The 57,671-nt window shown below is 70.0% G+C and carries 37 protein-coding genes and 11 pseudogenes (2 of these 48 running past the window's edge); 17 read left to right on the top strand and 31 right to left on the bottom strand.

Features of this window, described 5'->3' with window-relative positions; genetic code table 11:
- A pseudogene (locus ACWDAS_RS23280) lies at nt 1-168 on the top strand (ATP-binding cassette domain-containing protein) (its annotated part extends 629 nt beyond the left edge of the window); the annotation flags it as partial.
- 1 nt (nt 169) lies between these two features.
- Nucleotides 170-265: pseudogene (locus tag ACWDAS_RS23285) on the top strand (NAD(P)-dependent dehydrogenase); the annotation flags it as partial.
- Here ACWDAS_RS23285 and ACWDAS_RS23290 read toward each other — a convergent pair.
- Together ACWDAS_RS23290 and ACWDAS_RS23295 are read right to left on the bottom strand one after the other, a co-directional pair.
- Nucleotides 259-474 (bottom strand): annotated as a pseudogene (locus ACWDAS_RS23290) (NAD(P)-dependent dehydrogenase); the annotation flags it as partial. The pseudogenes ACWDAS_RS23285 and ACWDAS_RS23290 sit on opposite strands and share 7 nt — an antisense overlap.
- Before the next feature lie 46 nt (nt 475-520).
- On the bottom strand, nt 521-808 hold the full coding sequence (locus ACWDAS_RS23295) for a hypothetical protein (protein WP_450394011.1): 288 nt from the start codon (nt 806-808) through the stop codon (nt 521-523).
- A gap of 81 nt (nt 809-889) precedes the next feature.
- On the opposite strand from ACWDAS_RS23295, the gene ACWDAS_RS23300 reads away from it, so the two are divergent.
- Complete coding sequence (locus ACWDAS_RS23300) at nt 890-1,027, top strand: hypothetical protein (protein WP_450394013.1); 138 nt, start codon at nt 890-892, stop codon at nt 1,025-1,027.
- Here ACWDAS_RS23300 and ACWDAS_RS23305 read toward each other — a convergent pair.
- The gene (locus ACWDAS_RS23305; protein ID WP_450394016.1) at nt 1,002-2,366 is read right to left on the bottom strand and encodes a PP2C family protein-serine/threonine phosphatase; all 1,365 of its coding nucleotides are present in this window, start codon (nt 2,364-2,366) and stop codon (nt 1,002-1,004) included. The genes ACWDAS_RS23300 and ACWDAS_RS23305 overlap by 26 nt on opposite strands.
- A 659-nt stretch (nt 2,367-3,025) precedes the next feature.
- A pseudogene (locus ACWDAS_RS23310) lies at nt 3,026-3,139 on the bottom strand (HSP18 transcriptional regulator); the annotation flags it as partial.
- A 178-nt stretch (nt 3,140-3,317) separates the two neighbouring features.
- Between ACWDAS_RS23310 and ACWDAS_RS23315 the strand changes: the two are divergent.
- Both ACWDAS_RS23315 and ACWDAS_RS23320 read left to right on the top strand, forming a co-directional pair.
- Nucleotides 3,318-5,807 (top strand): molybdopterin oxidoreductase family protein, encoded by a 2,490-nt coding sequence (locus tag ACWDAS_RS23315; RefSeq protein ID WP_450394019.1) that lies wholly within the window; start codon nt 3,318-3,320, stop codon nt 5,805-5,807.
- A pseudogene (locus ACWDAS_RS23320) lies at nt 5,804-6,296 on the top strand (hypothetical protein). The gene ACWDAS_RS23315 and the pseudogene ACWDAS_RS23320 overlap by 4 nt, the downstream one beginning before the upstream one ends.
- A gap of 48 nt (nt 6,297-6,344) precedes the next feature.
- Here ACWDAS_RS23320 and ACWDAS_RS23325 read toward each other — a convergent pair.
- The 7 genes and pseudogenes from ACWDAS_RS23325 to ACWDAS_RS23355 form a co-directional block, all read right to left on the bottom strand.
- Nucleotides 6,345-6,837 (bottom strand): annotated as a pseudogene (locus ACWDAS_RS23325) (ornithine decarboxylase); the annotation flags it as partial.
- 421 nt (nt 6,838-7,258) lie between these two features.
- A pseudogene (locus tag ACWDAS_RS23330) lies at nt 7,259-7,785 on the bottom strand (transposase); the annotation flags it as partial.
- 133 nt (nt 7,786-7,918) lie between these two features.
- Nucleotides 7,919-10,945: an alpha-mannosidase gene (locus tag ACWDAS_RS23335; protein ID WP_450394022.1), complete on the bottom strand. Its 3,027-nt coding sequence runs from the start codon at nt 10,943-10,945 to the stop codon at nt 7,919-7,921.
- Between the two features lie 60 nt (nt 10,946-11,005).
- Nucleotides 11,006-12,259 carry a glycoside hydrolase 5 family protein gene (locus tag ACWDAS_RS23340; protein WP_450394025.1) on the bottom strand — a complete coding sequence of 418 codons (1,254 nt, stop codon included), beginning with the start codon at nt 12,257-12,259 and terminating at the stop codon, nt 11,006-11,008.
- Between the two features lie 102 nt (nt 12,260-12,361).
- On the bottom strand, nt 12,362-13,285 hold the full coding sequence (locus ACWDAS_RS23345) for a carbohydrate ABC transporter permease (RefSeq protein WP_450394027.1): 924 nt from the start codon (nt 13,283-13,285) through the stop codon (nt 12,362-12,364).
- The gene (locus ACWDAS_RS23350) at nt 13,282-14,244 is read right to left on the bottom strand and encodes a carbohydrate ABC transporter permease (protein ID WP_450394030.1); all 963 of its coding nucleotides are present in this window, start codon (nt 14,242-14,244) and stop codon (nt 13,282-13,284) included. Before ACWDAS_RS23350 ends, ACWDAS_RS23345 begins: the two co-directional genes overlap by 4 nt.
- Nucleotides 14,245-14,256: 12 nt before the next feature.
- Nucleotides 14,257-15,543 (bottom strand): extracellular solute-binding protein, encoded by a 1,287-nt coding sequence (locus ACWDAS_RS23355; protein WP_450394033.1) that lies wholly within the window; start codon nt 15,541-15,543, stop codon nt 14,257-14,259.
- Between the two features lie 383 nt (nt 15,544-15,926).
- On the opposite strand from ACWDAS_RS23355, the gene ACWDAS_RS23360 reads away from it, so the two are divergent.
- Nucleotides 15,927-16,973, top strand: a complete 1,047-nt coding sequence (locus tag ACWDAS_RS23360) for a LacI family DNA-binding transcriptional regulator (RefSeq protein WP_450394036.1) — start codon at nt 15,927-15,929, stop codon at nt 16,971-16,973.
- A 769-nt stretch (nt 16,974-17,742) separates the two neighbouring features.
- Here the strand turns inward: ACWDAS_RS23360 and ACWDAS_RS23365 are convergent.
- From ACWDAS_RS23365 to ACWDAS_RS23405, 9 genes are all read right to left on the bottom strand, one after another.
- Nucleotides 17,743-21,903: a carboxypeptidase regulatory-like domain-containing protein gene (locus ACWDAS_RS23365; RefSeq protein ID WP_450394039.1), complete on the bottom strand. Its 4,161-nt coding sequence runs from the start codon at nt 21,901-21,903 to the stop codon at nt 17,743-17,745.
- A 51-nt stretch (nt 21,904-21,954) separates the two neighbouring features.
- Nucleotides 21,955-22,077: a hypothetical protein gene (locus tag ACWDAS_RS23370; RefSeq protein WP_450394042.1), complete on the bottom strand. Its 123-nt coding sequence runs from the start codon at nt 22,075-22,077 to the stop codon at nt 21,955-21,957.
- A 131-nt stretch (nt 22,078-22,208) separates the two neighbouring features.
- A complete protein-coding gene (locus ACWDAS_RS23375; protein WP_450394045.1) occupies nt 22,209-25,190 on the bottom strand; it encodes an ATP-binding protein in 2,982 nt (993 codons plus the stop codon).
- A gap of 753 nt (nt 25,191-25,943) precedes the next feature.
- Nucleotides 25,944-26,114: a hypothetical protein gene (locus tag ACWDAS_RS23380; protein WP_450394047.1), complete on the bottom strand. Its 171-nt coding sequence runs from the start codon at nt 26,112-26,114 to the stop codon at nt 25,944-25,946.
- 324 nt (nt 26,115-26,438) lie between these two features.
- Nucleotides 26,439-27,443, bottom strand: coding sequence for a winged helix-turn-helix domain-containing protein (locus tag ACWDAS_RS23385; RefSeq protein ID WP_450394049.1), 1,005 nt, complete (start codon nt 27,441-27,443; stop codon nt 26,439-26,441).
- A 506-nt stretch (nt 27,444-27,949) separates the two neighbouring features.
- Nucleotides 27,950-28,177, bottom strand: a complete 228-nt coding sequence (locus ACWDAS_RS23390) for a hypothetical protein (protein WP_450394051.1) — start codon at nt 28,175-28,177, stop codon at nt 27,950-27,952.
- 316 nt (nt 28,178-28,493) lie between these two features.
- Nucleotides 28,494-29,144: a hypothetical protein gene (locus ACWDAS_RS23395; protein ID WP_450394054.1), complete on the bottom strand. Its 651-nt coding sequence runs from the start codon at nt 29,142-29,144 to the stop codon at nt 28,494-28,496.
- A 27-nt stretch (nt 29,145-29,171) separates the two neighbouring features.
- A complete protein-coding gene (locus ACWDAS_RS23400; RefSeq protein ID WP_450394057.1) occupies nt 29,172-31,220 on the bottom strand; it encodes a hypothetical protein in 2,049 nt (682 codons plus the stop codon).
- A gap of 129 nt (nt 31,221-31,349) precedes the next feature.
- Nucleotides 31,350-31,565 carry a hypothetical protein gene (locus ACWDAS_RS23405; protein ID WP_450394059.1) on the bottom strand — a complete coding sequence of 72 codons (216 nt, stop codon included), beginning with the start codon at nt 31,563-31,565 and terminating at the stop codon, nt 31,350-31,352.
- A gap of 202 nt (nt 31,566-31,767) precedes the next feature.
- Here ACWDAS_RS23405 and ACWDAS_RS23410 point away from each other — a divergent pair, with 202 nt between their 5' ends.
- Both ACWDAS_RS23410 and ACWDAS_RS23415 read left to right on the top strand, forming a co-directional pair.
- Nucleotides 31,768-32,028 (top strand): hypothetical protein, encoded by a 261-nt coding sequence (locus ACWDAS_RS23410; protein WP_450394061.1) that lies wholly within the window; start codon nt 31,768-31,770, stop codon nt 32,026-32,028.
- Between the two features lie 149 nt (nt 32,029-32,177).
- Nucleotides 32,178-32,330: pseudogene (locus ACWDAS_RS23415) on the top strand (transcriptional regulator); the annotation flags it as partial.
- Nucleotides 32,331-32,439: 109 nt separating this feature from the next.
- Here ACWDAS_RS23415 and ACWDAS_RS23420 read toward each other — a convergent pair.
- Entirely contained in the window at nt 32,440-33,351 is a 912-nt protein-coding gene (locus ACWDAS_RS23420) for a helix-turn-helix transcriptional regulator (protein WP_450394063.1), read from the bottom strand.
- Nucleotides 33,352-33,569: 218 nt separating this feature from the next.
- Between ACWDAS_RS23420 and ACWDAS_RS23425 the strand changes: the two genes are divergently transcribed.
- From ACWDAS_RS23425 to ACWDAS_RS23435, 3 genes and pseudogenes are all read left to right on the top strand, one after another.
- Nucleotides 33,570-34,547 (top strand): aldo/keto reductase, encoded by a 978-nt coding sequence (locus tag ACWDAS_RS23425; RefSeq protein WP_450394066.1) that lies wholly within the window; start codon nt 33,570-33,572, stop codon nt 34,545-34,547.
- Nucleotides 34,548-34,653: 106 nt separating this feature from the next.
- Nucleotides 34,654-35,688: a zinc-binding dehydrogenase gene (locus ACWDAS_RS23430; protein ID WP_450394069.1), complete on the top strand. Its 1,035-nt coding sequence runs from the start codon at nt 34,654-34,656 to the stop codon at nt 35,686-35,688.
- 84 nt (nt 35,689-35,772) lie between these two features.
- Nucleotides 35,773-35,928, top strand: a pseudogene (locus ACWDAS_RS23435) (aldo/keto reductase); the annotation flags it as partial.
- A gap of 345 nt (nt 35,929-36,273) precedes the next feature.
- Here the strand turns inward: ACWDAS_RS23435 and ACWDAS_RS23440 are convergent.
- Complete coding sequence (locus tag ACWDAS_RS23440) at nt 36,274-40,260, bottom strand: S8 family serine peptidase (protein ID WP_450394072.1); 3,987 nt, start codon at nt 40,258-40,260, stop codon at nt 36,274-36,276.
- Nucleotides 40,261-40,677: 417 nt separating this feature from the next.
- On the bottom strand, nt 40,678-40,806 hold the full coding sequence (locus tag ACWDAS_RS23445) for a hypothetical protein (protein WP_450394290.1): 129 nt from the start codon (nt 40,804-40,806) through the stop codon (nt 40,678-40,680).
- Between ACWDAS_RS23445 and ACWDAS_RS23450 the strand changes: the two are divergent.
- Nucleotides 40,805-40,993 (top strand): annotated as a pseudogene (locus ACWDAS_RS23450) (RNA-guided endonuclease TnpB family protein); the annotation flags it as partial. The gene ACWDAS_RS23445 and the pseudogene ACWDAS_RS23450 overlap by 2 nt on opposite strands.
- A 13-nt stretch (nt 40,994-41,006) precedes the next feature.
- On the opposite strand, the gene ACWDAS_RS23455 reads toward ACWDAS_RS23450, so the two are convergent.
- The 3 genes from ACWDAS_RS23455 to ACWDAS_RS23465 all read right to left on the bottom strand — a co-directional run bounded on the left by ACWDAS_RS23455 (nt 41,007) and on the right by ACWDAS_RS23465 (nt 47,933).
- Complete coding sequence (locus ACWDAS_RS23455) at nt 41,007-41,624, bottom strand: hypothetical protein (protein WP_450394075.1); 618 nt, start codon at nt 41,622-41,624, stop codon at nt 41,007-41,009.
- Nucleotides 41,625-42,289: 665 nt separating this feature from the next.
- Entirely contained in the window at nt 42,290-43,108 is an 819-nt protein-coding gene (locus ACWDAS_RS23460) for an inositol monophosphatase family protein (protein ID WP_450394077.1), read from the bottom strand.
- Nucleotides 43,109-43,283: 175 nt separating this feature from the next.
- Nucleotides 43,284-47,933: a family 78 glycoside hydrolase catalytic domain gene (locus ACWDAS_RS23465; protein ID WP_450394080.1), complete on the bottom strand. Its 4,650-nt coding sequence runs from the start codon at nt 47,931-47,933 to the stop codon at nt 43,284-43,286.
- A 566-nt stretch (nt 47,934-48,499) separates the two neighbouring features.
- Here ACWDAS_RS23465 and ACWDAS_RS23470 point away from each other — a divergent pair.
- The 3 genes from ACWDAS_RS23470 (at nt 48,500) to ACWDAS_RS23480 (ending at nt 51,157) form a co-directional block, all read left to right on the top strand.
- Nucleotides 48,500-48,934: a hypothetical protein gene (locus ACWDAS_RS23470; RefSeq protein WP_450394082.1), complete on the top strand. Its 435-nt coding sequence runs from the start codon at nt 48,500-48,502 to the stop codon at nt 48,932-48,934.
- 528 nt (nt 48,935-49,462) lie between these two features.
- Nucleotides 49,463-49,831 carry a DoxX family protein gene (locus ACWDAS_RS23475; protein ID WP_450394085.1) on the top strand — a complete coding sequence of 123 codons (369 nt, stop codon included), beginning with the start codon at nt 49,463-49,465 and terminating at the stop codon, nt 49,829-49,831.
- Nucleotides 49,832-50,332: 501 nt separating this feature from the next.
- Nucleotides 50,333-51,157: an enoyl-CoA hydratase/isomerase family protein gene (locus ACWDAS_RS23480; RefSeq protein WP_450394088.1), complete on the top strand. Its 825-nt coding sequence runs from the start codon at nt 50,333-50,335 to the stop codon at nt 51,155-51,157.
- Nucleotides 51,158-51,622: 465 nt separating this feature from the next.
- Here ACWDAS_RS23480 and ACWDAS_RS23485 read toward each other — a convergent pair whose 3' ends face one another.
- Nucleotides 51,623-51,802: a hypothetical protein gene (locus tag ACWDAS_RS23485; protein ID WP_450394089.1), complete on the bottom strand. Its 180-nt coding sequence runs from the start codon at nt 51,800-51,802 to the stop codon at nt 51,623-51,625.
- A 133-nt stretch (nt 51,803-51,935) separates the two neighbouring features.
- Between ACWDAS_RS23485 and ACWDAS_RS23490 the strand changes: the two genes are divergently transcribed.
- A complete protein-coding gene (locus ACWDAS_RS23490; RefSeq protein ID WP_450394091.1) occupies nt 51,936-52,586 on the top strand; it encodes an HAD family hydrolase in 651 nt (216 codons plus the stop codon).
- A 271-nt stretch (nt 52,587-52,857) separates the two neighbouring features.
- On the opposite strand, the gene ACWDAS_RS23495 is transcribed toward ACWDAS_RS23490, so the two are convergent.
- The 4 genes and pseudogenes from ACWDAS_RS23495 to ACWDAS_RS23510 all read right to left on the bottom strand — a co-directional run.
- Complete coding sequence (locus ACWDAS_RS23495) at nt 52,858-54,051, bottom strand: S53 family peptidase (RefSeq protein WP_450394094.1); 1,194 nt, start codon at nt 54,049-54,051, stop codon at nt 52,858-52,860.
- A gap of 85 nt (nt 54,052-54,136) precedes the next feature.
- On the bottom strand, nt 54,137-55,015 hold the full coding sequence (locus ACWDAS_RS23500) for a trypsin-like serine protease (protein WP_450394096.1): 879 nt from the start codon (nt 55,013-55,015) through the stop codon (nt 54,137-54,139).
- A 350-nt stretch (nt 55,016-55,365) separates the two neighbouring features.
- Nucleotides 55,366-56,205, bottom strand: a complete 840-nt coding sequence (locus ACWDAS_RS23505) for a hypothetical protein (protein ID WP_450394099.1) — start codon at nt 56,203-56,205, stop codon at nt 55,366-55,368.
- A gap of 89 nt (nt 56,206-56,294) precedes the next feature.
- A pseudogene (locus tag ACWDAS_RS23510) lies at nt 56,295-56,447 on the bottom strand (IS256 family transposase); the annotation flags it as partial.
- Nucleotides 56,448-56,904: 457 nt separating this feature from the next.
- Here ACWDAS_RS23510 and ACWDAS_RS23515 point away from each other — a divergent pair.
- On the top strand, nt 56,905-57,671 hold the 5' portion of the coding sequence (locus tag ACWDAS_RS23515; protein WP_450394100.1) for a hypothetical protein. 325 nt of this gene lie beyond the right edge of the window; only the first 767 of its 1,092 coding nucleotides appear in the window; the start codon lies at nt 56,905-56,907; the stop codon falls past the right edge of the window.

Consider the following 57,671-nt stretch of genomic DNA (forward strand, 5'->3'; position numbering starts at 1 on the left):
CGGTCCCTGTCCGGCACCGTGGTGGTCGCCAGCCACGACCGGGCGTTCCTCGACGCCGTCAGCACCGACCTGATCGACCTCGACCCGGCGCCGAACGGACCCGTCCGCTACGGCGGCAACTACAGCGCCTACCTCTCGGCGAAGCACGCCGAGCGGCAGCGCTGGGAGGTCCCAGCCGGGAGGGATCGGCGCGATCGACACGGAGCAGTTCGACCGGGTGCTCAAGACGAACCTGTACGCGATGTTCTGGCTGTCGAAGATGGCCACGGCCCGGCCGATCCCGGAGTCGCCACCGCTGATCACCGCGGCCTTGCCCACCAGCTGGCCGCTGCCTTCGTACGAGGTCTCGCCGTGGTCGGGGCGCGGGTCCATCGGGCCGGTCCAGCCCGGATGCGGCTGGTCCTGGGCGGGGAAGTCCAGCTGCGGGTGGCGGCTGACCGGGTCCTCGTTGTCGCTGTGCTCACGACCTGTCAACGGACGGCGTGGGCGGGTGCGGCGCCGCCGGGGCGGGGGCCGTGTCTCAGGCGGCCACCTTGTCCATCACCTTGTCCTTGAGGTGGTGGACGTCACTCTCCTGGAGCGTGCCGTCAGCCTGCTCGTACTGACTGAGGGCCAGGCCCAGGCCGAAGAAGGTGGGGGCCCACTCGCCGACATAGATTCCCCAGCGGTCGGCGCGGGCCAGGCCTACGCCGGGTTCCGCGGTGAGGCTGGTGGCCCAAGCGGCGACGGACAGGCCGATGGACGCCATGCCGGCCAGGTACGCATGCTCACTGCGTATGCCCATGCCGTGCATCTTCTGGATGATCATGACGGGCTCCCTTGAACGGAATGCGTATCCCTCCCCCATCGACCCGGCTTGCCCGATATCGTCACAATAAACACGCTTCGCGTGCCCGCCTCTGTCACCGGGCCGGAGCAGCACCCCGCGCGCGCATACCGCCCCGGGCTGGACGTTGTCGGTACGCGCGCGATCTGGACCGGTTACGTCAGCTTCGGCCTGGTCAGCCTGCCCGTCCATCTCTACTGACCGGGCCTGCCCAAGGCACTGGGCCAAGGTGTGCCCTGCCCGACCGCGGTCTCCAGCTGGACGGCTCATGCGAGTGATGCGCGGCCCGATCGGCCTGCCTGCGCGGCCCGCAAGCGTTCGAACTACTTGCGCCGTCTCCGGGGCGCTGAGGGGGCGGCCCTTGCCATTCACAGATGAGGACGGTGGCGTCGTCCTGAAGACTTCCGCGGTGGTGGTCGAGGATGTCGTGCATGAGACGGCGCAACGTTTCGGGCGCGGGCATGCCATCGGCCTGCTGACGGATGACGAAGTCGGTGAACCGCTCCCGGCCGAATTGCTTCCCTTGCGCGTCGCGCGCCTCTGTGACGCCGTCGGTGTAGAGCAGCACGCGGTCGCCTCGTTGCAGATGTGTGTGGCACATCTGGACGGGCAGGCCCAGGTCGCTGCCCATCGGGTGCGAGGGCGGGCAATCAAGGACGTGCACCCAGCGTCCGCCACGGATCAGCACCGGCGGGGGATGACCTCGGTTCACCCAGGTGAGACGGCCGGCGCGCAGGTCCAGGTCGGCCAGCACTCCCGTGGCGTACCGCTCGCGCGCGAACTGCTCGATGAGCACCTGCTCGATGGCGTCACTGGCCGCCGCAAGACCGACGTCGTGGCGGCGTTGGTTGCGGCAGGCGGCCACCGCGAGGTGAGAGGTCAAGCCGGCCGCGGTGTCGTGGCCCATGGCGTCGAAGACCGCCAGATGGAGCACCTCGCCCGCCAGCGCATAGTCGAACGCGTCCCCGCCGACCTGGTAGGCCGGCTCCATCTCCGCGCAGACCACCACCCGGCTGTTGGCGAACGACCGCGGGGGCATCAGAGCCCACTGCATCTCCGCGGCGATGCTCATGGGCTCGCTGCGCACCAGGCGGGCGTGCGAATCGCTCGAATGGCGCTTGCTGACCAGGTGCAGAGCCACCAGGGAGGCGAGCTGCTCGGCCGCGTCGCAGTCGGCGTCGTCGGTCATGTCCACGCGCAGGACCCCCAGGCGCTGCGTGCCGTCGAGGATCGGCACCCAGTACCGCTGCCGCCGCGGTCCGGTACCGGGAGCGGTCACGATGCACGAGCGGCGGAAGGCACGGCCCGGCAAGGTCGTTTCGATGGACAGCTCCTCGCCGTCCCGGCCGGCATCGAGACCGCAGCCCGTGAGCTCCCGCAGCACCTGCTGCCGAAGGTCTGACACATAGATACGGGCGTCTTGCAGGTCTGCCTCGGCCGCGTGCTCGGCCACCAGGCCCGGAAGTTGTTCGATGCTCGCCAGGTGACCGGCACGCAGCAACTCGCGCATCATGCGGAGCACGTCTTCGGGCCGTGCCATCCAGTCGCCACCCTTGCCTCACCGATTGGTCCCCCACACATCGTGCGCCTCAGGACCGACGAGCAGACGCATTTCCGGCGCGACGCGTCGCCGGTGGTGAGGCGGGGTCCGCTGTCACCGCAGCCGGCGCAGCGTGGAGACCGTCCGCCCGGCTGGTCGTGTGAGTGACCCACGAGGCCCGGGCCCCAGCCGGACGGCCCAGATCATTGCCTGGGGGCCCATGTCTCGGCTTGAGGCCGCATAGTTGCGTCGGGCGGGGGCAGGCGAGGTCGGCGGAACACCACAGGACTCATGGCCCGTCACGCGCTGGCGGACGGCCGCAGTGCGCCTTGCTGCGGCGGGCTGGTCTCAGGCCTCGGGCCCGAGACCTTTGGGAGGGAGAGCTGGGCGTATGGCGGGACGGCGGCCCCGATCTTTGGCGACGGGCGCGCAGCGCCGCCCAGCCGCGAAAAGCGTACAGGCGGGCCCCCTTCCTCTCGTGGCAGCGGCCTGGCCAAACGGCGCTCCTTCCGGCGGATCCACACTGTGCATCGATCGCCGATCCGCCGTGCGCGCCTGCCCGGGGGTCGCTGGGCCGTCGTTCCCTCCCGCTGGGTCAAGCGCCGGTCGCTGGTCGTTACTGTCCTGGCGCAGTTGGTCGGCGTGCCGAGTGAGAGCGTCGCCAGGCGGCGCAGGTCGGCGGCGTTGTCGCGCGCCCAGGCAGTGACTGTACGGTCGGCGGCGCGGCGGTCGCGGGTGGCCTTCACCCGCTCCTCCCCATATCCGCCGACGGCGCGCTACGCGGGGCCCTGACCGCACCTTGGGAGTCGTCAGGCTGCGCGTGCTGGGGTGGGCCCAACCAGGGGGCTTCTTGTCGTGATGAAGGGTGATGTTGGACAGGGGTTAGGTAGGCAGGGGCCTCGGGTACCCGATGGGCGTCTGGTGGACAGGCACCTACAGCGGGAGGCAGGGATGCAACCGTCGTTGGATCGGATTGCCCACCCCTGGGGCAGCCGTACTCCCTACGGCCTGGACGAGAAGTGGCCCACGCGAGTGGATGCGTACCTGGCCGAGGGGATCGAGCCGGGGATGGTGGAGCGGTGGGTACAGACCGCGTCCATCCTGCATTCGGACGGCGACGCCATGGACATCGCCGTCGCCGGTGGCCGCATCGTGGGCGTACGGGGCCGCGCTATTGATCGCGTGAACCGCGGGCGACTCGGCCCGAAGGATCTCTTTGGCTGGCAGGCCAACGGCAGCTCCGACCGGCTGACCCGGCCGCTGATCCGCCACGAAGGTGAGTTGGTGGAGTGCGACTGGGGCTCTGCGATGGACCGCATCGTCTCTCGGTCCAAGTCGCTGCTGCACGAACGTGGGCCTGGTTCGATCGGCTTCTACACCAGCGGCCAGCTGTTCCTGGAGGAGTACTACACGCTCGCCGTCCTCGCTCGGGCCGGCATCGGCACCAACCACCTGGACGGCAACACCCGGCTGTGCGCGGCGACCGCCGGGGAGGCCCTGAAGGAGTCGTTCGGCTGCGACGGCCAGCCGGGCTGCTACGACGACTTCGACCACGCGGACGTCATCGCCCTGTTCGGGCACAACGTCGCCGAGACCCAGCCGGTGCAGTGGATGCGCATCCTGGACCGGCTCGAAGGCGCCGACCCCCCACGCCTGGTGTGCGTCGACCCGCGCCCCACCCTGGTCGCCCGCAGGTCCGCCGTCCATCTCGCCCCGCGTATCGGCACGAACATGGCACTGATGAACGCTCTGCTGCACGAGGTCATCCGCACCGACCGGGTCGACCACGACTACATCGGGGCCCACACGGTCGGCTACGAGGAACTGACCGAGCAGGTACGGGACTGCACCCCGGAGTGGGCCGCCGGGATATGCGACGTACCGGCGGCGCGCATCGCCGAGGCCGGTGAGCTCCTGGGATACGCGGACCGGCTGACGTCGACCGTGCTGCAGGGCTTCTACCAGTCCCACCAGGCGACCGCGGCGGCCGTGCAGGTCAACAACCTGCACCTGGTCCGCGGCATGCTCGGACGGCCCGGGTGCGGGGTGCTGCAGATGAACGGGCAGCCCACCGCGGAGAACACGCGCGAGTGCGGGGCGGACGGCGACCTGCCCGGCTTCCGCAACTGGGAGAACGACGCCCATGTGGCCGACCTGGCGAAGGTCTGGAACGTCGAACCGTCGGCCATCCCCCACTACGCCCCTCCCACCCACGCCATGCAGATGTTCCGCTACGCGGAGCAGGGCTCGATCCGCATGCTGTGGATCAGCGGCACGAATCCCGCCGTGTCACTACCCGAACTGTCGCGCATCCGCTCGATCCTCACGCAGGAACGTCTGTTCGTCGTCGTGCAGGACCTGTTCCTCACGGAAACCGCGCAGCTCGCCGACGTGGTGCTGCCCGCGGCCACCTGGGGTGAGAAGACGGGCACCTTCACCAACGCCGACCGCACCGTGCACCTGTCGGAGAAGGCCGTCGACCCGCCCGGCGAAGCCAGGCCGGACCTGGACATCTTCCTCGACTACGCCGCCCGCATGGACTTCCGCGACAAGGACGACGGTCGGCTGATCTCCTGGGACGACCCCGAAGCGGCCTTCGAGGCATGGAAACGGTGCAGCGCCGGCCGCCCCTGCGACTACACCGGCCTGACGTACGGCAAGCTGCGCGGCGGCAGCGGTGTCCAGTGGCCCTGCAACACAGAAGCACCCGACGGCACGGAACGTCTGTACCGCGACGGCATCGCATGGGCTCACCCCGACGTGTGCGAGAGCTACGGCAAGGACCTGGTCACCGGCGCCGCCGACAGCGAGGTGGAGTACCGGTCCCTCAACCCGAGCGGCAAGGCGGTCATCAAGGCAGCCGAGTACCTGCCAGCCCACGAAGAGCCCAGCCCGGAATACCCCTTCCAGCTCACCACAGGGCGCACTGTCTACCACTTCCACACCAGGACCAAAACAGGGCGAGCACCCCAGCTGAACGCCGCCGCCCCCGAGGTGTGGGTGGAGATGTCCGCCCAGGACGCGGAAGCCCAGGGCCTCGGCGAAGGCGGCCTCGTCGCAGTCGGCACACCCCGCGGATCTCTGCACGGTCGGCTTCGTGTGACCGGGATCCGGGCAGGCCTGCTGTTCGTTCCGTTCCACTACGGCTACTGGGACACTCCGGCGGGCCACGGCCCGGACGGTGACACACCGGGTCGCGCCGCGAACGAAGCCACCATCACCGACTGGGACCCGGTCTCCAAGCAGCCACTGTTCAAGACCGCTGCGGCAACAGTGACGCTGCTGGAACGCGGTGCCGGAACCCCCAGCCCGGCACCGACGGTCACCGCCTCCGCCCCCGCGCGGACCGGTGGCGTACCGGCCACCGCCGGAGGCCCGGAAGCGTACGCGTCCCAGACCGCCGGTGGCCCCCTGGGCACCGAGGAAGGCGGAATGCGATGAACGGCATCAAGTACATCCTGCGTGCCCTGCATCACGGCGAGGAGCACCTGGCCAAGGAGCTCGTCGCCGCGGCCGACCGCCAGCACACGGAGCACGAGGTCCACCACGTCGCCATCGATCTGGCCCGCCTGGTCTCGCGAGCACGTCCGGCGGTTGGCAGAGGTCGCCGGAGCCTACGACCTGGACCTCGATCCGCCCGGCGAACCACGAACAGGCCTGCTGTCGGCACTGCGGAGCACGACCACCGAGGCGGTGGGGCGCCGCCCCGAACCCGCACTGCTGCTCCTGCGGGATCTGCGGGACCTCCACCTGGCCGCGTCCGAGAACTCCCTCTACTGGGAGATGCTGGCCCAGGCGGGCCAGGCCACGAGGGACGAACGGCTGCTCGGCCTCGCAGCCCGGTGCCACCCGCAGACCCTGCGGCAGTTGCGCTGGACCAACACCATGATCAAGACCCTGTCGCCCCAGGCATTGGCGACTCTGCAGTAAGAGGCCGTGTCCGACCCCCGAACCGCAGGTCAGTGGCGCCTGGAGTCGCAGCGCTCCCTTCGCGTCCGGGTGGTCGCGCAAGGCGGTGGCGAACGCCTGCGGGGACGGTGGATGGGCCAGGTCCAGGTCGGGGTCCCATTGGGGGCGCACCCAGATCGGTTCCTGGCCGGAGAGGATCAGCCCCAAGATGACGGACTTGTGGGCGTCCCGTCCCACCACGAGCTTTTCGTGGGGTCCGGCGACGGAGAGCATGGCCGATTTCACCGACAGCGAGCTGCCGCAGGTGGAGAAGAACGTGTGCTCGGCTCCCATGGCGTCCGCCATAAGCTCCTGCGCCCGCTCCAGGACGCCGCGGGGAGGTACGGTCGTCCATGCCGCTGGTCGCCAGGATGTCGGAGCGGAAAACCACCTCTCGTAGCGCCTCCAGGCCACGGGGATCAGCGCCCCGGCCCTGTTTGTGGCCGGGCGGGGTGAACGGTGTCTGACCGGTCACGTGGTAGGCGGCCAGCGCCTCCAGGACCGGCGCGTGCGAATGGTCCATGAGCAGCGGCTGCCCCGCCCCGGTAGTGGAAACGCTCCGAGGGCGGGGCGGAGGGGTGCGGCCGCGGTGCTTTGGTTTGCGGCTCCTGACGGTCGACTCCGCGTCCCGACGGCGGGCGCGGCGGCGGGTAGGCGAACGGGAGACATCCGGGAGACGCCGATGCACGGGCAGCTGGAGCAGGTGTACGCACGCGTCACGGAGGAGCTGACCGCACGGGCCGGTCTCCTGTGGGAGGTCGCGCTCGCCCTGCACAGCGATCCTGAGCTGTCCTTCGAGGCTGCCCGGCCTCGGGCACGCTTGCGGCCACAATCTGATCGCCGCTGCCGGGCCATGACGGTGGACGTAGCCGACGACCTTGCGCATGTGCGCCAGGTCGTCGTCGCTGCGGTCGCCCTTGCTGGTCCGCAGCGTGACGATACGCCGTCCGACGACGAGCTGGACGCCGGCCAGGCCGCGGGCGGTCAGCGAGCGCAGGAAGGCCGGCCAGCCGGCGCCGTCCTCGGCAGTGGCGACGTCCAGGCCGAGGATCTCGCGGTGCCCGTCGGCGTTGACACCGACCGCGACCAGCGCGTGGACGCCTGTGATGCGGCCGTCCTCGCGGACCTTCCGAGTCAGTGCGTCCACCCCAACGAAGGCATACGGGCCGGCGTCCAGCGGCCCGGTTGCAGAACGCTGCCACCTGCTCGCCCAGATGCCGGCCATCGCGCTGACCTGGGATTTCGACAGCTGGGTGACACCGAGGAACTCAGCGAGCTTCTCCACCCTGCGGGTGGACACGCCCAGCAGGTAGGCGGTGGCCACCACCGAGATCAGGGCCTGCTCGGCCCTGCGACGCCGTTCCAGCAGCCAGTGCGGGAAGTAGCTGCCGGACCTGAGCTTGGGGATGGCGAGCTCGACCGTTTTGGCGCGGGTGTCACATTCGCGTGGGCGGTAGCCGTTGCGGTGGTTGATGGGGCCGGCGCGAGGGATGCGCCGGCCGCCCGTTCCCCGCCGCCGTGTATTCCGGGTCGGTGCCCGGCTCAGTCGCTGTCGGCGGTGCCCGGAGGCCGAACGGCTTCCGGGCACCGCGGTCGTGCCGTGATCAGTTGCTGCGGGTCAGCCTGAGGGTCACCATCTGGAAGGGCCGCAGCACGAGTTCCACAGCGCCGTCGACCAACTCCGGGCCGGCCGCGCCGGCCAGCGGCCGCTCCAGCAGGTCGGTTGCGGTGACGTCGGCCACCGTGAAGCCCGGCCGCAGCCGTGCGGTCGCCCGTCCGCCCAGCGACTCGTACACCCGGACGATCACGTCGCCGCTCTCGTCGTCCGCGAGCTTGACCGCGCTCACGACCACCGCGTCCTCGTCAACGGCGACCAGCGGTTCGACCGGCGCGGTACCGGAAACGCGGCGCTCGGGCAGGTTGATGCCGTAGCCCTCGGCGACCGCGTCGCCGATCGAGGCACCCGGCACCAGGGCGTGCCGGAAGCGGTGAATCCCCTGGTCGGTCTCCGGGTCGGGGAAGCGCGGCGCGCGCAGCAGCGAGACCCGCACGGTGGTGGTGGTCCCGCCGTCCTCCTTCCGTACGGTGCGCGTCACGTCGTGGCCGTAAGTGGAGTCGTTGACCAGGGCGACCCCCCAGCCCGGCTCCTCCACGTGCACGAAGCGGTGGTTGCACGCCTCGAACTTGGCCGCGTCCCAGCTGGTGTTGGTGTGCGTGGGCCGGAAGGCGTGCCCGAACTGGGTCTCGGAGGCGTACCGGTCGGCGTGCACGTCCAGCGGGAAGGCGGCCTTGAGGAACTTCTCCGTCTCGTGCCAGTCCACCTCGGTGTCGATGTCGAGGCGCTTGGCACCCGGCACCAAGGACAGCAACTGGGTGACCGTGGAGGAGCCGAAGCGGCGCACCACTCGTACCGCCGCGGTGCCGTCGCCGGCCGGGACCAGCTCGTCCAGGTCGGTAAGGTCGGTGACGGTGTTGCGGTAGAACTCGTCGACGTCCCAGGCATCCCACTGGTTGGGGAAGTCGGGGTGGAGCTGCAGCAGGTTGGCCGCCGTTCCGGGGGCGACGGCCTCGCGTCGTGCCGTGAGGTCGAAAGCGGAGACGACCAAGCCGCGCCCGTCGATCTCCACCCGCAGCAGACCGTTGTCCAGGACGTATCCGCCGCCGTCCCGAGGGACCGGCGCCGTGGCCCCGGCTGGGGCAACCGGGGCGGCGCCGCCGGCGGGGACGCCCCCGCGGCTGTGCGGCGCGGCGTTGAAGACCAGTTCGCCGCCCGTGGCCGTGCCGGCGAGGGCACGCTGCGCGGCGCCGATGATCCCGAGCAGCTCCTCGGCGACGGCGGCGTAAGTAGCCCGGGCCTCGCGGTGCACCCAGGCGATCGACGAGCCGGGCAGGATGTCGTGGAACTGGTGCAGCAGCACCGTCTTCCAGATCCGGTCCAACTGCTCGTACGGGTAGAGGAATTCGGTCTGCACCGCGGCGGTGGCCGCCCACAGCTCGGCCTCGCGCAGCAGGTGTTCGCTGCGCCGGTTGCCCTGCTTGGTCTGGGCCTGACTGGTCAGCGTGGCCCGGTGCAGTTCGAGGTAGAGCTCGCCCACCCACACCGGCGGGTCGGGGTACTCGGCCTCGGCCTTGGTGAAGAACTCGTGGGGGGTCTCCCAGTGGACCGTCGCCGACCCGTCGAGGTTCCGCAGCCGGGCGGCCTTGGCGATCATCTCGCGGGTGGTGCCGCCGCCGCCGTCGCCCCAGCCGGTCGGCGCGAGGGAGTGCCGGGCCCTGCCCTTCTCCTTGAAGTTCCGGGCGGCGTGCGCGATCTCGCTGCCCTTCATCGAGCAGTTGTAGGTGTCGACGGGCGGGAAGTGGGTGAAGATGCGCGTGCCGTCGATGCCTTCCCAGGTGAAGGTGTGGTGCGGGAAGCTGTTGACGGTGCTCCAGGAGATCTTCTGGGTGAGCAGCCACTTGGACCCGGCTGCCTTGATGATCTGGGGGAGGCCGGCGGCGAAGCCGAAGGTGTCCGGCAGCCACGCTTCCTCGTTCTCGATGCCGAACTCCTCGAGGAAGAAGCGCTTGCCGTGCACGAACTGGCGGGCCATCGCCTCGGAGCCGGGCATGTTGGTGTCGGATTCGACCCACATGCCGCCCGCGGGCACGAAACGCCCCTCCGCGACGGCCTTCTTGACCTTCGCGTACACCTCGGGGCGGTGCTCCTTGATCCAGGCGTACTGCTGGGCCTGGGACATGGTGTAGATGAAGTCGCCCTCGTCCTCGAGCAGGGCGGTCATGTTGGACGTCGTGCGAGCGACCTTCCGCACGGTCTCGCGCAGCGGCCACAGCCAGGCGGAGTCGATGTGCGCGTGCCCGACCGCGCTGATGCGGTGCGCGGTGGGCCGGGCGGGTACGGCGAGCACGCCGGCCAGCCGCTCGCGAGCGGCGGCGGCCGTGCTGTTGACGTCCTGCAGGTCGATCGCGTCCAGGGCGCGGCTGACGGCGCGCAGGATGTCGTGGCGGCGGTCGGAGTCCTCCGGGAGCTCGACCATGAGCTCGCCGAGCACCTCCAGGTCCTGCACCAGCTCCCAGACGGTCTCGTCGAGAACGGCCAGGTCCATGCGGGTCAGGGTGTACTGAGGGTCGTCCCCGGCGGTGTCCTTGTCGCCGAGCTGCGTCGGCAGGAAGGGGTGGTAGTCGAGCAGCACCGGGTTGGAGGCAGCCTCGATGTGGAGCAGCACCTCCTCACCGCCGGTGGCGGGGGAGGCGATCCGCACCCACTGGTTGCGGGGGTTGAGGCCCTTCACCGGGCTGCCGTCGGGCCGGTAGACCAGGCCCTCGCACTGGAAGCCCGGCATGTTCTCGTCGAAGCCGAGGTCCAGGACCGCCTCGACGGTTCGCCCAGCCCACGCCTCGGGCACGGTTCCGGACACACGGAACCAGCTGGTGCCCCAAGGGGCGCCCCAGCGGTCGCCGACGGCGATCGGCTCCACGGGGGCGGTCAGGCCCTCGGCGACGGGTACCGGCTCTCCCGGGGCGGTCCACACGGAGACCTCGAGCGGTGTCGACTCCGGGTAGAGGGCGGGCCGGATGCGTTCGTCGAGGACGCGCTTGAGGCGGGCCTCGACCAGCTTGCGGTCGTCGTGCATGGGGTGGCTCCTGTGCGGGTGGGGCGGAAGGTATGGACGTGAGGTGGGGCGTGCCGGGGCTCAGGGCACCTGGTCGGGCCGGACGACCTCGGTGATGCCGCGTGCGGCGAGGTGGGCGGCGTCGTCGGCGCGGGAGGCGAGCACCGCGGCGGGGCGGACACCGTCGGCGGTGAGCCGGACGAACGCCTCGTAGAACGCGCCTCCGGGCGCGCACACGGAGCGGTCGGGGGCCGCATCGTCGTCGCCGACGTCGACGGCGAGCGCGGTGGTCCGTGGCGCCGGCCGGCGCGGTTCGGCACGGCGCTCCCCCACGATCCTCCGGATGGCCTCGCCGGCCGGCTTGACCTTGCCCTCCGTGGTCAGCAGGCCGAGGGAGTACTCGAGTTCGGGGAAGTCGGCGAGGTCGCGGGAGACGTCGTGCGAGCACCACCAGGTGATGCCCCACACGTCCTCGCAGTCCAGGGCGTTCGCGACGGTGGCCTCGGTGAAGTCGGCGGCGTGCTCGGCGGGTATCAGGGGTGCGGGCGCGCCGACCTCCTGGAGCCAGACCGGGCGGTGCGGGTCGCCGGCCCAGGCCTTGGACAGCTCGATGAGGTAGGCGGCGTGGTGTTCGGTGGCCGTTCCGGTGCGGCCGTGCCGCTGGGCCGTGCCGTTGAAGACCCACGAGTGCACGGCGGTCATCGCCCCGAGGTTCGCCGCGTGCGCGGGGGTGAAGGGGTGCCCGTCCAGGTACCAGGCGGCGTCGTAGGCGGCGTGCAGGTGCTGCCTGCCGGGGGCGGCGTCCTCGCATGCGGCGAGCACGGTCCGCAGCCAGGCGGCGGCTTGCGCCGGGGTGATCGGGTCGGGGTCCGGATGGGGCGGCCCGGAGAACTGGTTGATCTCGTTGCCGATGGTCATGCCGATGAAGTTGGGCAGGCTGTCGAGGGCGGCGGCCAGCGTGCCCAGGTAGGCGGTCTGGCCGGCGACGACGTCGGGGTCGGTGAAGATGTTGCGCCGGTGCCAGGTCTGGGTCCAGGAGGGCAGGAAGTCGAAGCTGGACAGGTGCCCCTGCAGGCCGTCCACGTTGACGTCGAGGCCGCGTTCGCCGGCGGCCTCGGCGAGTGCGACGAGCTGCTCGACGGCCCGGGGCCGGATCAGGGAGCGGTTGGGCTGGAAGACCGGCCACAGCGGGAAGACCCGGACGTGGTCCAGTCCGAGGTCCGCGATCGCGTCGAGATCCCTGCGGACCGAATCGAGGTCGAAGTCGAGCCAGTGGTGGAACCAGCCCTGGCTGGGCGTGTAGTTGGCGCCGAAGCGTGGTCCTTGGGCGGGCATCGGAACGGTTGTCCTGACTCTCGTGGGGCCCTGTTCCGCCAGGGGCGGAGCAGTCGGATGGGGCGGTGCCGGTTGACGGCGGAGCTGGTGGGGAGCCTGCGGTCACCCCTTGACGGCTCCCTCCCCGACGCCGCGGAAGAAATACCGCTGCAGGGCGCCGAAGAGCACGATCAGTGGCGCCACCGCGATGATGGTCCCGGCGGCCACCAGGCGTTCGTCGTTGGCAAAGGTGCCGTGCAGGTAATTGAGGCCGACCGTCAGGGTGTACTTCGAGGGGTCGCTCAGCACGACGAGCGGCCACAGGAAGTCGTCCCAGGCGCCCATGAAGGCGAAGATCGCCACGACGGCCAGCGTGCCCCGCGCGGACGGCAGGGCGATGCGCCAGAAGCGTTGCCAGACGTTGGCGCCGTCCATGTACGCGGCCTCCTCCACCTCGTTGGGCAGGTTGCGGAACGCGTTGCGCATCAGCAGCACGTTCAGCGCGCCCACGGAGCCGGGGAGCAGCACGCCGATCAAGGTGTTGTTCAGGCCGATGTCGCGGACGAAGGTGAACTGGGCGATGATCAGGCCCTCCACAGGCACCAGCATCGCCAGCACGAACGCCAGGAGCAGCGCGCGCCGTCCACGGTGCTGCAGCCGGGCCAGCGCGTAACCCGCGAGCGCCGCGCCGACGCAGTTGGTGACGACGCTGGACACCGCCACGGTGAGCGAGTTGAGCGCGTAGTCCCACACGGGGATGGTGTCGGAGACGCGCCCGAAGTTGTGCAGCGTGGGCTGCTGCGGCAGGAACGAGGGCGGCGTACTGAAGATGTCCTCGTGCGGGCCCTTCAGTGAGGTCGACAGCTGCCACAGGAACGGCCCGATGGTGATGGCGAGGACGACGAGCAGCAGCAGGTAGCGCAGTACGAGCTCGGGGACCCCCACACGGCGGCCGTCGGCGTCCAGCACTCCGCGCCGCGGCCGGCGCCGGGCGACCGGCGTCGGGGCGGGAGCGGTGGCGGTGTCGGTGGCGGTGGCGCTGGTCACGCGTCCTCCTTCCGGTCGGCACGCAGGGTCAGCAGCATCAGCGCGACCACCACGACGAAGATGACGACGGAGATGGCCGAGGAGTACCCGACCTGCCCGGTCAGCCCGGTGCCGGTGCGCTGGACGAGCATCACCAGCGTGGTGTCCTCGCCCGCGGGGCCGCCGTTCGGTCCGGCGAGGACGTACACCTCGGTGAAAACCTTGAAGGCGGAGACCGCGGAGAGAGCCGCGACCAGCACCATGGTGGGACGAACGGCCGGGACGGTGACGGTGAGGAAGCGGCGCAGAGGTCCCGCGCCGTCGACCGCGGCCGCCTCGTGCAGCTCGCGCGGGACGTCGGCGAGCGCCGCCAAGTAGATGATCATGTAGTACCCCAGGCCCTTCCAGATCGTCAGGGCCATGGAGCTCAGCAGCAGGGTCCACTGCTCGCCCAGGAAGTTGACCGGGCTCCCGCCCACCGCCGTGACGATGGAGTTGAGCAGGCCGCGGTCGTCCAGCAACCACACCCAGATCAGGCCGACCACGACCACCGAGGCGACGACCGGGGTGTAGAAGGCGGCGCGGAAGAAGGCGATGCCGGGGATGCGCCTCTGAACGAGCAGGGCGAGCAGCAGTGGCAGGACGACCAGTGCCGGGACCACGCCCGCTACGTACAGGGAGCTGTTGCGCAGCCCGATCCAGAACGCGTCGTCGTGGAGCAGGGCCCGGTAGTTCTCGAACCCGACGAAGCTGCCGCCGACGAGCGTCCGGCGGTCGGTGAGCGAGTTGTACAAGGTGCTGCAGAACGGCCAGAGGCTGAATGCGCACACCACGATCAAGCCCGGCGCGGCGAACAGCCACGGGCTCCACCAGCGGTGGCGGCGGATCCCGCGGGAGCGCGGCCGTCCGGAGCCGGAGCTCCGGACGGCCGCGGTCCGCGGACCGCCGGCGATCGTTCCAGGGGCGGTCGAGGACGTCATGGCGTATCCCGGTCAGCTCTGGGCGAGGAGCTGGTTGGCTTCCTTGACAGCGTTGTCAAGCGCTTCCTTGGGGCTCTCCTTGCCCTGCAGCGCCTTGGCCACCTCGTTGCCGAGGGCGGTCTTCATCTGGTCGCTGAACTGCACCGGGGTGTAGTTCACGGCGTTGGCGAGGGAGCTGGCCGCCGCGACCCGCACCCGGGTCTCGTCCGTGCCGTCCTCCTTCGTGAAGTATGGGTCCTTCAGGGCTCCGGCCGTGCTCGGGAAGATCGCGACCTGCTTGGCGAAGGCCATCTGCCGTGTGTTGTCGGTGACGAAGTGGGCGAAGGCGATGGAGGCGGCCTTCTGCTTGGCCTTGGAGTTCACCATCACGCTCTGCACGTAGACGTTGACCTTGCCGGTGTTGGTTATCTGGTCGGTGATCCCGATGTTCTTGTAGAGAGTCGGCGCCTGTGTCTTGAAGTTCTTGAGGTCCAGCGCGCTGCCGGGGTTCATGGCGACCGCGCCGGTGAGGAACTTGTGGCCGGCCGACTCGGGGGTGGCGGTCAGGGCCTGCGGGTCCAGTGCGTGCGCGTCGTACAGCTTCTTGTACTGCGTGAGCAGTTCGACGCCCTTGGCGTCGTTGAAGGTGAACGCGGTGCCGTCCTTGTTGACCAGCTGGGCCCCGTAGCGGCCGAAGTCCTCGATGGTGGGCACGTTGGACAAGGTTGCCACCTTGCCCTTGCTGTTCTTGGAAATGGCGAGGGCGTCGGTGAACAGGTCGTCGTAGGTCTTCGGCGGCTTCTCGGGATCCAGCCCGGCCTTCTTGAACAGCGCCTTGTTGTAGAACAGCGGACCGGTGTTGAGATACCACGGGAAGGCGTAGGTGCCCTCCAGGCCCGGGACGGCGTCGGCGGACCAGGCGCCGGGCAGGTACTCGGACTTGTACTGCGCGGCGTCCTTGTCGAGGTCGAGCGCCAGCCCGGCCTTGGCGAGAGGGGCCAGCAGGTCGGGGGTGACGTTGACGACGTCGGGGAGGGTCCCGCCGGACGCATCGGCGCTGAGCTTCTCCGCGTAGCCGTCGGCCGGCTGGTCGACCCACTTGACGTGGGTGCCCGGGTACTTCTTCTCGAAGTCGGCGATGACGCCGTTGAAGTAGCCCGCGAAGTTGGCCTTCAGGTTCCAGGTCTGGAAGGTGATCGTGCCTGTCACCTTGCCGGACGAGTCGGAGGACGAACCTCCCTCGCCGCTCCCGCAGGCGGCGAGGGACAGCGTCGCGGCGGCGACGACGGCGGTGGCGACCGCCTTGTAGGAGGAACGCACGGTGGACGGCTCCTTTGCTCGGACCTTGCGTGCGGATGACGACCCGGGGCCAGGCCGGCCGGGTGCGCACGTGGAGGAGACCATTCCAGCCGTCGGGGGGAAAGTCAACGAATTCCCCGGATCTTCTTTTTGGCCGATGCATAGCAGCAGGTCAGAGCAGGTGTGAGAGACATCTTGCATCTCAACTAATGCGCTTTAGGATAGATCTACTGAAGCGCATTAGTTCCGTCCGTCGATCCTGGCCGGAACAGCACGCGCGGGGCCGTACGATGTGTGCTCACGCGCAGGGAAGGGGGCCACTCGCGGTGGCAGAGGAGCAGCAGGGCAGGGGCGTGGCCGGGGAGCCGGGGCACGGTCGTGCGGCGGGGCGTCGCCGTCCCACGATGAAGGACATCGCCCAGCGGGCCGGGGTGTCCGAGAGCGCCGCTTCGTTCGCGCTCAACGGGCGTCCCGGAGTCTCCGAGGTCACGCGCGACCGCGTGCGCCGCGTCGCCGAGCAGCTCGGCTGGCGACCCAGCGCCGCGGCACGGGCCCTGTCCGGTGAGGGGGCGGCGACGGTGGGCCTCGTACTGGCCCGGCCCGCCGAGACCCTGGGCGTCGACTCGTTCTTCCTGCAACTGGTCTCGGGCATCCAGGAGGTGCTGGCTCGGCGTCATCTGGGCCTGCTGCTCCAGGTGGTGGAGGACATCGAGGCCGAGTGCGGTGTCTACCGCCGCTGGTGGGCCGAGCACCGGGTCGACGGGGTGCTGGTCGTCGACCCGCGCACTGACGATCCGCGCCCGGCCCTGCTCGATGAACTCGGCCTCCCCGGCGTGGTGATCGGCGCCCTTCCGGAGTCCGACCCCGGTGCCTACCGCCGTCTGTCACAGGTACGGGTCGAGGACGCGCAGGCCATGGCCGCCGTCGTCGGCCGCCTGCACGCCCTCGGCCACCGGCGCATCGCCCATGTCGCGGGCCTGCCCACCCTGGCTCACACCGCGCGCCGCATCGAGTCGCTCACGACGGAGGCGGCACGCCAAGGGCTGGCCGCGGCACAGTCCGTGGTGACGGACTACTCTGACGCCGAGGGCGCCGCCGTCACACGCCGGGTGCTACAGGAGCCCGATCCGCCCACGGCGATCATCTACGACAACGACGTGATGGCGGCAGCGGGTTGGGGGGCGGCCGTCGGCCTGGGCCGCGACGTGCCCGACGACGTCTCCATCGTCTCCTGGGAGGATTCAGCTCTGTGCCGCCTGGTCCAGCCATGGCTGACCGCGCTGTCCCGCGACGCGGTGGCCTTCGGACGGACCGCGGCCGAGGAACTGATCGCCCTCCTCGACGGCGGCGTGGCCCGCAAGGTGAGTCTGCCGCTGCCCCGGCTCATCGAACGCGGCAGCACCGCCGCCGCGCCGTCCGGCGCCCAGCCCGAGGGGTCGTCCGCGACTTGACCCCCTTGCACGGCCGCCCCCGGACGCGGGCGGTGCGCCGGCGGGGGCGCTGCGCGAGTTCTTCGCCACCTGCCTGACCGGGGTCGGGGAGGTCGTCCGGTACCTGTCTCCAGGCTCGATGCTGTCCGCGGTGAACGGGACGGGCTGCCGGGCGGTGGCCGCCGACCAGGTCACCTCCGACCATGACGTCGCCGACGGAGCCGTGCCGCTCGACGGTACTCGCCTGCAGGTCCGGGCCGACGTCACCGCGGCGGACAGTGCCGGTGACCAGTGGCCGCTGAGCTACGTGCTGTCTCTCACCGCGCGGGACCCGGGAGGAGCTGTGCCGGCATCGCGCCGGGCATTCGGCGTGGGACGCTCAGCGCGCCACCTTCGTCGCGGCGGCCGTCGGCTTTTTGATGGCTGGGGTCGGGTTCCAGGACCGCAACGGTGTGTACTGGGCTCGCGTCAATGGCGAACGCCGCGGCTGGGGCCTGGTTCGGAAGTGGCTTGTGACCTGCGGAATCGGCATACCGCGGGCCTGTGGGCGACGCGGTTGGGCGGCATGATCTGACGGACGAGGCGTGGCCGGTGGTCGAGGCGATGCTGCCGGTCGCAGGGGGCGGTCGTCCGGCGCGGAACCTGCCTCGGCAGCCGGAGGCGCGCTCGCCATGGGTCGAGGCGCGTGCGGGGACGCCCCCGCCGGAGGTCTCCGGCGGGGGCGTCCCGTGTGTGTCGGCGTTTCGGTACGGCAGTGGTCGGTCGGCGTACCGGAACGCCGGGGCATCGGTCAGCTGCGCGACAGGGCGAAGTCGGCCTTCGTCAGGCTGCCGTGCTTCACGCTCACCTTCTCCCTGCGCTTGCCGTATCCGTCATCGGTCGCGGTGATGGTCGGCGCGGTCGCCTTCAGCCACACGTCGTACACGCCGCGGCTGTTGGCCGTGACCGTGATGAGGCGCTTGCCCGCGTACGACACGGCAACCGTCGCTCCGGGGAGGACCTTCCCGGTGGCCGCGTCGGTGACCGTACCGGAGATCTCCGCCCAGGAGGCGGGGGCGGTCGCCTTCAGGGTGACCGGGACGGGCCGGTACACGTACGGCGAGTCGGTGATCATGGAGAGTCTGGCCGCGTATCCGCCGGGGGACGCGAGGACCTTGGCGTCTGCGGTGACCCGGATCCGCGCCGAGCGGCCGGGTGCCAGGTTCACCGTCGTCTTGTTCTCCGACAGCCAGCTCACATCGTCGCCGCCGCACTGGTCGAACCCGGTCAGCATCGCGGCGCCGGTGGTGGTGGATATCCCCAATAGATCGGCCGTCCCGCCGATCTGGGAGAGCCCGCAGCCGGTGCTACGCCCGGCATCGGAGACCGCCTCGGGTGCGCTGGGCAGACCGGTCCAGACATTGGCCACCGGGTCGTACTGCATGGCGCGGTGGGTCATCCTCGGCATGTCGAACGGGGGTTCGTCCACACCCCCGACGACCTGGAGTTGACCATTGGCGGAGCTGTACGTCGCGCGGAGCTGGGTGTGCGGCATGTCGGTGGCCCGCGTCCAGGTGTCGGTCTTCGGGTGGTAGATGTACGTGTTCGCCAAGGCGGTGACGTGCCCGTCCGACTCGTTGATGCCGCCCGCGCACACGATGCCGCCGTCGATCCCGCCGCATCCGCCGGCGCTCATGGCGATCGGATAGTCGGCGATCCGGCTCCAGGTGTTGCGAGCCGGGTCGTAGCGGTGGACTGCCGGACTTCCGGACCCGTCGGCCGTGACTCCTCCGATCACGTACAGCTTGCCGTCCAGTACCGCGACGGCGGCGTCAGCCAGTGCCTGCGGGAGATCCGCCACCTGTGACCAACTGTCGCTGTTCGGGTGGTACGCGTAGGTGGTGCGCGTCCATCCGACGGCCCCGCCCGCGTCGTAGCCGAAGCCGCCGGCCACGTACAGCGTGCCGTTCACGAACGCGCCTGTGGCGGAGTTCCGCGGCTGCGGCAGGTCGGCGATCCGCGACCAGGACCCGGCGGCCTGGTCGTACACGTAACCGTGGCTGAGTACGCGCCCTCCCCACATCTTGTCCATTCCACCCACCGAGTACGTCTTGCCCCGGTACGAACCGACGACACTGCTCCTGACCGGCTCGGGGTAGTCGCGCAGCGTCTGCCACGACCCGTCGGCCGGGTCCGGCTTCGTGGCGGCGTCGGGGGCGTTCTGCTCGACCACCGTGACCCTTAGCGGCGCGTGTCCGGTGTTGGTGAGCGTGATGTCCTGGCTCGCCTTGCCGCCCAGTGCGGTGTTCAGCGACACCTTGCCGGGCTCGACCTTCAACAGCCCCGCCCGCAGCGCGGGGCTGTAGGTGTGCACCGCGTCGGAGGCGGTGACGGTCGCCTTGTCCGTCGCGTACCGCGGAGCGGTCGTGGTGACCGTGTTCTGCCCCGCCTTCGGGCTGTACAGCCAGTAGAAGCCGTCAGGCAGGTCGCGGTCGTCCGGGGTGGCGGTGCTGACCGCGGTGGCGTACATGTCCGTGGCGCCGGCGGAAGTGTTCGTGACGGTGGCGCCGTTGACCGGCTGATGGGTGTTGGCGTCGCTGACGCTGCCCTGGATCAGCCCGCCGCCGAGCGTCCGGCACTGGCCGACCGACACACTGGACACCTCGAAGATCGACTGGCCGTCGCCGCTGAAGTGGAAGCGGACCTGGACATTGCGGTGGCCCAGTGCCTGGGTGAGCGGGACCTCGACGTGTCCGAAGAATTCGGCCTCGCCCTGGTATACCCGCGTCCAGGTTGCGCCGCCGTCGGTGGTGACGGACACGTCCGCCTCGGAGCCCGCCGGCAGCAAGGACAGCGCATTGAACCGCAGGTCGGCATTCTTCTGCCCGGTCAGGTCGAACGGCGGCGAGATCAGAGCCGTGTCCTGCGCCTTCCCGCCGTTGCCGAACGGGTTGGCGACCGCGAAGCCCGCGTCGCCGATGACGTTCCACACCCCGTCGAACTCCCAGCCGAGTGCGGAGGGGTCCTTGTTGGTGACGGTCCACCCGTACTTCGGATCCGTGGTCCAGCCCCCGAACGAGGCTTGTGCGGGGTAGGCGAATCCGGGCGCGGTGCACTGCTCGAGGTCCGCGGCCACGGAGACGTTGTGCTGTACGTCGCCCGTACCGATCCTGATGGTGGAGTCGGATGAGCTGTATCCGGGATAGACCGGCGTGAGGTGCATCGTGTAGTCGGCCTGTTCGGGCAGGTCCACCGAGTAGGCCCCGGTCTTCGGGTCGGTGTACACCGGCCCGTTCGGGTAGCCGTCGATGGTGATCTTGGCGTAGAGCGGCCAGCCGTGCCCGGACCCGTCGGTCACCTTGCCCGTCACCTTGTGGTTCGGTGTCTTCGTCAGTGCCAAGTCCGCGGTGGCGGTGTGATCGGCGGTCACGGCGATGCCGCTGCGCGTGCCGGTTCCGTAGCCGAAGAGCGACGCCGACACGTCGTAGGTGCCGGCCGGGACGGTGACGCGGTAGGCGCCTGTGCTGTCCGTCCTGGCGCGAGACAGGAACTGGTCGGCCTTGTCCGTGAGCGTGATGGTCGCCCCGGCGAGCGGCGCACCGGCCGTCCGGTCCGTGACGCGGCCGTTCACGACCCCGAACGGAGCTGGGACGAGGGCGGAGACGCCGTCCGGTGTGCCGAGTCCGGTGGGCCCGTCCCAGCCGGGTCCGGCCTCGCACAGGACGTCGCCGCAGGCGCCGTTGACGCCTTCGGTGATGTCGAAGAGACCCTTGCTCTGGTGAGCGTAGGGGTAGCGCACCGGGTACGTGCCCGCGGCCGGGGTGCCCGCCAGTGCGTACATCGCGGCGATCAGCGGCGAGGACAGACTCGTGCCGCCCACCTGGAGCCAGCCGTCGTTGAGCGAGTTGTACACCGCCAGACCGCTTTGCGGGTCGGCGACCGCGGAGATGTCAGCGGTGGCTCTGCGCGGACAGTTCGTCGCCGATCCGCTCTGGTAGTCCGGCTGCGGCTCGAACGTGGAGCAGCCACTTCCGGCGCCGGACCAGGCGCTCTCCGTCCAGCCACGCGCGGTGCCGGAGGCACGGGTCAGCAGCGTACCGCCGGTGGCGACGACGTTCGGGTCGGAGGACGGCCAGATGACCTCGTTGCCGGTGTCGCCGGAAGATGCGGTGACCACCACACCGGGATGGTCGTAGTCCGCCCCGCTCAGGTCGGACGCATTCGCGTCCGCCAGACCGTAGGAGTTGGACACGAACTTGGCGCCGAGGCCCACCGCGGTATTGACGGCGGTACCCAGGTCACCCACGCTCGCACTGTCCGCCTGGACCAGCAGGATGTGGCAGGCGGGGCAGGCCGAGGAGACCGCGTCGAGGTCGAGAGCGGTCTCCAGCGACCATCCCTTGTCGTCCGACGGATAGTTGACGCCGCCTCGCTGGTCGACCTTGTGGAAGCACCCGTTCTCCGTGGTGCACGTGGGCAGCCCGAACTGTTCGCGGTACCTGCCGAGATCGGCCTCCGCGTCGGCGTAGCCGTAGGCGTCCACGATCGCGACGGTCTGGCCCTGACCGGTGTCGGGCAGGCGGTAGGCGGACTGGATGTCCGCGGGAGTCAAGGCCGTGGACGGCGGCCCGGCCGCTCTGACCATGACGCGCTGGTCGGACGTCGTCCGCACCAACGCCTGGCAGCTCGCAATGTGCTTCTTCGGCGTAGGGGTGTTGCAGTCGGCGGGCGCGTAGCGGTGAGCCAGACTGGCGATTTTCGCCGGCGAGGGCTTGTTGTCCTGCCGCGCCGCAGCAGCGTCCTTGGCTGCCTGCCGTGCCACGACCGCCGGGACGGCGGCGGGCTCATGGGTGCCGGCCGCCGGGACGGCTGCAGGCGTCCGAGCCGACGGGGGCGCTGCGATGGCGGGCGCCTGGGCCGCGGCGAACATGCCGAGGCAGGCGGCTATGAGGAAGGAAACAGGAGCGCGCAAGCGCCCACGTCTTGTCATGAAAAGCAACCCTTCAGTCGGGGTGGGGCGGGGTCAAAGCGGTTCGTAGCCAGAGGGCTCCTCGCGTTCGGCACCCTCGCCGTCCGAGCCCTCCGGCTCGTCCCGATCGCCGTGGAGTTCGTGCTCGGACGAACTCATCTCCTCAACATCACTCATGAACAACCCTCAGTTGCTACGCCCCCGAATGAACGCCGTGCGCCTGCGAGTATGGGTCTGGTGCGCGGACAGGAGCGATTGGCCAAATGGGCTAAAGAATGCGTGGACGTGCACGGACGAGTCCGCGCCGTTCAGACGCTGCCCGCCTGCGTCACGTTCACGGCCAGCGCCGTTCTGGACGTCACCCCGTACTTGCGCATGGCCGACTTCAACTGCGCCGTGACGGTGCTGGGCGACCTCGACAGCTCGACAGCTATCTGACGGTTCGTCAGTCCCTGTAGCATCAGGCGTACCACCTCCAACTCCCTCGGCGACAGCTCGTTCCCGTATCCGCGCCGCCCGCCCCGCGCGGCGGGCGTGCAGCGCTCGACGCCCTCCTGTGCCCGTGCCGCTGCATGCGGCCTCGGCAGCTGCGACCACGCCTGCGCCGCGTCGCCCCAGGCCCGCGCCGCCGCTTCCAACTCTCCCCGGCCCTCGGCGAGCGCCGCCCGGCACTCCTCCAGCCCCGCCTGCGCAGCCGGCGCGCGCCGCCCGCTGAGCCCGTCCTCGAACGCGGACACGAGGCGCTCGGCCTCCACATGCCGCCCGGCCGCTGTCAGAGCGGCCACTCGAGCGGGTGCGACATCCGTGGCCATGAACCAGATGCCCTTGCGCATGACCAGCCCTATGGGGTCCTCGGTCAGTGCGAGTGCCTCGTCGGTGTCACCCGCGGCGAGCCTGAGCCGTGCCTGTGCCGCGGCGGGCTCCAGCCACAGGCTGATGGCGCCGCGCCGTTCGCCCTCCTCCCGCACCGTCCGCAGCAGAGCCTCGACATCCTCGTCCGCGCCAGTCGTCGCCAGTTTCACCAGAGCCACCACCAGCAGGGCCTGCAGCCGGCACAAGGGCTCTTCGGCCACGTCCGACCACTGCCCGGCCCGCTCGGCCAGGCCCTGCAACGTGCCGGTCTGGTAGTCGAGGTGGAGGAGTGTCACCCCTGCCAGGTCCGCGAGCAACTGGTACCCGTGCCGCCCCGCGACATCGACGGCGCTCGTCAGCCGCCGCCGGGCCTCCGCGTACCGTCCCCACAGAATCGCCGCGTCGCCGATGTTCAGTTCGGCTCGGCCGCGCTGGAGGGCCAGCTGCGGTGTCGACTCGTCGTCGCCCAGTTCGCCGGCAAGCAGCCAGCCAGATTCCTCGCCGAGTGCGAGCAGCGCGGCCGTACGGTTGACCAGCAGGGACAGCCGCTCGTGCGGGGAGAGCGTCGCACCGGCGGTGAACCGTCGAGCCCGCTCCAGCCAGCGCAGATGGGTCTTGGCCGGCCATGTTCCGCTCAGCACCGGATATCCGAGCGCGGTCATCGCCCAGGCGCCGGCGTATGTCCCGTCGACGAGGTCGGGTATCGCCGGCTCCAACTCCGCTGCCGCAGCGGCGTACTCACCGAGTTGGATGAGGATCTGAGCGAGCTGGCCGCGCACTTCGGCGCGGTCGCGCGCGCTGAGCCGGTCCGTTTCGAGGACGGCGCGCAACGTGGCCAGGACATCCGCACGCCGGGTGTAGCCGGTGAACGCCTGGAACGGCATCTTCCGCACCAGTGGGGCGACCGCTTCCGCGGGCAGCTCCGGTTCGTTGATCAATTCGTGCAGAAAGGCGAGGGCGGTGACGTGGTCACCGGAGGCGAGGGCTATGTCCGCCGCCTGCTCGGCGTACTGGCACCACCGCATGGTCTCGCCGGCCTGACGGAAGTGATGGGCGAGCCGGGCGACGGGCCGGGGCCGGGCGGCCTCCAGCAGCGCGGCGGCGCGGCGGTGGGCGGCGCGCCGTTCGGACGCCGGCGCCCGGTCGTACACCGTCCGGGCGGCGAGCGTGTGTCGGAACGCGATACGGCCCGAACCGGAGTCGTCCTCGGCCAGCAGCCCACTGCGTACCGCGTCGGAGACGGCTGATTCGACCACCGTGACGGCCGACCCCTGAGCCGGCGCGATGGCGGCACCTGCCGGACCGGCCGTCCGGTCCTCCAGGCCCGCCTCCTGGCCGCTCCCGACCCCGGTCAGCCCACTGACCGTTCCCAGCGCTCTCTCGTCCGCCGGATCGCTCAGGACGGCAGCCGCCAGCAGCACTCGCCGGGCGTCGGCCCCGAGCCGGGCCACCCGCTCGGTGACCGCGTCCCGGATCGTCGGCGGCACGGCGATCTCGTCGAGGGTGCGTCGCATCCATTCGCCGTCCCGCCGGACCAGGTCGGCCCGGTCCCGCAGCAGTCGGACGCACTCCTCCAGCGCGAGCGGCACGCCCTCGGTACGGTCGTGCAGGAATGTGGCGAACTCGGTGGACACGTGTTCGTCGTCCAGCATCGACGACACGAGCTCAGCGGTGTCCGACACCGCGAGTCCGGTCAGGCCGACACGTGCGTGACTGATCCCCGCACTCGTCGGTACCCGGGAGGACAGACGCAGCAGCAGGGAGTCGGCGGCCACCTCCTCGGGACGGCAGGTCATTACCAGAGTGAGCGGGGACGGCTGCCGGGAGGCCAGGAACAGCAGGAACTCCAGCGTCGCCTCGTCCGCCCAGTGCACGTCCTCGACGACCAGGACGTCGATTCCGAGACGGTCCAGGAGTTCGGCGAAGGCCCGGATCAGCCGGTGCCGGGCGGCGCCGGCATCGGCCAGCGGCTCCGGCGCGGACGGCAAACCGTCCGCCCATTCCGGGAACAGCGGCCGCAGCGTACCGGCCAATGCCGACAGTCCGAGGTCCGCCACATCGGCGCCACTCGGTGCGGCCTGCCGGGCGGCGTCAACAATCGGGCCGAGGGTCAGCGCCTCACGGAACGGCGGGCACACCGCCACCAGCGTGCGTGCACCTCCGGTGGCGACGGCCGCCAATGCCTCTTGCACCAAGCGGCTCTTGCCGATGCCCGCCTCGCCCTCCACCAGCACTAGTGCGGGCAATCGTCGCAGTGCGTCCGTCACACGCCTCAGTTCCGCGTCGCGCCCGACAAAGCGGGGGCGGCTGGATACAGGGGATGTCGCCGGTGCGGTCACAGATCTCAAGTAACGCTTCCCACGTGTTCGGCAGCTGACTGGTGAGCTGCACGCCGGGCTGCCCCGCTGTGCTGGGGCTCTCGGCGTGCAGCCGGCCACACAAATCGTCGTTCCGGGTCTCTCAGGCGGCCGACGTCACACCGGCCGGGTGGACGGGCGCGAGTAGTGCCACGGCTTGCCCGCTCGGTCGCCGAGCCGGTATCGAGGCCGACGGTGGTATGGCGGTAGCCGCCCCGGCGAAACCGGCACGGTCCGCGGTGGGGGCGGTGGTCAGCCGTATCCGGATGCCCGCCGCGCCTGGCAGTCCTCGGGGGCGGGGGCGTGGCTCTGGGTGCCGGCGGACGCTTCGAGTGCGACAGGGCGGGTGCGGCGGTGTCCCGACCCTCGGAAGCCGTCAAGGTGGTGCCCATCACTCCCGGGCCGCTCGGCGGCGCCCTTGCGGGCCGAGCGGGGCCGCGGTTGCGGGCCCGCCCGGTGGATGTCCCGTCGGTGCCGTCAGCGCAGGCCGAAGGCCCGGGTGATTCGTCGCAGCGGCGACCGCGGCAAGCGCGATCGGCCCTGGTCGGGTAATGGGAACGCTGGGCAAGGAGACCTCTCGGGTGGGTGACGCACAAGACCACGTACGTTGTCGGGTGCCCTCCGCCACCCCCTGGGGGTTCATGCGTCGATCACGCACCCGGGCCCAGGGTTGCTCCGGTCATTTCACTGCATGACCAACTCGTGGCTGCTCAGGTGCCCGTGCGCCGTCGACTCCTACTGAGTGTGCGATCACCCTCACCTGCGAACGCTACGATCTCGACCTGATTCGGCCTGGCCCGAAGGACGACATTCCGCAAGGATCACCCCAGACTGTCATGGTCTGCTGAGGGGCCTCGCGTATTCCGGAAAGACGCGTGACGCCCGTGCCAAGCGGGGATTCGCCAGGTTCCGGATGTCGATGTCGAGACCGCTGCCGAACAACGCGTCCAGGATCAGTCCGGGCTTTTCGACCTCGATGTGCTGGAGGACGATGACGGTGCGCACGCTGTGCCTCGATTGCGCACCGCGCCTGTCAGGGACACTCGGGAGGGTGGCACGAGGGGCGGTCGAAGGTAGCGCCCACGGCCACGGTCCTCGCGGCCGGCGTCCTCCACCGAGTTCCCGGTCGAAGCCGCCCACCACCACGCCGGTTTCAGCCGCGCCAAACTCCCCCGCCGTCTCCGGCTCAGAAATCATCCTGCCCCTCGGTCACGCCATTCGCCTTCGGCATGATGACCGCAGCACCGCCCCACCCCCGCAGAGCCGGGCAGGCGGGGCCCGGACACAGTGAACCCATGTCGTCACAGCACTGGCCACCGACGCGGCTTCTCAGCTTCCCTCTGAGCCGTTGAGGAGTACCAGGCCGAGGGGGGTGGGGCTGTGAAGCATGGAGTTTCGGTGGCGGAGAGAGCGGATCAGTCCGGCTTCGCGAAGAACGGTTGCGTGTTCGCTTGCGCTCGCCGGTGCGATACCCGCGCGAGCCGCCAGTTCCTTGGTGGAACAGCCTTGGTGCTCTGCGATGGTGGTGAGCACCGTAGTGCGCGTGCGGCCCAGAAGCGTCGACACACCGGAGGAGCGAGCCTGATCAGGAACGGAAGCGAGGGCGGGAGCGGTGAGCTCACTGGGGAACTGGTCCGGGCAGGCGGGGTAGCTCACGGACACGGGCTGACCGTCGGTGACGATGGCGCGTGTGCAGAACATCGACGGAATGAGCAGAAAGCCTTCCCCGTCCAGGTAAAGGTCCCGATCAGCTCCGTTCACCATGCGGACTTCCAGAACTGGCGGGTTCCAGCGCATCCATTGGGGGTTGGCCTGGGTCAGCAGCTGCTCGACACCGCCGGTGAGCAATTGCTGCAGGCGCAGAGTCCGGTCGACCGCCAGGCGTTCGGTGAACTGGGCCCAGTGCGGAGCGAGCAGGACTGTGTGGAGATCGCTGAGCCCTGTGCAGAGTTCGGCAAACAAAGATGCATCGTCCGCCAGGCGGCGGGTCCACGCGGGTAGCGAAGGACGACGACGTGCCGTCTCCAGCAGATCCGTCCTTACGCGTTCGCGAGGTGTGCTGCGTACCTGTTCCAAGAGTTCCTCAATGGCACCCACTTTGGCAGGGCTGAGAAAGCCAGGTGAATATCCCACAGCAGGCATGAGGGCCAGGGCCACGCGCGCTTGGGCAGACATCTGTGCGCGAGCACGGTGCCGCCAGGCATCGAGCCGAGCAGGCTGGCTGCGGCTCTGCAGGGCTCGCGCTGCAAGTTCCAGCTCATGCAGCGGCATCGGCGCCTCGGCCACACGTGTACGGGCCAGATCCTGGACCGTGAAATGTATGCGGTAGACCATGACAGCCTGGGGCGCTCCTTCCGCAATGCCGTTCTTCAGGTCAGGCCGAATCAGGTCGAGATCGTAGCGATCAAGGAGGAAACTGGGCCCACCGGCCAGCCGACAGGGTCCCGAACCAGTCCCAGCGGTACGTGGTGAACTCCAAGCTCCGTACCATCGGGACCAGATCCGCATCGGAGCAGTCCAGGTCCTTCGCCGATGACAGCGTGCCTCCCCCACACGGGAACCACTGTGAGCGTCGCCACCACCCGGCCCTCCCCCACAGCCGCGCCAACAAGCCACCCAAGTCACTGACGAACTGTTACCGCAGGGTCCGTCGGAGTCGATGGGAACACAGCACCGACGCCGCCGCCACGCCGCGCATACGGCGCACGGCCCGATCCTCTCGGCTTCGGTCATGGCGCACAGGCCAGTGACAGGGGTGGATGTCCTCGGGCGGGCGTCCTCGGCGCTGGGGCGCGGCCGGCCAAATGCTCTGCGGGCCCCGTCCTGGTCGGGCTGGACGGCTACGCGCTTGGCTTGGTGTAGCCGAGCTCGAACGCCGAGCGGTGTTCAGCGACGGACTCCTCGACCGTCGTGAGCGGCTGCCCGTTGATGCGCGGGGCCGTGTCACTGATGTCTGCCAGGCGGCCCTCCTGCCGGTCGAGGGTCACAGCCCCGAAGTGCTTGAGCTTGGCCATGCCATGTCCGATACCGAGCATCTCCAGGAAGGTGGCCACGGTGAAAGCTGACACTTAGCGATACGGGTTCGCCTCCGGCCTGGCGCGGCCTGCCGCCGCAGGCCGCTGACCGCAGGGTTGAGCCGGTGGTTCTTCTCATGGACGCTTGCGGGGGTGAAAACAGCCAGCGAATACACGCTCAGAGAACTCCAGTCGCTGGATCCCGAGGTGCGCGCGGACGTCCTGCGCGTGCTGGACTGCGTCGGCCGGGCCTCCCCGCCCACCCGGCGAGCTCCTCCAACCGACTCCGACACGCCGCTGACTCATCCGCCCTCCTGACCGCGGCGAACCAGCAGATCTCCCACCGGACCGGCCACCTGACAAAGCCCTGCTAGCCGACGTCCCGGTGCAGGGTGACGGTAGGCCGGGCGCCGCGCTGCGCGGCGGCCGCGTCGCCGAGCACGCTCTTGACCTCGGCGGCCAGGCTCTCGGCCCGGCTCGCGATGACGGGGATCGGCAAGTCGGAGCGCTCGAGGGCGATCAACTGCCGGTGGACCTCTGCGAGCCGCTCCCTGATCCCGCCGTCCAGCACCGGCCGGGGGGTGACGACGACGAACTGGTACGCGGCGGCGTAGGTCTGGCAGGTCGGGCAGTGCCGGTTCTCAGCGTGGCTGGTGTTGCTGGCGTCCAGGCGCGGCTCGGGACCGGCCATGGTGACGATCTGGAACGACAAGGCGATCGATCGGCAGGGCCGTGCCGGTGAGCAGCCGACGGATACGGCGACCGCCCGGTTGTGGGCGCCGGCGCCGAACGCCGGGCCGAGTTCGTGGATGCCGAAGGCCTCGTCGTACTGCGCCGGTTGCGCGGAGTTGGCCAGCGTGTGCGCCCAGTCGATGGCGGCGGCCCTGCCGGGGAAGCGGGAGCCGGTGGCCACGGCGTTCGCGGGAACGGCGGTCACGAGGGCGACGAGGCAGGCAGCGGCCAGGGTGCCCTGCCGCAGGGCCTTGCGGCCGGCGATGAGGAGCGGCTTTCGAGGCGTCATGCACTTCTCCTGTCGGGGAGGAAACGGTTATGGATCGCGTCGGGGTGGGGCGGGCTCGGAGCCGGTGCGCGGGCCCGCCGGGGGAAGGGCGGCCGTAGGCGCCCCGGTTGCCGAAGGCGTGCCGGGTGGTGAGGGAGACTCGGGTGCGGATGGTGTGGATGGTGCGGGAGAGTCGGGTGGTGAGGGGGGGGCGGGGGTCGGGGGGGTGCTTGACGCCGATGGTGTGGACGGCGGCGTGGTCGGCGGCTCCGACGGTGCGGGAAATGCAGGCGGCGAAGGAGGCGTTGACGGCGTCGCGCTGGACGTCGCACTGGGCGTCTCGGTGGAAGGGCTCGGTCTGGCCGAGGCCGCGGGTCCTCCGTTGTGGGGCGCCGGACGTCCTGTGCCTGACGGGCTCGCACTCGTGCGGGTGGCCGAGGGGCCGGGGGGGCTCGCAGTGGCAGGGGCTTGGGAGACGCCGGGTTGAGGCGTGGCGGCTGGGCGGCTCACCGCGGGTGGCCCGCCGGCCGGGTACTCCGGTACGGCCTCGTCCGCGGAGGGCTGACGAAGGGCCGGATCGACCGGGCGGATCGTAGGCACCCCGGGCTGGAGAATGGGCGTGATCGGCGGCCGGGGCGGCAGTGGTCGGGGGGCCACGCCGGTGAACCACGCACCGCACACAGCAGCGGCTCCCACGAGCACGCCCGCACAGATCACCCCGCGCAGCCGCGTCCTGCCCTCGGTGGCCCGGAGGGTGGCGCGGACCAGCCGCCCACCGATCCGCACCGACAGATAGGCGGCTCCCGCCAGGGGGACGATCAGCATCAGGCTGCCGACCACGCCCATCGCCCCGGCGGCGAACCGGCCGTCGGTGAAAGCCTCCCAGGTGCCGGTGAGCTGCTCGGACAGCGATCGCAGACCGGTGGCCACCAGCCGCGGGAGGTTCCACAAGGCGTATCCGAGCTCACCGAGCAGCAGGGGCACCATCGTCAGCACCCAGACAGTGACGATGACCCGGGCGGACCGCTTGAGGTCCGCCACCTCCGCAGCCACCGGGCGGCCCGGCAGCATGCTCAGCAGGATCGGCCGGATCTTGCCGTAGAGGTCCGGGATTCCGGCGAGGTCACCGAGGATGTAGTAGCCGTCCAGTCTTACGGCGGGCATGAGTTGCTCGATGACCTCGAAGTGCGCCAGGTAGACGGCGCCGAGGAAGAAGGACTGGCCCGTCAGGACGTAGCCTGTCGTCAGGACCAGCATGAAGACGACGTTGAAGTAGATCCCGCCCAGGTCGGTGCGCATTCGGCCGGCCCGTCCGATGCGGTAGACGTCGGTGACGTCGGTGTACATGGACGGCCAGATCAGGAAGAGGCCGCAGCCGATGTCCCCGGGTCGCGCGCCCCCGTACCGGCACGCCGAGGCGTGGCCGAACTCGTGGAAGACCAGCGAGCCCACGGTAAGGGCGAACACCGCCAGCATCAGCACCGGTTGCTCCAGCACGCGCAACACGGGTGCCATCGCGCCGTGGACGGCGAACAGCCAGGCTTCCATGACAACGGCGGCGGACAGGACCGCGGCCACCACCGGCGGCCGGTGAAGCCAGGCCAGGGCCTCGGCGATACGGGCGACCCGCCGCGCGGGGAAGACCACCCGGTGGCCCTTGAGGACCAGCAGCAGGTCCGAGCGGGGGCCGGTGACCTGGTCATTGTCCTGGCCGAAGGGAACTGTGAGACCCAGCGGCTGCAGTTTCCGCTCGATGAGGTAGCGGACGTTGTCGGCGCTCACCTGCCGCCCAAGACGCCCGGTGACAGCGTGCGAGACGTCCTCGATGTCCCGTACGCCGTCGATGGCACTGGCCACCAGGTAGAGCAGTCGCGAGAGCTGTACGACCTGTCCGTCCGCGCGGCGCACGAGGTAGCGGGGTTCGGTGAAGCCGGACCCCTGGTACTCACCGAGGAGTTGGAGCCCGGCACCGCGCCGCGGGACCGGGCATGCCGGGAGGCCGCCGCTGCCCCCCGACGCGCGGACGCCCTCACCCGCCTCGCGGACGGTCACCCCCGCGCCATCGAGGCGATGCGTCGCCGTGTGACTGTCGGTCACCGTCCTGCCCTTCTTCCCGGGGCGGACCGCGCCCCATGGGACGCGGTCCGCGCACGCGCGGGTCTTGCTGCCGGCGGACCGTTGCATCCAAATGGTCCGCACGCCCCGGAGCGGGGGTGCGAGGGTGAGCTACTGCTGGATGTAAACGGTCTGCGCGGCCTCGGACTGGGCCACCGCGAACGGTGAGTCGAAGTTGCCCGCGAAGGACTCGTTGTGCGCGTGGACCTGGGCGAGGTGCCGGGTCAGGTGATTGCGCCGGAAGAAGCTGAACCTGAGCTTGCCCAGGGCCTCACGGCCGGGCAACAGCTCCGCGGACTCAGCATCCAGCTCCCGTTCGTCGAGCATGGTGGTTCCTTTCGCTCAGGGCGTGGCGGACGAAGCCGACTCCAGAGTCCGTCCATCAACGCCGGACAATCGTCTAGTGACCTTGGACGCTAGTCCGTCCAACAAACCCGGACAAGCGACTCGCCGCAAAACGGGGCAGATGTAGATATTCTCTCGTCCCGAGGCAAGTGAGCCGCACAAAGCCTCGGCGAGAGGGGTCCACGTGCTTGTCGTCCAGGGAACGTCCGCGACCGCCGTCGTCCGCGACCGGACGGGAGAGCCGGTGCTGCTTCTGTCGGGCGAACTCCCCGAAGTCCTCACCCAGGCCAGCCTGGGCGAGCTGCTCAACCTGGCCTCCGCCGTACTCACGGGAGAGGAAATGGACCTCTTCCGCGGCTGCCTGGCGGCGCTGCGCTGCGGTGAGAAGATCCAGGAACGCACCGTCGAGTTCAACGGCGCAGTGCTGACCGTCTACCGAGGCTGACGGTCCGCGGTCCGCCGCCCCGGCCGGTCGCAGACGTCGCCCACGACCAGGCCGTCGTCCTGGACCGCTCCGGCCAGGGCGAGCCGTAGACACATTCCGCCCGGCAGGTACTCATGAACTCACGGTGCAGGCAGTTTGCCTGAAAACCGCTCACCCTCGCCTACGCAGGCCTGGAGATGGCGGTCGAGCCCGGACTCACCCCCACCATCTGCACCGCCGAACCCGGCTCCCCTTCTGAAGAAATCCTGCGCCTGCCGGCGTCCACGGCGGCCACTCCAGAGGGCAACGCCCCAGGTGGCCGACTGACCGCCCGTCACGAAGTTTTCCGACGAGCCGGTGCCGGACGCCAACTCCCGCGAACTCGACGCGTCATCCTGGCCTGGAAAGCAGGCCCGGCGCTCCTGTTCAGGGCTACTGGCGGGGCTGCTCCGCGTCCGCCCCGGACGGACCCGGCGTGGGCTGGGGTGCGGTCATGTCGAGCAGGAGCAGGGCGTCATGGTCGGGGGTGCCGGGTTCGGCGGTGTAGACGCCGATGCGCTGGCCGGGGGTGCCTTCCAGGTGCATGGACTGGGAGGTGAGGGTGACGGTTCCGACGCGGGGGTGGTGGAAGGTCTTCTCGGCCGGCTTGCGGCCGGTGACCTCGTAGCGTTCCCAGAGCCGGGCGAAGTCGGGGCTTTTGAGGAGGAGTTCGCCGACCAGGTTGGTCAGGTCAGGGGCGTCGGGAGCGGTGCCGGCGACGGCGCGCAGCCGTGCGACGCAGGCGGTGATCTGGCGGTCCCAGTCCGGCAACAGGGTGCGGGCGGCCGGGTGGAGGAAGAGGTAGCGGGCGAGGTTGCGGTGCCTGGCCGGCCAGTCCTCCAAGCCTGCGTACAGAGCAAGGCCGCCGGGGTTCCACGCCAGCATGTCCATGCTTCGGCTGATGACGTAGGCGGGGTTGGGACGCAGCGACTCCAGCAGCAGCTTCAGGTGCGGGCGCACGGTGCGGCTCGGTGCGGGTGGCGGTTCGGGCGCGTAGCGGGCGGCCCGGGCGGCGAGATCCCGCAGGTGCTGGTGTTCCTGATCGTCCAGGCGCAGCGCGCGGGCGAGCGCGTCGAGCACGGACGGGCTGGGGCGGGTTTCCTTGCCGCGCTCAAGGCGCACGTAGTAGTCGATGCTGATCCCGGCGAGTGTGGCCAGTTCCTCGCGGCGCAGTCCGGGGGTGCGGCGCAGCCCCGCGCCGACGGTGAGACCGGCCTGCTGCGGACTGGTCTGGGTGCGGCGGGCGCGCAGGAAACAGCCCAGCTCCGCGCCTTCGCTGCCGCCGGTGAGGTGCTCGGATGCCATGGCTTCAGTGTCACACCGCTCTGACCTGGGCGGCAGCGGAGTGGGGGGCCCTGTCATTACCCCCGAACAGCCCGCCCTGCCTTCGGCTGCAGAAAAGCACCAGGGTGGATACACAACGGGCCGCGTCCGCCGGCCGTCCCACATGCCGCGTCGAGCGAGCACAAAACGGGGACGGCAGGCGTGGCGCAGCCGGCCAGACGACGGAGCGGAGAGAGCGGATGCGGTACATCAAGCTGCGTGACCTGGAGGTTTCCCGGATCGGTCTGGGTGCCATGGGTATGTCGCACGGCTACACCGGTTCCGGCACCGATGAGGCGGAGTCCGTGCGGACCCTGCACCGGGCGCTGGAGCTGGGCGTGACGCTGATCGACACCGCCGAGATCTACGGCCCCTACAGCAACGAGGAGCTCCTCGGGCGGGCGCTGAAGGGGCGGCGCGAGCAGGTGGTGCTGGCGACGAAGTTCGGCCTGGTCTCACACGCGGGCGAGGGGGCGTGGAATCTGGACAGCAGTCCGGCCAACGTCCGCACGGCCGTCGAGGGCTCGCTCAAGCGGCTGGGCACCGACCACATCGACCTATACTACCAGCACCGTGTCGACCCGAACACCCCGATCGAGGAGACGGCCGGCGCGGTCGGCGAGCTGGTCGCCGAAGGCAAGGTCCGCTTCTTCGGCCTGTCCGAGGCCAGCCCGGACACCATCCGCCGCGCCCACGCCGTCCACCACGTCACCGCGGTGCAGTCGGAGTACTCCCTGTGGACGCGGGGCGTGGAGGAGCGGGTACTGCCGGTGCTGCGCGAGCTGAACATCGGCCTGGTGCCGTTCTCGCCGCTCGGGCGCGGTTTCCTGACCGGCACGATCCGCTCCACCGACCAGTTCGACGAAGACGACTTCCGGCGCGGCAACCCGCGCTTCACCGGCGAAAACCTCGAGCGCAACCTGGCGATCGCCGACGAGGTCCAAGCCGTCGCCGACGAGGTCGGCGCCACACCCGCCCAGGTCTCACTGGCCTGGCTGCTCGCGCAGGGCGACGACATCGCGCCCATCCCCGGCACCAAGCGCGTGGCCCGGGTCGAGGAGAACACCGCCGCCGACGGCATCGCGCTGACCGCCGAGCAGATCGACAAGCTCGGCAGCCTGCCGGTCGCCGCCGGCGAGACCCACACCGAGGCCCAGGCGCGGATGCTCGAACGCTGAGCCGGCCACCACCGTCCCGGCCGCCAGTGACCGGCCGGGATCTCCTACAGCAAGACGCCCCGGCCACCGCGGCCGGCAGAACCCTCTCCCAGCAGGAGCAGTTTTCATGCGTGCAGCAGTGATGTACGGAGCCGGCGACGTCCGGACCGAGGACCGTCCCGACCCGAAGATCCAGCAGCCCACCGATGCCGTCGTGCGCGTCGTGCTGTCCTGCGTGTGCGGCAGCGACCTGTGGCCCTACAAGTCGATGGCCGCCGCCGAGACCGGCCGGCCGATGGGGCACGAGTTCCTCGGCATCGTCGAGGAGACCGGCTCCGACGTGTCCGGACTCAAGGCGGGCGACCTGGTCGTGGCGCCGTTCACGTACTGCGACAACACGTGCGACTACTGCGCCCGGGGCCTGCACATGTCCTGCCGCAACGGCGGCCGGTACGGCTTCAACGGTGTGGACGGCGGCCAGGGCGAGGCGGTGCGCGTCCCGCAGGCCGCCGGCACCCTGGTCAAACTGCCCGTCGACGCCGACTCGGCACTGCTGCCCTCGCTGCTGACTCTCTCCGACGTAATGGGCACCGGTCACCACGGCGCCGTCACCGCCGGTGTGCGCCACGGCGACTCGGTGCTGGTCATCGGCGACGGCGCCGTCGGGCTGTGCACGGTGATCGCCGCCAGGCGCCTCGGTGCCGAGCAGATCATCCTCATGGGCCGGCACACCGCCCGCACCGACCTCGGACGTGAGTTCGGGGCCACCGACGTCGTCGCCGAACGCGGCGAGGAAGGCGCCGCCCGGGTGCGGGAGCTGACCGGCGGCGACGGAGTCGGCAAGGTCATCGAGGCGGTCGGCACCCGCCAGACCATGGAGACCGCCCTGGCGGCCGTCGACGACGGCGGCACCATCAGCCGCCTGGGCGTCCCGCAGTACGAGGACGGCCCCGTCGGACCGTCGATGATCATGCGGAACATCACCCTCACCGGCGGCGCCAGCCATGCCCGTGCCTACATCGAGCAACTCCTGCCCGACGTCCTGGACGGCACCATCACCCCCGGCCGCGTCTTCGACCAGAACTTCTCCCTGGACCAGGTCCCGCAGGCCTACCAGGCGATGGCCCACCGCCGCGTCCTGAAGGCCCTCATCACCCTCTGAGCGATACCTGCGGCTCCGGTCGAGTCCCGACCATCCACCCCTGCATCAGCCCACTGCGGCATCCGAGCGACAATGAAGATCCCCGTGCGGACCGTCACCCTCAACAACGGCGTCCAGATGCCGATCCTCGGCTTCGGCGTCTACCAGATCCCGCCGGAGCAGACCGAGCAGGCCGTCTCCGACGCCCTCGCCGCCGGCTACCGGCTCCTGGACACCGCGGCCGGCTGGCGCCCGCAAGAACGCATGTGACCAGGGCGAATACAGCTCGGATCTGGACAAGGAAAGTCAGAGCCACAGACCCCGCACACCACCGGCTCTGAACCGCAGCAGCATGCTGGTGAGTCACGGCAGACCGCAGGCGTTGTCGCAGGCGTTACCGCGGGCCGGAACCGGGGTGCAGGCGACAGTGCACGGGATCGTGCACGCCAGAGCGAACGGGACACCGCACGAGATCGTGCCGACCTGCCGGAACCAGTCCACCGTGCCCACGCGCCGGCCGCCAGGCCCCATCCATGCCGCGTTGCAAGCCGCCTGCCGGTGAGCGGCCGGTGCCTGACGCCTCGCGTCAGGCACCGGCCATGGGGGTCACTTCAGGCCGAAGGCCCGGGTGACGGTCTGGGTGATGCCGCCGCCGTTGCGCTGCTTGGCGGTGACACGGATGGACACGTAACCCGCTCGGGCCGGCGCGTGGAGCAGCGTCTGCCAGGTGCCCTTGCGCTCCTTCAGAGCCTGTGGCCGCCAGGTCGCCCCGTCGTCGTAGGACACCTCGAGCCTGACCGAGGACACCGCCTCCTTGGTGGCGTCACTGCCGACGACGACGGGCTTGACGGAGAAGGCCGACGTGCGCTTGGCCCGCCCGGCGAGGTCCAGGTCGGTTTCGTAGTCGAGTTGGGCGAGCGGGATGGCCTGGTCGTCGGCGTTGCCGGAGATGAAGTTCCACTCCGTGTGTGTGGTGGCGGAATAGGGGGTGAGGCCGGTATACCCCTTCGTGTCGGTGACGAGGCGATAGGGCAGTTTCTCCGGTGCCAGGTCGCCCACTCCGAAGTCGGGCCGTGGCCCGTTCTGCATCAGCAGTTTGTCTCCCTGGTAGAGCGCGAAGCTCCGCGACATCATGGACCCCGTCTCGCCGCTGTGGGCGGATCCTCCGTCACCGAAGCCCGCGATCATTCCGCCCATGGCGTTGCCGACGCGGTGCGGGATCTCGAAGCTGACCATGCGCGGCCGGGTGATGGGACCGAACCAGTGTTCGCTCTGCACACTGCGCGGCCGGTAGCTCGCGATGTCGGTGAAGGTCGCCCAGCCGTCGATGCTCGCGTATTGCTGCCATTTGACGCCGTTTCCGGCGGAAACCCAGTCGGTACGGTATCCCGGGGCGACCGGCTCCCTAGGGAATGGCGGAACCCGCACCGACCCGTACACGGCATAGGGGTAGGCAGCCGGCCAGTACTCGTACGACGGGCTGTCCTCCCGGCTCTCCAGGACCCGCTTGCCGGCGGGCGGGGCGAAGACGTTGTCGATGCGGGCGAGGCTGCCGGGATCCGTCAACGCGGAGGGGTCGTCCGGCACGCCTCCCTGGTGATAATCGGCCAGGTCGTACAGGTACCGCGGCGCGGGGTGGGCTTCGACCACCAGCTTCGTCCCGTTCTTTCCTGCGGACTTGATCCTCTTGATCAGGTCCCCGCCCTCGTCCATGGTGATCGAGGCGACCGGAATCCGTCCGGTGCTCGTGCCATCCGGATCGCCGTACCAGTCGCTCTTTCGGCCGTCGCCGTCGCCTGCCACCAGGAGCATGGCAGCCCCCGCGGCGCGCGCCGCCGCTGCCTGGTCCGTGGGGGCCACGGCGTCGCTGCTGCGGACGACGACTGCCTTGCCGCGGGCAGACAGGCCGGCGTACTCGGCGGGCTTGCCGGTGCCGGCGAAGACAGCGCCCACATGGGTGGTGCCGTCCCGGAACTGCGCGGATCCCGGCTGGACCAGCAGGGTGTCGTCGAGACTGCGTGCGCCGTAGGTGATCTTCAGTGGAGTCTGCTTGGCCCGGATGCGGGTGGTGAAGACGAAGCTGCCCTTCTTCACCTTGCTCTTGGTCGGCAGGGCCCACAGGCTGTCATAGGCGGCGGAGGGCATGAGGATCTCGTGCAGCGCCTGCCAATCGCCGGGCGTGGGCTCGGTCGAGGTGAAGGAGCGATAGAGGTCGATCCTGCTGGACGTGACGGCCGTGGGCTTGGGCGTGGCCACCTTGACCTGGCGGATGCGCGAGGCGTCGAACTCGACTGTCCGGTCGGTCGTCAGGTCGAGCTCGGGAACGGTCAGTACCGCGTATCCGAGGGAGTGCGGGCCGTGGCGGCCTTCCACATCCAGCGTGGAGACGACCGTGTAGGAGCCCGGGGCCCAGCGGCTGGTGAGTTTCCCGTCCTGCACCCACATGACGGTGGTCGTCCCATCGGCGCCGGTGATCTCGACCTCGCCGCTGACGGGCTTTCCGGACCGGTCCCTCAGGTGGACGGTGAGGTCGTGCTTCTCGGACTCGACGGACAGTCCCACGGCCGTGTGCACCGCACCACCTGCATAGCCTGCGGTGACCTGGGCGGCGTACTGGCCGGGAGCCAGTCCCCTCGGGTCCGCCACCAGGTCGACCGTCGAGGATCCGCGCGCCGGTACCGTGACGCGGTCGGCGGCGAGGGTGAACACGCCCGCGGGCGAGGCGCCGCGATCGGCCGAGAGCTCCAACGTGACGCGGCGGTCGGCGGTGTTGGTGTAGGTGATCTGCCGCTTGACCGGCTTCCGCGTCCCGTCCGCCGTCCACGGGACGAGTCCCGCGTCCACCGATCCGGTCGCGACGACCTGGTCCCGAAGGTAGGCGGCAGCCACGTCCAGCCGGCCCGTACCGGCCTGGTAGGGACTGTAGACGGGGGTCGGCGCGCTGGTGCTCATCAGGGCGTCCTTGATCTGCCGACCGGTCCACTCCGGGTGCTTCTGCGCCAGCAGGACCGCCGCCCCGGCGACATGGGGCGCCGCCATGGACGTGCCACTGTCCGAGCGGTAGTAGCCCTCGCCCCCATCGTTCATGTAATGGGAGCGCGCCGCCAGAACATCCACACCGGGAGCGGTCAGGTCAGGCTTGAGGGCATCGTCGTTCATCCGCGGCCCGGCACTGGAGAAGTCCGCGAGGTGGTCGGATGCGTCCACCGCGCCGACGGTGAGCGCGGCGTCCGCGGTACCCGGCGCGCTCACCTTGTAGGGACCGTTGCCGCTGTTGCCCGCGGCGATGACGAACAGCGCACCCGTCTGGGCACTCAGCCGGTTCACCGCCTGGCTGAGCGGATCGTCCTGGGTGTGCCACGCCGGCGTGCCCAGGCTCATGTTGATCACCTTGGCGTGCTCGGTCCGCGCCGCCCACTCCATACCCGCGATGATCCCGGATATCGCCCCCGACCCGTTGTCGCCGAGGACCTTGCCCACCAGCAGATCCGCGCCAGGGGCGACACCGCGCTCCTTGCCGTCGGAGGCGGCACCCGTCCCGGCAACGGTGGAAGCAGTATGGGTGCCGTGGCCGTTGCGGTCGACGACGTCCTCGCCCGGGACGAAACTGCGCGATGCCACAAGGCGGTCGGCCAGGTCCGGGTGGGTGGCGTCGACTCCCGAGTCCAGCACGGCAACCCGTACCCCGGCGCCCGTCGCTCCCGCAGCCCAGGCCGCGGGAGCACCGACCTGCGCCGTGGTGTCGGCCAAGGCCGCCTCCGCCTTGCCGTCCAGCCACACCTTGTCCACACCGGCGGCGAAGGACGGCGCGACCGCGTCGTCCGCGGCCGCACCGGTCCGCGCCGCCGACCGCTGGACGTACTGCCCACCGGCCGCGGTGCCGGAGCCGGTGAGGGCGGACCAGAAAGCGGCGGCCTTCGACCGCCGGGCCTCAACGGCCGCTCCGTGAACGGAGGGCAGGTCCAAGGTGGTCTTCGCCCCCGGCAGCGCAGCACCGGACGGCAGTGCGTCATCGGAGGCGCCGCTCCTGAGAGCGGAAGCGCCCTCGGCGTGGGTGATGATCAAAGGGAGCGCATCGGCATGGGCGTCGTCGTAGCCCTGATCCACCAGTCGCGTGACGTTGAACAGCTGCTTGTCGAGCCGCCCGGTCGCGACATAAGCCATCGCCTCATCGGGATACACAAAGGTGTCACCACCCTCGGTGGCGACACGCACCGACCCTCTGGCTCCCGGCACGCGCTCGACGTCCAGCAAGGAAGCACGCTGACCCGGCTCCTGAGCCAACATCACCTTGTCCCCGGTGATCAACGTGACTGCTACCGGTGCGGACGGCGCGCCACCGTGTCCACTCGAAGCGGCCCGCGGAAGCGCCGACTCAGCGACGCCGTAGGCCGCCACAGGGACAACCAGGGTGACAACAACAGCTGCGGCGACGAACGCCGCAGATCTTCGGGCGAAGGGAAGCAACACCATTCCTCCAGAGACAGTGATCGAGCGAATCCGACCACCTCTGAAGGGAAAATGTAAAGCCCTTGAACAAATACCAACCCGGCGGTAGCGTGCACCCCGTCCAGCCCTCACCAAAAAGGTCACAGCCAGACAGTCCGCACAGGTCAACCCGTAGTCAGAAACCCAACTGTGACCCGTCGGTGCACTTCCACCCCTTATCGCCCGACATCAAATCCGCCGGATTCTCGAAGTATTTACACACACGAAACAACTGAGTGACCTCACCCCTGCGGTGACCCAAAGTGAATAAAGCGGCCGAACGGAACCCGCGACCCGCCCTGCAGCTCAGGCAAGCCGCGCCAACGGGCTTACCCACCGGCCCTAACAGGACAATCCAGGACTCGCGTGATCAGTTCGGTCAGCTCGGCGTCGCGAACTGCACGCGGGCCGGGAGTGCCGGCCCGGCGGCCGTAGAAGGCGGTTCTGGAGACCTTCAGCAGTTCACACGCTCGTTGACGTCGTGGCCGCTCTGCTTCTCCGCCTCGATGAACGGGTGCACCGTCACCGGGTCTCCTGCGCGAAGAAAGCCGTGGCCCCCAGCTCCTCGCGTTCACTGCTGGTCAGCCCGTCACGCTCACCGGCGTCGGCCTCGGCCTGCTCCACCCAGTCCCGCACCGCGCTCTCGGTCAAGCACGCACTTCCTCTTTCCGAACGTACCTACACCTGCACCACGTGCGCAGCCGTCTCCCCCAGGGACAAGAACTCCGCCCGCGTGATGCTGGTCCGGGCTGGTCTCAACCCGGCTGGTGCCGATCGTGTAAGCGCTGATGGACCGCCGGTCCCCAGCCCACGTGAGCCAGGAATCCCCGCCTTGTAGGACGGGGAGGATGTCAAAACGGGCGATCGGTCGTGCCCAGGACGACGAGTTCGGTGCTGTCCAGCACCTCCGCGAGCGCCTGTGGCGCGCGGCGCATATGGAAGTAGTCCCACTGCGCGCGGCGGATCACCTGGTCCGGGTGGCTGAGCGCGCGCAGCACGTCCCGGTGCAGGGCCTGGGCCCAGACGTAGCCCGGTTCGCCGTCGACGTCCATGTCCTCCGCGTCGATCGGGGTGTCCGCGAGCGCGGAGGCCAAGCGGTGGCTGTCCACGGGCCCGGCGGCGAAGTCCAAGAACGCAGCGGGGTCAGCCCCCAGGGGCGCTTCGTCGGCACTCTCATCGTCCCGGCCCGGCCAGGAGTCGTAGCGGTGGGCGCGCACTCCGTCCCGCCAGATCTCCAACTCCAGCCGGTCGCCGTCGTACTGGAAGGCGGCCAGCACCGGGGCGCCCAACTCGGCGCTGATCGGCCCGGCGAGCGCGAAGACACTGTTGTCGTCGACGGACCGGTCCGGATGGACGAGGCAGAATCTCGGCCCGGCGGGGATCGCGTAGCCGGCCGCGCAGACCTCGCGCAGGACGGGGGCCGCCTGTTCGAGCGGTACCGGAATCAGAATCGTGCCGTACGTGGTCACGGCCTCACCTCCCGGGACGCGGTGACCCTACGCGGCGGTGAAGCTGCGAGGCAAAAGAAATACGCCCGCTTCGGACTCGCGCTCGTCCGATGGCCTCTCCCCGAACCCCAGCGGTGCGTCCGAACGGTGCACCGGCCGACCTGACGAGCCTCAACGGGACTTCCTGCACCGCAACCACTCGTGCCCGCTCACCGGCGGACCCTCCCTTGCGGCGTCCGTCCACAGACCGAGGGCCGCACAGGTGGGGAGACCCATCGAGCAGGTGTGGGATCACCCCCGAGCAGGAGGTGGCCGTTTTCACAGAGCGCCATCACAGACCGCGCCTGCACGCGCGCACCACAAGCCGGCAAAGAGGTCACCGAAGGAATGCGTCTACCTGCGGTTTCATGGCTCTCAAAACGGTGGTGATCCCGCACTCAAGTCGTCGGATTTGCTGAAGAGCAGGCGGTGTTCGGACCGGGAGCTGTGCGGCGGCGTGCCGCGCGGTGAGATGTGGACATGGAGGTCCTGCTGGCCGGCTTGATCGCTGTCGCTGGAACTCTGTCGGGACGCGATGTCCGGGATGCGCGGACAGGCGGCGTCGATGGCGTGCGGGGGCGGGCCCTTGGGATCGCCTCCCTGACAAGACGCGACCAGGAGGCCGCCCCTGCTGGTGACCTTCCCCGTCAGGTCGCCGCTGCGGTGGACCGCAGCACATCCAGAACTTGGCTGTGGACGTGGCCGTTGCTGTAGATGGCCGCGCCCGAGGAGATGCTGTGCTCACCGTCCAGGTCGGTGACCGTCCCTCCCGCCTCCTCGACGATGGGGACGGCGGCGGCGATGTCCCAGGGGTCGGCGGCCATGTGGAAGAAGGCGTCCACTACTCCGGCGGCCACCAGCATTGCTCCGTGGCAGGTACCGGCCCAGTTCGACAACGGGCCGCCGTCCGCGCTGAGCTCGATCAGGCGCCGGCCCGCCGCGACGCGTTGCGGTGGCACCCACGCACCGAGCGGCCACAAGGCGATCGTCGCCTTGCCGAGTGTCGCGATCGAGCTGACCGCCAGCGGCTCACCTCGCCCGCGCTTCTCGTCGGTGGACGAACCGGTCCAGGCACCGGCTGAACGTGTGGCCCACCAGCGCCTCCGCAGCGCCGGCGCCGAGATCATGCCGGTGACCACCTCGCCGTCCGCTTCGACCGCCAGGAGAGTGCTCCACTGGGGCCGACCAGCCGAGAAGTTGGCCGTTCCATCGATCGGATCAAGAATCCATCGCCGTGCCGCACTCCCGTGGCTGCCGAGTTCCTCACCGATGACGAGGTCACCAGGCCGGCTGGCTTGAAGCGCGTCGCGAAGGGCCCTCTCGACCTCGCGATCGGCCTGGGTGACCGGACTGCCGTCGGCCTTTGTCTGTGTCGGCACGGCCCCTGCGGCAAAGTACTTCATGGAGATGCCATCGGCTGTGTCAGCCAGCTGCTGGATGAGCTCAAGATCCTCGGTCGCGGTCATGGACACGAGAGTCTAGACGTGCCCTGACAACGGGCGTCGTTCGCTGCCCATCACCCCCGCGGTGGACGTGCTCGACCAGGCCGAGGTGGACAGCGTGGTCCTGCCCTTGCCGCGGGTCGTGTGCCTGAGAACCCCGTCACAGGGGTGCTCAGGCACACGACGGTCGCCGGCGGCATCAGCCGACTGGCACCACCCACACGTCGGCGATCGAGGGGTCGTAGTCGGTGCCGGTGTCCTGGAAGCGGAGCCGCACGGTGCCGTCCGACGAGCCGGCGGAGGGGTCGACCACGAACTGGTGGGTGATGGTGCCCTGGCCGCCCTCGCTTCGCCTCAGGTCGACGCTGTGCACCACCTCGCCGTCGACCTGGACGTCATAGGTCTTGCGCCGAGCACCGTCGAAGGTCTCGACGATGCGGACCACGAAGCGACCATGGGAGGGGACGGCGGCATCGAACTCCAACCAGCCACCCGGGTAGGAAGAGTGGGTGTAACGGCGTGTCAGCCCGGCCTCGATGTTCGTCCCCGAGTGCTCCGACGCCGTCAGCCGGTGGGCGGACTCCGACGGCCCGTCACCGAGGTCGACGTGGTCGCTCGACTCCGCGGGTGGGGTGGGCAGCGAGACCGCGATCGCGCCGGTCGCCTGCTCCGCCGGCGTCGAGCCGGTCATCACGGTGACCGTGGCCTTCTGCTCGACGACGGTGAGCGGCACCGTCACGACGGCTTGGACCGTCCTCTTCTCCCCCGGGTCCAGGTGGTAGCCGACCGGGTTCGGCGTCGGCCAGCCCTCAGGGAGGTCGAGCGTGAGCTTGCCGGACTGCACGACATCGGTGCGGTTGGTCAGCACGGTGGCGGCGGTGGCCGCCTCACCCGGGCCGGCCGGGTCAGGCGTAGTGGACACACCGTCGATGGCGACGCCGGGGGCGACCACCAGGCCCGCCGACACCGGTAGCGTCGCCGTTCCTCCCGCGTACCGGTAGGACACCGAGCCGGTGAGGTCGGCCATGGACGCCTGCGCGTCCGCCGCGACCGTGACGTCGTAGGCGTGCTCGAGCGTACTGCCCGCGCCTGTGGTGGACGCGTGCCGGCCCACGGACTTCACCGTCCAGCCGCTGGGTGCCTGCACAGACGAATCGACGCCGGTCAGCGGTCGCTTGCCGGTGTTCTTCAACGCCACCGTCACGCGGACGACATCGCCCGGGAGGATCTCGCCGGCCGGCACGTCCAGCGTGGCCACTGCGCCGACCAGGCGCGACGATGCCCGCGAAAGGGTCCGCTCGATGCCGGCCAGCGCATCGCGCAGCGCTGTGGCCGCTGTCTTGTCGATGGCTCCCTGCTCGGCGTACGTCTGCGTCCATCGGTCGAGGTCTGCCACGCCGGCGAGCGCACGGTGCACCGCGGCGGCGGTCAGCCGCTCGTCCGCGCCCTGGCTCTGCAGGCGCCACGCAGCTTCGAGCTCCTTCCGCATCAGGGCGGTGCGGAGCTGCAGGTGACCCTTGGCGATCTTGCCGGGACCGCGCGCCGGCAGCGCGTCGACATCGTCGGCGAACGACGCTGCTTGTGCCCGGGCCGCCCCCAGGTCCCCCAGCACCGGGTCGACCGCGAACGCATAGTGCCCCGAGCCGATCTCCAGCACCACGTTCCCGCCGGCCTGCTCGACGTATCTCACGTCGTCGACCTCGCTGATCGGCGTGCCGCCCTCGGTGACCGCCCAGCGGTTCGCCGCCGGGATGCGCACCTGGGCGGTGGTGTTCGCCGGCACGGTGACGTCGAGCTTCATCGACCCGCTGGTCGTGCTCCACGCGCTGCGCACCGTGCCGTACGGCGTCTGGTGACTGAAGTCGACGTGGTCGATGCCCTCACCGGGCTCCGGGGCGATGAGCACCTTGCGGTAGCCCGGCTCAGCGGCTGAGACGCCCGCCATGGTGCGGTACATCCACTCGCCGACCGCGCCGTACGCGTAGTGGTTGAACGAGTTCATCCCCACGTCGTTGAAGGAACCGTCGGGGTTGATCGAGTTCCATCGTTCCCAGACCGTGGTAGCGCCCTTCCCGATCTCGTAGCCCCAGGACGGGTAGTCCTTGTGCTGCAGCAGCCGGTAGGCGATGTCGGAGCGGCCCGCCTGCGTGAGTGCCGGCAGCAGTCCGTCGACGCCGAGGAAGCCGGTCGACAGGTGGTAGTCGCGGCGCTCGAGGGTCTTGACGAACTTGGCGACGACCTTGTCGCGCCGGTCGGCGGGGGCCAGGTCGTTGGTCAGCGTCAGGATGTACGAGGTCTGGCTGTCGCCCTTCACGGTGCCGTCGGCGCCGATGAACGCCGCCTGGTACGCCGACCTGATCGCCTCGTAGCGCTGCTGGTACGCCGCCGCGTCGCCGTTCCGGCCGACGGCGGCCGCCATCTGCGCGAACTCACGTGTGCTCTTGGCGACGAACGCGGTGTCGAGTACGTCGGCCGGGGTCGCGTCGTCGAGGTTGAGCCAGTCGAGATAGCCGCCGGCGGAGCGGATGTGGCCGGTGGAGTCGGCGTCGAGGAAGTCGACGTACCGCTTCATCATGTCGTAGTTCTCGCGGATGACGTCGGTGTCGCCGTACGCCTGCCACAGCGTCCACGGCACGTGCACGCCGGCGTCCATCCAGCCGGCCGACTCGTAGCCGCCGTCGAAGCGGCCGGGGACCACGGGGGCGACGCCGGGCAGCGAACCGTTGGGCCGCTGGGTGTCCCGCAGGTCCTGCATCCACTTGGTGAGGAAGGACTGGGCGTCCATGTTGTAGACGGCGGTGCGGGCGAAGACGTCGATGTCGCCGGTCCAGCCCATCCGCTCGTCGCGCGCCGGGGTGTCCGTGGGGATCGACAGGAAGTTGCCGCGCATGCCCCAGACGATGTTGTTGTGCAGCTGGTCGACCAGGTCGGAGTTGGTGTCGAGGCTGCTGGTGAGGTCCCCGTCGGTGCCGACGACGACACCGGCCAGGTCCTCGGCCGCGGGGGCCTCGTCGACGCCGGATATCTCGACGTACCGGAAGCCGTGGAAGGTGAACGACGGCTCGAACGTCTCCGGCTGGTCGGTGGCGAAGGTGTAGTAGTCGGTCGCTTTCGCGCTGCGCAGGTTCGCGGTGTAGAGCGTGCCGTCGGGGCTGAGCACCTCGCCGTGCCGGATCCTCACCGTCCGGCCCGGCTCGCCCTTGAGGGTGAGGCGCACGTGGCCGACCATGTTCTGCCCGAGGTCGTAGAGGTAGGTGCCGGCGGTGGGCGAGTCGATCCGCTTCGCGGTCCTGAGTTCCTGGGTGACCCGTACGTCGACCGCGGTCTGCGGTTCGAGTACGGTCGTCGGCTCGTCGCGGACGTCCGCCGTGGCCCAGCTCGCGTCGTCGAAGCCGGGCTTGTCCCAGCCGGCGACCTGCTTCCCCACCCGCGCGTCGTAGGACTCGCCGTCGAGCAGGTCGGCCTCGCGGGTCGGACCGGAGGTGGTGGTCCAGGTGCCGTCGGTACGGATGGTGGTGCTCGTGCCGTCGGTGAAGTCGACCAGCATCTCGGCGATCACCGAGTTGTCCTTGCCGTAGACGTCGGTGCCGAACATGGCGACCTTGCCGCTGTACCAGCCCGGTGCGACCTCGGCGCCGAGTACGTTGGCGCCGTCGCGGACCTGCCGGGTCACGTCGTAGGTCTGGTAGTCGATGTGTTTGTCGTACGCCGTCAAGCCGGGTGCGAGTTCGGCACTGCCCACCCGGGCGCCGTTGAGCCGCAGTTCGTACACGCCGCGCGCCGATGCGTAGACGCGTGCCCGGGCGACCTTCCTGCCGCCGAGATCGAACTCCTTGCGCAGCAGCGGAACGGGCTTGTCGCGGCGCAGCCAGGCCTCGCCGCCCGCGCTGTCGACGCGCAGGCCGCCGGCGGTCACGGTGCCGGACGCGAAGGTGCGGTCGCCCGCCGGGAAGGCGGTGTCGACCAGGACGGTGCCGTCTGCGCTGTTGACCGTGACGTCGCGGACCAGACCGCGCTCCGCGCCGCTGGTGCGGAAGCCCATCGTGCCGGGGCCGCCGAACGTCGCATCGGTGCGCTGGTCCAGCTGCTTGCCGTCGACGGTGGTGGTGATCGTGTCGCCGTCGACGGCGATCGCGTATTCGTGCTCGGCGGCGAAGTCGAACCCGGCCGGGAACGGTGTCGCTTTGAGGACCGAGTAGCCGCTGTTGCGCTTGACGTGCGGGCGCAGCGCGTCCTCGGAGTCGCTGATCTGCCACATGTAGGCGTTCTCGGTGTCCTGACCGCGGAAGTAGACGCCGAGCGCCCCGTTGATGTCGGAAGCGGTGAACTTGATCGTGTAGTCGGTCCACTTGGCACCCAGCGCCGGTGTCTGCGCGCCGATCCACGCGGCGGTCCACGGCCGGTCGCCCAGAGCGGTGCCGAACTTGGCGGGCGCGCTCCACTGGGTGGCGATGCCCCGGTCATCCCATACGCGGACGGACCAGACGTAGTCGGTCTGCGGCTGCAGCGCGGGGCCGCCGTAGCGGACGTCGACCGACTGACGGGAGGAGACCTTGCCGCTGTCCCAGACGTCGGGGTCGTCGAGGCGGTCGACCGAAGAGGCGACGTGTATCTCGTAGGCCCGCTGCGTGACGCCGCGGCGGTCGGAGTCGAGCTGCCAGCCGAGGGTGGGCGCCGTCAACGGTATTCCGAGCGGGTCGTCAAGGGCGTTGACCCTCAAATCGCCGACGCTCGTTGCAGCGACGTCGGGGGCGGCGGGGGCGGCGGGTGGACTCGCTGCTGTCGCCGTCGCGGTTGCCACCACGACGAGGACTGATGCAGCGACCGCCGCGGCGATCTGCTGACGCACGGGCGCTCCTCAAGAAGGGTACTGAAACGCTTCAATCACACTCCGAAGGCCATCACCCCTCCATGGCAACGAGTTGGACAGATTTAGTGGATCAGATTCGAGAGATCATTGAATCGGTTTAAGTCGACGGGACCATCCATCGCATCCACGTGGTGGCGGGTCGGCCCGACGCGGCACTGTCGGCGGCGGCAGCCGGTGGGCTCGTGGCTCGGCCCGCAGACGGCCGCAACCACAACTCCCGGCTTTGCCCTGACGGCCGGTGCAGGCGTCGGTCCAGCTCGGCAGGAGCCGACGGTGGGCCGTCTTGGAGGAAGCGCGAGAGTCCCCCCGTGCAGGCAGGGGCGGTCCGCGCCTGCGGGCCGGTTCTCGTGGACATGGGGCGGCGCTCCCCGCGCAGGCGGGGTGGTCCGGCCAGCACCGCCCTGCCCTCGGAGCAGGTCGCGTGCTCGCCGCGCAGGCGGGGGTGGTCCGAGGTCACGGATGCGGCGCCGGCCTTCTCGCCCTACTCCCCCAGGCGGCGGCGTCCGCCCTTGTCGCCGCCCACGGCGGTCTGGAACGGATACCCCGTGGGCACCTGGATGAAGAACCAGCGTACCGCCGGACGACTCGCCGGCGCCCTCGCGCAGCGGCGCGAGGCCGGGCAGCCGGTCGGTACCACCGGCGGGGCGCTGTCCGAGGAACGCAGAGACGCGCTGGAGACCATCGACCCGTCCTGGTGTCCCACCTGGCCGGGGGCGTGGCAGCGCTGCCACCTGCTGTGCCGCGCCCTCGTCGAGAACGGCCAGCCACTCCCGGTCGTGCCGGGCCAGGTCAGCGTGCAGGGCGAGGATTTGGGCGCGCGGGTCCAGGCGCAGCACCTGGGGTGGGATGCGCTGCTGCCCGCGCAGGCCTGGATGCCGGAGAACATGCTCCGCCTCTGTGGCGGGGGGACCGGGCCGGATCCGCACGGAACGCTCCCCCGCCGCGTGCGACACAAGGACACGCACCATGCCGGCCCTTGACTCACCACGGGGTGGCGACGCCTGACCGGCAAAGGACAAGCGCCGACCGCGACGGGGGGACACGGTCGGCACCTGCTGCCACAGCCTAACTCCTTGACGCGTCAATGTGTGACGGGAATCAAGGAGGCGGCCCCGAGTGTGAAGCCGACCTCGCCTCGTGATGACTCATGAACACCCGAATTTGCTTGACGTGTCAAGTAGTGCTTTTATGGCGCACGAGGGGTTCGGCCCTCGGAGTGTGTCGCTCTGCCACCCGTCTGAGGTTGAAGAGCCCGGGCGCGGCATCAAGAGCCTGGCCAGTCACGCCGAACCCGGGCCGGGCAGAACCGAACGTTTCCGCATGACTCGCCGCCCCATCGTCGATCGCTGACAGGCGCAGAAGGGCGGGTCCAACGGAGTCGGCACCGCCAGGCCTGCCTTGCCGACGAGTGAAGGCCACTTGTCGGCCGAGGCGAACTCACCGGGACGCATCGCGAGGCCCCCCCCTTCGCGCTAACCCACCGTGCTCTTCTTCGACTAGGAACCATTGTGTACATAGCCGCTGTCATCCTCAGCAGTCTGCTCGCCCTCGTCTTCCTCGCCGCCGGCGCTCCCAAGGTGCAGCTCAAGGGCGCCGTCCCGGACGGCCTCATCCAGAAGGGGCTCAGCTCCAGCCTCGTCCGCTTCGTGGGACTCGCCGAGGTGGCCGCGGCCGCCGGGCTGGGTGTCGGCATCTGGTGGCAGCCGCTGGGCATAGCAGCCGCGGCAGGCACGGTGGTGGTGCTCATCGGCGCAATCTGCTTCCACGCCAAGAAGGGCGAGTACAGCGACAGCGCCACCCGCAATGCCGCCATCACCCCCATCGTGCTGCTACCCGTGGCCGTGGCTGCGGCCGTCACGCTGGCCGCGTCACTGTAGGAGCGGCCGCCCGACTGTGCTCCGAGTCCACCGTCCGCGGAAACCAACCGCGACGGCTCCCCCGACCTTGCCGTGGACATCGGCGGCAGGGTCGCCTCAGGCGCGGTCGCCGTCCGCGAAGGCCGGCCGTTCTCGCGGCACCCGGAGGTCGGCCGGTTGGGTGCACAACTAACCCCGGCCCCCTCACCGACGGCCGCACGGTCACGGCTCGAATGCCATCCGGATCACCCGTCCGCGCCGGGCCAGGTCTCCGACCTCGGGGACCTGGCCTTCTGGTCGTTCTCGACCCATTGCACAGCACCGCTCAGACCCATGGGCGACAGGGCTCAGGGCGGACCCTGGGGCCCTTCGTCGATCCGCGAGTGTGACCGCGGTCTCTTCGCACGCCGTCGGAGCTCCCCTATCCTTGCTATAGAAAGTAAAGTCAGAGTCTCCGACCAGCACGGGCCTCACAGCACTGTGCGTCGACCTCCGGCATCATCATCAGCAAGGAAAGAGTTCATGAGCGCACACCAGCAGTTCCAGGTCCAGGAAGTCAGTCCGTCCTACTGGAGGGTGACCTTCTCCAACGGAGAGATCAACCTGATCGACCCGGACACCATCGAGCAGCTCGCGGAACTGATCACCCGCATGGAACAGGCTGCCGACCTCACCGCTGTCGTCTTCCGCAGCGCGAACCCCGACTTTTTCATGGCGCACTGGGACATGCTGGCCGACCGCTCCCGCGTGGCCGCCATGAAGCCGGCCCCCTCCGGTCTCCACCCCTTCGCGGACAACCTCCGCCGGCTGGCCATGGTGCCCGCTGTCACCATCAGCGAGATCAACGGACGCGCCCGCGGCGCAGGCAGCGAGTTCGCCCTGGCCACCGACATCCGCTTCGCCGGACCGGGCGCCATACTCGGTCAGTTCGAGGTCGGCATCGGGTCGGTCCCGGGAGGCAACCCCAGCGGCCGGCTGCCGCGCATCCTGGGCCGGGGCCGCGCCCTGGAGATCCTGCTGGGCGCCGATGACTTCCCCGCCGACCTGGCAGCGGCATACGGCTACGTCAACCGCGTCGTACCGGAGGACGAACTGGCCCAGTTCGTCGACGCCTTCGCCCGCCGGGTCGCCGGGTTCGACAAGGTGGCGGTACAGGAGACCAAGGCACTTGTCGACGCCGTCACCGAGCCGTCGGTCCAGGAAGCCGGCACGGCCCTGGCAGCCTTCTTCCGGACCTCCGGCAGGCCCGAGAACGCCCACCGCATCAAGCACCTCTTCGACGGCGGCCTCCAGCAGCCGGACGGCGTCGAACTCAACCTCGGCCGGGAGGTTGGCCTCATCTCCTGACCCTCCCAGCACCCGCTGCTTTCACCCCGCCCGGTGCCGCTGTCCGTGCTGGTGCAGGTCGCCGGGCGGCGCTGGAGTACTGTGAGGGCCGGGCCCCCTTCCGTGCTCAGCCCGGCGATGCTTATCGTCCGGGTACATGCGAGCTCGGGAAGGAGGCCCTTGGTGTCACGTAGGGGTGTGGAACTTCACGTATTTCCCCAACGGCAGCGTCGGCTTCCCCACCCAAACATTCGAGCCCGACTCCCTCGTAGCGGCTCTGTCAGCCTCTTCTGCCGGCGTGCTACCGCGACAACCGCATCACCCGATCAAAGCCCTGACGAGACCACCCTGGAGTTCCTGCGCTCCGCCTTCGAGCCGGAGTGGCGCCCGGCACTCGGAGACGAAGTCGTCGCGGCGTGGGAATCCGGGAACAAGGTCGTCCTCCCGGAGCCGTACCGGAGCTTGGTCGCCGAATTCGCCAACGGGTCATCCCTGGGGCCGCCGGAAGATGGCGCCCTTCTGCCCCTCGGCCGGCTCCCCCCCGGACTGGCCCGACCAGGGGATCGGAATCCCGCCGCCCAGTTCCCGCTCCAGGAGACCTGGGCCTGGGAAGGTGAGCCCCTGGTCGAAGACCACCACGAGCGCGTCGCCACCGTCTGCAACCACGGCTCTGGGAAAACACGTGAGCATCGACACTCGATCCCCACTTCTCCCCGCAAGAGGCGACTGGGGTGGCGTGGATGGGCCTGGATCGGGTCCCATCGCCGAGCGGGCCCGGGAACGCTTCTATGCTGCCCAGATGATCAAGCCGATCGAACTGGTGATATTCGACTGCGACGGGGTTCTGGTCGACAGCGAGCGCATCGCTGTCCGGGTCCAGGTGGCCCTCGGCGCCGAATTGGGCTGGCCGCTCACCGAGGATGAGGTGGTGGCCCGGTTCATCGGGCGTTCGCACGCCGCGATCCGCGAGCAGGTCGCCGAACGGCTCGGGGAAGAGACGGCCGCGGTCTGGGCCGAGCGGTTCGAGCAACTGCACCGTCAGGCCGTGGACGCCGGGCTGACCCCGGTGGACGGGCTGCCCGAAGCGCTCGACGCGATCACGCTGCCGATCTGTGTGGCCTCCAGCGGTTCCCACGAGAAGATGCGCCACACGCTGGGCCGCACCGGCCTGTACAAGCGGTTCGCGGGCCGTATCCACAGCGCCACGGAGGTGGCGCGCGGCAAGCCCGCCCCCGACCTGTTCCTGTACGCCGCCGAGCGCATGGGCGTCGATCCGGCCGCGTGTGTAATAGTCGAGGACAGCCGCCCCGGGATCCAGGCCGCCCGCGCCGCCGGCATGCGCTCCCTCGGCTACGCCGGCGGGCTCACCCCGGCCGAGCAGCTCGAAGGGCCCGGCACCGTCGTCTTCCAGGACATGCGCAAACTGCCCGTCCTGCTGAGCAAGTTGTAACGCAGGGCTCCTATGACACCGTTTGTAACGCAGGGCTCCTATGACACCGTCGTCCGGGAAAGCCCTGGGGATGCCGCCGGTGCCGGCTGGGCAGCTCGGCGTCGACCTGGGCCGGTCCTGCCGGTGCGGGACCGCCTGCGGCCTCGGTGGGTGCGAATCGGACGGTCAAGCCGGGGCATCGGCCTGTCGGGCGATCCGGCGGAGGCCGCGTCCGAAACGATCAGCGGGGCCGGAAGGCAGAGCGCCCTCCGGCCCCGCACATGGTCAGGGCCTAGAAGGCCCCGACGCCGTTGGGAGTACCCAGTCCGGTGGGTCCGTCCCAGCCGACGCGGGCGTTGCACCACTGGGTTGTCGGGCAGCTGCCGTTGCTCCCGGAGGTGACGTCCCACAGCGACGCGGAGTGGGCGTAGGGGTAGTTGTTGTCGATCGACCCGGTGTTGCCCGCGAGGGCGTAGACCGAGGCGATGATCGGGGCGGAGACGCTGGTGCCGCCGAAGACCAGCCACCCGGACTGGCCCTGGTAGGCGGTGCTGTCGTAGACGGCGACACCGGTCGACGGGTTGGCGACGGCGGACACGTCGGCCTCGGCCCTCTTGGCGCAGCCGGTGTCGAAGGAGGCCGCTCCGGTGAGCGCGGTGTTGTATGCGGAGCATCCGCTGCCGGCTCCGCTCCAGGCGGTTTCGGTCCAGCCGCGGGCGTTGGAGGCGCTGTTCAAGGTGGTGCCGCCGACGGCGGTGACGTAGTGCGAGGAGGCCGGGTAGCTCGCCCCGTAGCCGCTGTCACCGGAGCTGGCGGTCACGGCGATGCCCGGGTGGTTGTAGTACGAGCCATAGGTGGCGTCCGAGGCGTCGGAGCCGCCGTAGCTGTTGCTGATCGCCACCACGCCGGGGGTCGCGGCGGCTCGGTTGACCGCCGCGCCGAGGTTGGCGAAGGAGTTGGTCTTCGCCTCGACCAGCAGGATCGTGCAGTTGGGGCAGATCGCGGACGCCATGTCGAGGTCGAGCGAGATCTCCTGGGCCCAGCCGCCGTCCTTGCGCGGGTAGTTGGCACCGCCGTCCTGGTCGATCTTCTTGAAGCAGCCGTTGGCCGTGGTGCACGGGGGCAGTCCGAACTGGCTGCGGTAGACGGCCAGGTCGGATTCGGCGGTGGGGTCGTCGAAGGCGTCGACGATCGCCACCGTGCGGCCTGCTCCCGCGGTCGACGACGGCAGGTTGTACGCCGCCTGGAGGCTGGAGGGGCCGTACCCGGACGGGGTGACGGCTGGCGTGACCGGCTTCGCGGCGGCGTCCGTACGGACGAGCGCCTTGCAGGAGGCGAACCCGGGCTTGGCGGTGGCGCAGGAGTGTGCGGTCGCCGGTGCCGGTGGCGCCGTGGCGGGCGAGGCTTCGGCGGTGCCGAGGGCCGTCAGCGGGATCACCGCCATGACCATGACACCTATCGCGCCGAGCCGTGCTCGTAGCTGCATGTACATCTCCTCGGATTCCGGGTCGACGGGTCTCGACCTCGGCAGGCGGATGGGCTCCCGGACTGGGAGATCGCGTCTGCCGCCGTTATGGGAGGGTGATGAACCGGGCGAGGAAGGCCCGGGCGGCCGGGGTGTCGAGCCGGTACGCGACGTTGGTCGCGTAGCAGGGGGTGTCCCCGGTGATGGTGGTCGCGACGAGCACTCGCCGCCCGTCCAGCGTGGCGAAGTTGGGGCCGCCGGAGTCCCCGTAGCAGGCACCGCCGTTGCCCTGCGGCTCGGTCATCGCCAGCCTGACCCAGGAGGGATTGAGGGCGTCGAACGTCAGGGGGGCCTTCATGCGGACGCCGCCGCCGGGGTGGGTCTGTCCGCCGGGACCGCGCAGGGCCTCCTCGGTGCCATAACCGGCCACCTCGAATCCCGTCACGTCCAGCATCCGGGGGCCGAGCGCCCCGAGCTCCCCCGCGTGCGGGAGGACGGCGGGCGTGAATGCCCAGCGTGCGGCCACGGCGTCCGCCGGAAGCTGGACCACGGCGATGTCGTGCGGATCGGACGCCGGCCCGGGATAGGCCGGGTCGGTGTACGCCGTGCCCTCCACGCCCACCGAGGACGCGATGTCCGACGGACTCGCGGGGTGGGCCGCCGCCGCTGCGTCGAGGGCGGACTGCACGTCCTGCTCCAGGGACACGTAAAAGCGCACTCCCGACGGCCAGTCCGTGGTGCAGTGCCCCGCTGTCACGAACGTGTCCGCGTCGACCATCGTCCCGGAGCAGACCCAGTCAACCCGGTCCGGTGTCGCCGGGTCCGCGTCGTCGTCCCACTGCGCGACCAGTGCGCCGACCTCGGTCCGCTCCGGCGCCGGAGTCGCGTTGTACGAGTTGATCGCCGATGCGGGAAGCGCGGCGGCGACAGCCATACCCACCGCCCCCACCAGCGCCACGGCACTGCCGCCCGTACGTCTCGCCAAGGCTCTTCTGTTCCAGATCGTCACGATCAGCTCCCTCAGGGAAGCCACCGGCACCCGGCGGCGTCACAGACCACGCGAACCGAACTCCACCGACCCCTCGACCGGCAATCGTCTTCCGGCCAACGGGAATTCACCCGCCGGTCGACTGGACGGGGTGCAGTGTGAAGGTCCGTGGCGCGCGACGCAAGGCGCCATACAAATGGTGTGTTACCGCTCACACAACTCAACTCGGCGCAAAATCGTCCTATGTGCCGCCCGGCAGGCGGGCCGGCCCCTCACGCCGGTCGGCGCCGCGTCGAGGCTGCACCTGGCGGGGCGACTCGGCCGCTGGCCGGCGCACCGTTCCGCTGTCAGGAGTGCAGCGGGCCATAGCTCACGAAGAAGTGCCCGGGGGCGTGGCTCATGGGGTATCCCAACTGCACATCTGTGAGCATGCGCAAGATGAACTCGCCAGCTCCGCAATCGAATTGCTGCTCGTCATCGCCTTCCGACCGCGTGACCACGGTCCACTCGTCAGGATCGGTCGCGCCCGTCGACCACATGAGTCCGAGCTCGTATTCCGACCAGCCCCAAGGCACGAGTCCACCGGATGCCAGGTCGGGGCCGTACGTTTTCCACGGGTTGCGCCCAGCGCCGGGGCCGCCGGGCACGGCAAGCTCGAAGTACTCGTCGAAGCTGCCCGCACCGAACAGGTCGACGACCTCCTTGTAGTCGCTGGGTAGTGGTGTGCCGAGGTCGGCCTCGATGGCGGGCCAGTCCACGCGCGGCTTGGGTATCGGTTCCCAGCCGGTGACGATGCGCAGCTTCTCGGCCCAGGACGCGCCTTGCGGGAACCCGGCAGCCACCGGGTCCTCGCGGTGGGTGATCACGGCGACAGCCCGTGGGCCGTCGGGGGACGCGACCAGGCCGCACCCGACCCAGCGGTTCCGGTAGCCCCAGCCCCGCATCTCCAGCAATTCCCCAGCCCCGAAGGGCTCGGCCAGCGGCAGGCCGGTGCGTTCACTGAGCGACGGATCGACGAACCCGCCCGCTGCCAAATTCCGGTGCTGCCCCGCCCACCGGCCGAATTCCGCGACGAGTTCATGCAGGTTCATGCCCGGCGGGGCCTCCAGGATGACGGGTTCATCCAGTTCGAGGGGATTCTCGTTGATCAGGCGCCAGACGCTGTCGACGAATGCATTGGTTCCCACGGCCGACAGTCAACCTCATGCCACTGACATCCCCGCGGTGACCAGGCCCGCCGCAGCCCGCGCGTCCGGGGTCATCGCGGTCCCCCTCCTCAGGCAGCCAGAGTTTCGGTGCCCTCGACCAGGACTCCGCGTTCGAATCGGGCCCCGGAGCACACGAGGGGGACGAGGTGGGGTGCGTTCACGGCCCGCCACCGCTGCTGGGCGGACTCGACCAGCTTGAAGACCATGGCGAGCGCGGCGGCCGGCATCCGCCTCGCACCCTCGCGGACGATGTCGTCGATCAGGGAGCCGGTCCCGGTCGTTCCATCGGCATTCACAACGCACAGCACAAGCGTGCCTTCCCGACCGACGGTGCAATGCAACGCCGACCTACTCGATGACCAGAAGTCGATCATTCGGGAAGGTACGCCCTTCCCGTCCACCCCGAGGTCGATCCACAGGTCATGAGCATTACTCCGAGCGGCCGCCGAGGGCTGTCGCGCGTCAGATTCTCCGACACAGGGTCCCGCTTTCGTGCCGCAGGCCCAACTCGACGGCAGGGGACTTTACTTCACAGTGGATCAACGACGACACTGGTGCACCGCACGGCCGTCGACTCGCCTGGCCCCCACGCACCTCGCCCGGAAGCCCGCCGCCCGCGCCCACCCGGCCTCCCGAGACGGTGCCCCACCCCGGCTCAACTGAAGGCGAAGGACAGCCATGCGACGCTCCACCCTGATGACCCGCGGCTTCGGCGGCGGCGCCCTGGCGTGCGCCGCGGTCGCCTTGGCGCTGGTCTTCGTGCGCTACGACGCACCCGCCCCGCGTTGGGACATCCTGACGGCGCTCGGGGCGTCCGCGGCCGCCGCCGGAGCATGGGCGCTTGCCTGCCGCCTGGCACCCCGGCTGCGCCCGGCACCCTCCGACTCGCAGCCGGCCGCGCCGCCGCCCCTGCCGCGCCGGCTGCCGATGCCCGCCCGTGACGCCGGCCGTACCACGGGCGCCGTGCTCCTCATCGTGACGCCGTTCTTCCTCACCCGGCTGGCCGCCGGTACGGGCGGGGTGCTCGCCGGCGTGCTGATCATCCTCGTCTTCGTCCTGACGGCGAAGACGCTCCAGTTCGCCCGCCGCCAGACCACGCAGGCAGACATCCGCGCCAAGATGCGCGTACTGTCCGAGGACGCCGGCCGGGGCGAACTCCACGCCGTACGCGTCAGGGCCGGGGAGCCGGTGCGGATGCGCTACCTCAAGCGCGGCGACAAGCCGGGGCAGCTGGACGTCACGCAGTTCCACTGGATCGTCCTCCAGGAGGGCGGACGCGAGATCAGACTCGCCGGCCCCGTGGAGGAGGTGGGCAGAGCGGCCCTGCGCCTCGGCGGCCAGGAGGGCTGGCTCTGCTGGCCGGAGCGATGGAAGCTGATTGAGGACGAACTGCCCGCGGCGTTCGTCGCCGACAACGGCGAGACGGTCATGGGCCTCACGGACCC

The organism is Streptomyces sp. NPDC001070 (genome assembly GCF_053598835.1).

Bases quoted from the DNA above. Each gene is read 5' to 3' on its own strand.
- ACWDAS_RS23295 (WP_450394011.1), bottom strand. From the start codon at position 808: ATGATCATCCAGAAGATGCACGGCATGGGCATACGCAGTGAGCATGCG.
- ACWDAS_RS23305 (WP_450394016.1), bottom strand. From the start codon at position 2,366: ATGGCACGGCCCGAAGACGTGCTCCGCATGATGCGCGAGTTGCTGCGT.
- ACWDAS_RS23315 (WP_450394019.1), top strand. From the start codon at position 3,318: ATGCAACCGTCGTTGGATCGGATTGCCCACCCCTGGGGCAGCCGTACT.
- ACWDAS_RS23335 (WP_450394022.1), bottom strand. From the start codon at position 10,945: ATGCACGACGACCGCAAGCTGGTCGAGGCCCGCCTCAAGCGCGTCCTC.
- ACWDAS_RS23340 (WP_450394025.1), bottom strand. From the start codon at position 12,259: ATGCCCGCCCAAGGACCACGCTTCGGCGCCAACTACACGCCCAGCCAG.
- ACWDAS_RS23350 (WP_450394030.1), bottom strand. From the start codon at position 14,244: ATGACGTCCTCGACCGCCCCTGGAACGATCGCCGGCGGTCCGCGGACC.
- ACWDAS_RS23360 (WP_450394036.1), top strand. From the start codon at position 15,927: ATGAAGGACATCGCCCAGCGGGCCGGGGTGTCCGAGAGCGCCGCTTCG.
- ACWDAS_RS23370 (WP_450394042.1), bottom strand. From the start codon at position 22,077: ATGAGTGATGTTGAGGAGATGAGTTCGTCCGAGCACGAACTCCACGGC.
- ACWDAS_RS23385 (WP_450394049.1), bottom strand. From the start codon at position 27,443: ATGGTCTACCGCATACATTTCACGGTCCAGGATCTGGCCCGTACACGT.
- ACWDAS_RS23395 (WP_450394054.1), bottom strand. From the start codon at position 29,144: ATGACGCCTCGAAAGCCGCTCCTCATCGCCGGCCGCAAGGCCCTGCGG.
- ACWDAS_RS23405 (WP_450394059.1), bottom strand. From the start codon at position 31,565: ATGCTCGACGAACGGGAGCTGGATGCTGAGTCCGCGGAGCTGTTGCCC.
- ACWDAS_RS23420 (WP_450394063.1), bottom strand. From the start codon at position 33,351: ATGGCATCCGAGCACCTCACCGGCGGCAGCGAAGGCGCGGAGCTGGGC.
- ACWDAS_RS23425 (WP_450394066.1), top strand. From the start codon at position 33,570: ATGCGGTACATCAAGCTGCGTGACCTGGAGGTTTCCCGGATCGGTCTG.
- ACWDAS_RS23430 (WP_450394069.1), top strand. From the start codon at position 34,654: ATGCGTGCAGCAGTGATGTACGGAGCCGGCGACGTCCGGACCGAGGAC.
- ACWDAS_RS23460 (WP_450394077.1), bottom strand. From the start codon at position 43,108: ATGACCGCGACCGAGGATCTTGAGCTCATCCAGCAGCTGGCTGACACA.
- ACWDAS_RS23480 (WP_450394088.1), top strand. From the start codon at position 50,333: ATGAGCGCACACCAGCAGTTCCAGGTCCAGGAAGTCAGTCCGTCCTAC.
- ACWDAS_RS23490 (WP_450394091.1), top strand. From the start codon at position 51,936: ATGATCAAGCCGATCGAACTGGTGATATTCGACTGCGACGGGGTTCTG.
- ACWDAS_RS23495 (WP_450394094.1), bottom strand. From the start codon at position 54,051: ATGCAGCTACGAGCACGGCTCGGCGCGATAGGTGTCATGGTCATGGCG.